Origin of the sequence: Xanthomonas sp. LMG 12462, assembly GCF_009192885.1 — a bacterium.
Lineage (GTDB): Bacteria > Pseudomonadota > Gammaproteobacteria > Xanthomonadales > Xanthomonadaceae > Xanthomonas_A > Xanthomonas_A sontii.
In genome coordinates, this window is the sequence record NZ_NMPP01000030.1 from 113,820 (window position 1) to 171,490 (window position 57,671).

General features: G+C 68.2%; 39 protein-coding genes (1 of these 39 only partly in view). 24 read left to right on the forward strand and 15 right to left on the reverse strand.

What is annotated here, in order from left to right:
• Positions 1-724, reverse strand: the start of a protein-coding gene (locus CEK69_RS08715; RefSeq protein ID WP_017912932.1) for a sulfotransferase. The gene continues 848 nt to the left of window position 1, outside the view; the window shows 724 of its 1,572 coding nt (coding positions 1-724); the start codon lies at positions 722-724; its stop codon lies off the left edge, out of view.
• 47 nt (positions 725-771) lie between these two features.
• The gene (locus tag CEK69_RS08720; protein WP_017910473.1) at positions 772-1,383 is read right to left on the reverse strand and encodes a TetR/AcrR family transcriptional regulator; all 612 of its coding nucleotides are present in this window, start codon (positions 1,381-1,383) and stop codon (positions 772-774) included.
• A 139-nt stretch (positions 1,384-1,522) separates the two neighbouring features.
• Between CEK69_RS08720 and CEK69_RS08725 the strand changes: the two genes are divergently transcribed.
• From CEK69_RS08725 to CEK69_RS08735, 3 genes are all read left to right on the forward strand, one after another.
• Positions 1,523-2,443, forward strand: a complete 921-nt coding sequence (locus tag CEK69_RS08725; protein WP_152238171.1) for an alpha/beta hydrolase — start codon at positions 1,523-1,525, stop codon at positions 2,441-2,443.
• Positions 2,440-4,926 (forward strand): acyl-CoA dehydrogenase, encoded by a 2,487-nt coding sequence (locus tag CEK69_RS08730; RefSeq protein WP_152245058.1) that lies wholly within the window; start codon positions 2,440-2,442, stop codon positions 4,924-4,926. Before CEK69_RS08725 ends, CEK69_RS08730 begins: the two co-directional genes overlap by 4 nt.
• A 68-nt stretch (positions 4,927-4,994) precedes the next feature.
• Positions 4,995-5,477: a hotdog fold domain-containing protein gene (locus tag CEK69_RS08735; protein WP_152245060.1), complete on the forward strand. Its 483-nt coding sequence runs from the start codon at positions 4,995-4,997 to the stop codon at positions 5,475-5,477.
• Between the two features lie 35 nt (positions 5,478-5,512).
• Here CEK69_RS08735 and CEK69_RS08740 read toward each other — a convergent pair whose 3' ends face one another.
• Positions 5,513-5,866, reverse strand: a complete 354-nt coding sequence (locus CEK69_RS08740) for a DUF1304 domain-containing protein (RefSeq protein WP_152238169.1) — start codon at positions 5,864-5,866, stop codon at positions 5,513-5,515.
• Between the two features lie 88 nt (positions 5,867-5,954).
• A complete protein-coding gene (locus tag CEK69_RS08745; protein ID WP_152245062.1) occupies positions 5,955-7,262 on the reverse strand; it encodes an MFS transporter in 1,308 nt (435 codons plus the stop codon).
• A 179-nt stretch (positions 7,263-7,441) separates the two neighbouring features.
• Here CEK69_RS08745 and CEK69_RS08750 point away from each other — a divergent pair, with 179 nt between their 5' ends.
• Both CEK69_RS08750 and CEK69_RS08755 read left to right on the forward strand, forming a co-directional pair.
• Positions 7,442-9,040 carry a choline dehydrogenase gene (locus CEK69_RS08750; protein ID WP_152245064.1) on the forward strand — a complete coding sequence of 533 codons (1,599 nt, stop codon included), beginning with the start codon at positions 7,442-7,444 and terminating at the stop codon, positions 9,038-9,040.
• 338 nt (positions 9,041-9,378) lie between these two features.
• A complete protein-coding gene (locus tag CEK69_RS08755) occupies positions 9,379-10,767 on the forward strand; it encodes a serine hydrolase domain-containing protein (RefSeq protein WP_026143743.1) in 1,389 nt (462 codons plus the stop codon).
• 1,619 nt (positions 10,768-12,386) lie between these two features.
• On the opposite strand, the gene CEK69_RS08760 is transcribed toward CEK69_RS08755, so the two are convergent.
• A complete protein-coding gene (locus tag CEK69_RS08760; RefSeq protein WP_010344200.1) occupies positions 12,387-12,842 on the reverse strand; it encodes a hypothetical protein in 456 nt (151 codons plus the stop codon).
• 264 nt (positions 12,843-13,106) lie between these two features.
• Here CEK69_RS08760 and CEK69_RS08765 point away from each other — a divergent pair, with 264 nt between their 5' ends.
• Entirely contained in the window at positions 13,107-13,403 is a 297-nt protein-coding gene (locus tag CEK69_RS08765; RefSeq protein ID WP_152245066.1) for a hypothetical protein, read from the forward strand.
• Positions 13,404-14,080: 677 nt separating this feature from the next.
• Here CEK69_RS08765 and gcvH read toward each other — a convergent pair.
• The 9 genes from gcvH to nudE form a co-directional block, all read right to left on the reverse strand.
• A complete protein-coding gene (gene gcvH / locus CEK69_RS08770) occupies positions 14,081-14,476 on the reverse strand; it encodes a glycine cleavage system protein GcvH (protein WP_017910465.1) in 396 nt (131 codons plus the stop codon).
• Positions 14,477-14,568: 92 nt separating this feature from the next.
• A complete protein-coding gene (gene gcvT / locus CEK69_RS08775; protein ID WP_017912924.1) occupies positions 14,569-15,675 on the reverse strand; it encodes a glycine cleavage system aminomethyltransferase GcvT in 1,107 nt (368 codons plus the stop codon).
• 309 nt (positions 15,676-15,984) lie between these two features.
• Complete coding sequence (locus CEK69_RS08780; RefSeq protein ID WP_026144669.1) at positions 15,985-16,416, reverse strand: NfeD family protein; 432 nt, start codon at positions 16,414-16,416, stop codon at positions 15,985-15,987.
• 3 nt (positions 16,417-16,419) lie between these two features.
• Positions 16,420-17,385, reverse strand: a complete 966-nt coding sequence (locus CEK69_RS08785) for an SPFH domain-containing protein (protein WP_026144668.1) — start codon at positions 17,383-17,385, stop codon at positions 16,420-16,422.
• Between the two features lie 63 nt (positions 17,386-17,448).
• The gene (locus tag CEK69_RS08790; protein WP_152245068.1) at positions 17,449-17,751 is read right to left on the reverse strand and encodes a DUF962 domain-containing protein; all 303 of its coding nucleotides are present in this window, start codon (positions 17,749-17,751) and stop codon (positions 17,449-17,451) included.
• 609 nt (positions 17,752-18,360) lie between these two features.
• Entirely contained in the window at positions 18,361-18,684 is a 324-nt protein-coding gene (locus CEK69_RS08795; protein ID WP_017916569.1) for a YnfA family protein, read from the reverse strand.
• A complete protein-coding gene (gene mazG / locus CEK69_RS08800; RefSeq protein ID WP_052250719.1) occupies positions 18,681-19,457 on the reverse strand; it encodes a nucleoside triphosphate pyrophosphohydrolase in 777 nt (258 codons plus the stop codon). The genes CEK69_RS08795 and mazG overlap by 4 nt, the downstream gene beginning before the upstream one ends.
• A 129-nt stretch (positions 19,458-19,586) precedes the next feature.
• Positions 19,587-20,387 carry a 3'(2'),5'-bisphosphate nucleotidase CysQ gene (cysQ, locus tag CEK69_RS08805; protein WP_017912917.1) on the reverse strand — a complete coding sequence of 267 codons (801 nt, stop codon included), beginning with the start codon at positions 20,385-20,387 and terminating at the stop codon, positions 19,587-19,589.
• Positions 20,384-20,938, reverse strand: a complete 555-nt coding sequence (gene nudE, locus CEK69_RS08810; RefSeq protein WP_026143746.1) for an ADP compounds hydrolase NudE — start codon at positions 20,936-20,938, stop codon at positions 20,384-20,386. Before nudE ends, cysQ begins: the two co-directional genes overlap by 4 nt.
• A 74-nt stretch (positions 20,939-21,012) precedes the next feature.
• On the opposite strand from nudE, the gene bioA reads away from it, so the two are divergent.
• Positions 21,013-22,404: an adenosylmethionine--8-amino-7-oxononanoate transaminase gene (gene bioA / locus CEK69_RS08815; RefSeq protein ID WP_152245070.1), complete on the forward strand. Its 1,392-nt coding sequence runs from the start codon at positions 21,013-21,015 to the stop codon at positions 22,402-22,404.
• On the forward strand, positions 22,395-23,126 hold the full coding sequence (locus CEK69_RS08820) for a 16S rRNA (uracil(1498)-N(3))-methyltransferase (RefSeq protein WP_152237210.1): 732 nt from the start codon (positions 22,395-22,397) through the stop codon (positions 23,124-23,126). Before bioA ends, CEK69_RS08820 begins: the two co-directional genes overlap by 10 nt.
• A 158-nt stretch (positions 23,127-23,284) precedes the next feature.
• Here CEK69_RS08820 and CEK69_RS08825 read toward each other — a convergent pair whose 3' ends face one another.
• Entirely contained in the window at positions 23,285-24,307 is a 1,023-nt protein-coding gene (locus CEK69_RS08825) for a glucokinase family protein (RefSeq protein WP_152245136.1), read from the reverse strand.
• Positions 24,308-25,180: 873 nt separating this feature from the next.
• Between CEK69_RS08825 and CEK69_RS08830 the strand changes: the two genes are divergently transcribed.
• From CEK69_RS08830 to CEK69_RS08910, 16 genes are all read left to right on the forward strand, one after another.
• Positions 25,181-27,841, forward strand: a complete 2,661-nt coding sequence (locus CEK69_RS08830) for a TonB-dependent receptor (protein WP_152237209.1) — start codon at positions 25,181-25,183, stop codon at positions 27,839-27,841.
• Between the two features lie 99 nt (positions 27,842-27,940).
• Positions 27,941-29,635, forward strand: a complete 1,695-nt coding sequence (locus CEK69_RS08835; RefSeq protein WP_017910451.1) for an alpha-L-fucosidase — start codon at positions 27,941-27,943, stop codon at positions 29,633-29,635.
• On the forward strand, positions 29,635-30,687 hold the full coding sequence (locus CEK69_RS08840) for a glycosyl hydrolase family 18 protein (protein WP_017910450.1): 1,053 nt from the start codon (positions 29,635-29,637) through the stop codon (positions 30,685-30,687). Before CEK69_RS08835 ends, CEK69_RS08840 begins: the two co-directional genes overlap by 1 nt.
• Before the next feature lie 119 nt (positions 30,688-30,806).
• Entirely contained in the window at positions 30,807-33,299 is a 2,493-nt protein-coding gene (locus CEK69_RS08845; RefSeq protein ID WP_152245072.1) for a family 20 glycosylhydrolase, read from the forward strand.
• Positions 33,300-33,315: 16 nt separating this feature from the next.
• Positions 33,316-36,015 carry a glycoside hydrolase family 2 protein gene (locus CEK69_RS08850; protein WP_152245074.1) on the forward strand — a complete coding sequence of 900 codons (2,700 nt, stop codon included), beginning with the start codon at positions 33,316-33,318 and terminating at the stop codon, positions 36,013-36,015.
• Positions 36,016-36,215: 200 nt separating this feature from the next.
• Complete coding sequence (locus CEK69_RS08855; RefSeq protein ID WP_226975098.1) at positions 36,216-38,744, forward strand: glycoside hydrolase family 3 C-terminal domain-containing protein; 2,529 nt, start codon at positions 36,216-36,218, stop codon at positions 38,742-38,744.
• 632 nt (positions 38,745-39,376) lie between these two features.
• Positions 39,377-42,349 carry a TonB-dependent receptor gene (locus CEK69_RS08860; RefSeq protein WP_152245078.1) on the forward strand — a complete coding sequence of 991 codons (2,973 nt, stop codon included), beginning with the start codon at positions 39,377-39,379 and terminating at the stop codon, positions 42,347-42,349.
• Between the two features lie 778 nt (positions 42,350-43,127).
• On the forward strand, positions 43,128-45,047 hold the full coding sequence (locus CEK69_RS08870; RefSeq protein WP_152245083.1) for a beta-galactosidase: 1,920 nt from the start codon (positions 43,128-43,130) through the stop codon (positions 45,045-45,047).
• Entirely contained in the window at positions 45,044-46,420 is a 1,377-nt protein-coding gene (locus CEK69_RS08875) for an APC family permease (protein ID WP_152245085.1), read from the forward strand. The genes CEK69_RS08870 and CEK69_RS08875 overlap by 4 nt, the downstream gene beginning before the upstream one ends.
• On the forward strand, positions 46,417-47,352 hold the full coding sequence (locus CEK69_RS08880) for a carbohydrate kinase family protein (protein WP_152245087.1): 936 nt from the start codon (positions 46,417-46,419) through the stop codon (positions 47,350-47,352). The genes CEK69_RS08875 and CEK69_RS08880 overlap by 4 nt, the downstream gene beginning before the upstream one ends.
• The gene (locus CEK69_RS08885) at positions 47,327-48,769 is read left to right on the forward strand and encodes a 6-phospho-beta-glucosidase (protein WP_152245089.1); all 1,443 of its coding nucleotides are present in this window, start codon (positions 47,327-47,329) and stop codon (positions 48,767-48,769) included. Before CEK69_RS08880 ends, CEK69_RS08885 begins: the two co-directional genes overlap by 26 nt.
• Before the next feature lie 171 nt (positions 48,770-48,940).
• Positions 48,941-50,383, forward strand: a complete 1,443-nt coding sequence (locus CEK69_RS08890) for a glycoside hydrolase family 125 protein (protein WP_152245091.1) — start codon at positions 48,941-48,943, stop codon at positions 50,381-50,383.
• Between the two features lie 129 nt (positions 50,384-50,512).
• Positions 50,513-52,855 carry a GH92 family glycosyl hydrolase gene (locus CEK69_RS08895; RefSeq protein WP_152245093.1) on the forward strand — a complete coding sequence of 781 codons (2,343 nt, stop codon included), beginning with the start codon at positions 50,513-50,515 and terminating at the stop codon, positions 52,853-52,855.
• A gap of 134 nt (positions 52,856-52,989) precedes the next feature.
• Complete coding sequence (locus CEK69_RS08900; protein ID WP_152245095.1) at positions 52,990-54,840, forward strand: beta-galactosidase family protein; 1,851 nt, start codon at positions 52,990-52,992, stop codon at positions 54,838-54,840.
• A 406-nt stretch (positions 54,841-55,246) separates the two neighbouring features.
• Positions 55,247-55,834: a hypothetical protein gene (locus tag CEK69_RS08905; protein ID WP_152245097.1), complete on the forward strand. Its 588-nt coding sequence runs from the start codon at positions 55,247-55,249 to the stop codon at positions 55,832-55,834.
• Between the two features lie 67 nt (positions 55,835-55,901).
• Positions 55,902-56,600: an MAE_28990/MAE_18760 family HEPN-like nuclease gene (locus CEK69_RS08910; protein WP_152245099.1), complete on the forward strand. Its 699-nt coding sequence runs from the start codon at positions 55,902-55,904 to the stop codon at positions 56,598-56,600.
• The last annotated feature ends 1,071 nt before the right edge of the window (positions 56,601-57,671 follow it).

Below are 57,671 nucleotides of genomic sequence, written 5' to 3' on the forward strand. Positions count from 1 at the left end.
ATGCCTGCTCCAGTGCCTGCCATGCCTCGGCGTGCTCGCCCAGATCGTGCAGTTCCTTGTGCAGGGCGAAATTCAGATAGGTTTCGCCCATGGAACCTGGCGGACAGCGCCTCAGCGCGTCGCGCAGGCGGCCCACATGATTGGACGCGTGCCGCTGGGTATGCAGCGCGGCCATCATCCAGAACGCCTGCGCCATCGCCGGATCGGCACGTAATGCCGCTTCGTAGTGGATTTCGGCACCGTTGCGGTCGCCGAGGAAGAACAACAGGTTGCCCTTGAAGTACAACGAAGCGGCATGCCCCGGCGCAAGACGCAGGCCGCGCTCCACCAGGGTCAATGCCAGCGCGTGCTCGCCGATGTCGCTCAGCAGCACCGCCGCTTCGGCCAGTTGCTGCGGCGACATGGCCGAGAGCAACGACTGATCGCGCAACAGCGCGATCAGTCGCTCGTATTCGTTGAAATGGCGCAGGCGCCTGGCCAGTTCGAACGCCTGTGCCGGGCTCAACCGGGACATCGCGGCCAGCCTCATCGTCGCGGTCTTGGCCTCCGCATGGCGTCCCAGCACCAGAAGGGCGTGCGACAGGCCCAGATAGCCATCGGCCTGGTCCGGCGCCAGCGCCACGGCCTGCGCGAACGCGACCTCGGCACGATCGAACCGCCGCGCTGCGATCGCACTGCGGCCCTGGGCCAGCAACGCGCCGATCTGCTCATCGGAGCCGGTCATCATCTTCCTTCAGGATTGCCTGGGCGGTGACGCGCGCCGGCCCGGCCTCAGCCCGGAATCAAGGTCACGATGACGTGTTCGACGTAGGCCTCGAAGTCCTCGCGCGCCTGCTTGGGCTGGTGCAATTGCAGCGAAAGCTGCAGGAAGCCGACGTAGGCGGCATAGGCCAGGCGTGCGCGATGTTGCGCATCGGTCCGGCTGAGCCCGGCCTGGCGGAACGAGGCGATCAGATACTCCATGCGCCGCTGCGAGACCCGGTCGATCACCGGCCGCACCGCGGGATGATCGAGCGCCTTCAGCAACTCGCTGTAGATGATGTGCGGCTTGACCTCGTGCGCGACCAGTTGGAACAGCGCGCGCAGCCGCGTGCGCGGATCCGGCACCTCTTCCAGGCTGCCGAACACCTGCTGCTGCTCGACCAGTTCCCAGCGCTCCAGCGCGGCCTGCAGCAGCGCATCGCGCGAGGGGAAGTGCCAGTAGAAGCTGCCCTTGGTGACGCCCAGGCGCCGCGCCAGCGGCTCCACCGCCACCGCGCTGACGCCCTGTTCGGCGATCAGGTCCAGGGCGGCCTGCGCCCAGTCTTCGGCACTGAGCCGGTTGTTGCGGCCACCGCCGGAAGCGGCGCCGTCGTCGGAGGAAGGAGCGGGCGCGGTATTCATCCGTGGATTTAACCATACGGGGACGTCGGTTGCAGTATGTGGCCTTCACGAGGGCGGCGCAAATGCCCGGCAGCATTGGCTTTTCGCACCCATACTGCATCGTATTGACATGCCGCGCAGAGCAACCATACTATCTCGTATGGTTTCCGCTTCCGCCACCATCCCGCATGCCGCCTCGGCTACCCTCTCGGGTGCCGGCGAGCTGGCGCTGGCCGCGACCGTCACCGGTCCCGGCGAGGCCGGATCGGTGCTGTTCGCGCATGGCTTCGGCCAGACCAAGCATGCCTGGTCGGCGACCGCCGCGGCGCTGCAGGCGCACGGCTACCGCAGCGTCGCCTATGACGCGCGCGGCCATGGCGATTCGGCGCGCAACCCGGCGGACCTGCCCTATCGCGGCGAGCAATTCACCGACGACCTGATCGTGGTCGCTGGCGAGATGTCGCCGCCACCGGTGCTGGTCGCCGCCTCGATGGGCGGGCTGTTCGGGCTGATCGCCGAATCGCGCTGGCCGGGCCTGTTCCGCGCGATGGTGCTGGTGGATATCACCCCGCGCTGGCAGCCGGCCGGGGTCGAGCGCATCCTCGCCTTCATGACCGCGCACCCCCATGGCTTCGCCAGCCTGGACGAGGCCGGCGACGCGATCGCCGCCTACCTGCCGCAGCGCGCGCGCAAGTCGCCCGAGGCGCTGCGCAGCGTCCTGCGGCAACACCCCGACGGCCGCTGGTACTGGCACTGGGACCCGCGCCTGGTCGAAGAGCTGGCGCGCGACAGCGACCAGCACCAGGGAGCGATCGCGCAGGCCGCCGCACACGTGCAGTGCCCGCTGCTACTGATCAGCGGCGGCCGCAGCGATCTGGTCACGCCGCAGACCATCGAAGAGTTCCTGTCGCTGGTGCCGCATGCGCAGCATGCGCATCTGCCCGAAGCCACGCATATGCTGGCCGGCGACGACAACGCCGCATTTACCGCCACTGTGTTGCACTACCTGGACGCCCTGCCACCGGCCTGCGCCGGCGCATCGTCCGCCGTCACCGAGTACCTCCCCGGAGCACGCCCATGAGCATCATTGCCCCCTTCCTCGTGTTGTTGCTGGCCGGCGCGTTCGCCGCCTATCACCGCATGCGGCTCGCCGTCTGGGCCGCGTTGAGCGCCACGCTGCTGGTCGCGTGCTGGCTGCTCGGCGCCAACCACGTCGCCGCCATCGTCGCGGCCGTCGTGCTGGCGGTGGTCGCGATGCCGCTGCTGTTGCCGTTCGTGCGCAAGCCGCTGCTCACCGCGCCGATGCTGAAGGTGTTCCGCAAGGTGCTGCCGCCGCTGTCGCAGACCGAGCGCATCGCTCTGGAAACCGGCTCGGTCGGCTTCGAAGGCGAGCTGTTCACCGGCGACCCGGACTGGCAGAAGCTGCTGAACTATCCCAAGCCGCAGCTGACCGCCGAAGAGCAGGCCTTCCTCGATGGCCCGGTGGAAGAGCTGTGCCGGATGACCAACGACTGGGAAATCACCCACGTCCACGCCGACCTGCCGCCGGAGATCTGGAGCTTCATCAAGAAGAACAAGTTCTTCGGCATGATCATTCCGAAGGAATACGGCGGTTTGGGCTTCTCCGCGCTGGCCCACCACAAGGTGATCCAGAAGATCGCCTCGGTCTCCAGCGTGGTCAGTTCCACCGTCGGCGTGCCCAACTCGCTGGGCCCGGGCGAACTGCTGCTGCATTACGGCTCCAAGGAGCAGAAGGACTACTACCTGCCGCGTCTGGCGGTGGGCCAGGAAGTGCCCTGCTTCGGCCTGACCGGTCCGTTCGCCGGCTCCGATGCCACCTCGATCCCCGACTACGGCATCGTCTGCAAGGGCGAGTGGAACGGCGCCAACGTGCTCGGCGTCAAGCTGACCTTCGACAAGCGCTACATCACCCTGGCCCCGGTGGCGACCCTGGTCGGCCTGGCGTTCCGCATGTACGACCCGGAAGGCCTGATCGGCGACACCAAGGACATCGGCATCACCCTGGCGCTGCTGCCGCGCGAGACCCCGGGGGTCGAGATCGGCCGCCGCCACTTCCCGCTGAACTCGCCGTTCCAGAACGGCCCGATCCATGGCCGCGAAGTGTTCATCCCGCTGAGCCAGTTGATCGGCGGCGTGGAAATGGTCGGCAAGGGTTGGAACATGCTCAACGAGTGCCTGGCCGTCGGCCGCTCGATCACCCTGCCCTCCACCGCCAGCGGCGGCGCCAAGTTCGGCGCGGTCGTCACCGGCGCGTATGCGCGCATCCGCAAGCAGTTCGGCCTTTCGGTCGGCCGCTTCGAAGGCGTGGAAGAGGCGCTGGCGCGGATCGGCGGCAAGGCCTATGCGATCAGCGCGCTGTCGCAGGCCACCGCCGCGGCGGTGGACCGCGGCGACGTGCCGTCGGTGCCGTCGGCGATCGCCAAGTACCACTGCACCACGATGAGCCGCGAGGTCATCAGCGACGTGATGGACGTGGTCGGCGGCAAGGGCATCATCCTCGGCCCGCGCAACTTCGCCGGCCGCAGCTGGCAGGCCGCGCCGATCGCGATCACCGTGGAAGGCGCCAACATCATGACCCGCAGCCTGCTGATCTTCGGCCAGGGCGCGATCCTGTGCCATCCGTGGGTGATGAAGGAGATGAAGGCCGCCGGTAATCCGGATCACAAGGCCGGCGTCGACGAGTTCGACCGCAACCTGTTCGGCCACATCGGCTTCGCCATCTCCAACGCGGTGCGTTCGCTGTGGTTCGGCCTGACCGCCGCGCGCATCGGCGCCGCGCCGGGCGATGCCTACACCCGCCGCTACTTCCGCAAGCTGGACCGCTACTCGGCGAACCTGGCGCTGATGGCCGACGTGTCGATGCTGATGCTCGGCGGCAAGCTGAAGTTCAAGGAGTCGCTGTCCGGACGCCTGGGCGATGTGCTGAGCCACATCTACATGACCAGCGCCATGCTCAAGCGTTACCACGACGACGGCGCGCCGGCCACCGACCAGCCGCTGCTGGCCTGGGCCTTCCACGACAGCGTGCACAAGATCGAGCTGGCGCTGTCGGCGGCGCTGCGCAACTTCCCGATCCGTCCGGTCGGCTGGCTGATGTGGGCGCTGATCTTCCCGTGGGGCCGCCGCGCCGAAGCGCCGGGCGACCGCCTGGGCCACCGCGTCGCCGCGCTGCTGATGACGCCGAACGAAGCCCGCGATCGCCTGGGCCAGGGCGTGTTCCTGACCCCGTGCGAGAACAACCCCGGCGGCCGCATCGCCAGCTACCTGACCAAGGCGGTGCTGGCCGAGCCGGTGGAGCGCAAGTTCCTGAAGGCGCTCAAGAGCAAGGGCATCGAATCGCTGGACTTCGTCTCGCAGTTGGACGAGGCGGTGCGCCAAGGCGTGCTGTCGGCCGACGAGCGCCGTCAGCTGGAGGAGCTGCGCGAGATCACCATGGACACGATCAGCGTCGACGACTTCGACACCGACGAGCTGCGCTCGGCGAGCTACTACCAGCGTGCCGCGGCGGCGGCCGACGACGGGCATTCGCGCGAAGCGGCCTGATCGTCCTGGCCATGCGACACCCACGACGGCGGACTTCGGTCCGCCGTCGTGCGTTCGGGGGAACTGCAATGAGCCGACTGCTCTCGCTCTACCGCCGCATGCAAGGCTGGCCCGGGGGATCCTGGCTGTTCTCGCGTGCGGTGTGCTTCAAGGCGCCCTACTTCGCCAGCATCGCCCCGCGCATCACCGTCTTGGAGCCGGGCCGCTGCGAGGCGCGCATCGCGCACCGGCGGCGGGTCAGCAACCACATCGGCACGGTACACGCGATCGCCCTGTGCAACCTGGCGGAACTGGCCGGTGGAGTGATGGTCGACGCCAGCCTGCCGCCGTCGATGCGCTGGATCCCCAAGGGCATGCAGGTGGACTACCGCAGCAAGGCGCTCGGCCCGATGCATGCGGTGGCTACGCCGGACGTGGCGATCGTCGCCGCCGAGCGGGGTTACGACCTGCCGGTCAGCGTGGAGATCCGCGATACGCACGAGCACGTGGTGTGCTTCGCGCGCATCGCCATGTGGGTGTCGCCACGCGCGCCGGCCACGGCCTCGCCCTGATCGCAGCGTCGCGTGCGCGGTGCGCGGTACGTGGCTCAGTACGCCAGCAGCACGGCCGCGATCGCCAGCGCCGCCGGCAGCGCCTGCACGAACACGATGCGGCGGCTGACGCTCCAGCCGCCGTACAGGCCGGCCACGACCACGCAGCCGAGGAAGAACAGCATCACGTCGACCCGCTGCGCGACCAGGCCCCAGGCCAGGCCGGCGGCGAGGAAGCCGTTGTAGAGCCCCTGGTTGGCCGCCAGCACGCGCGTGGCCTGCGCCTTCTCCGGCGAATTGCGGAACACCTTCATGCCCAGCGGACGCGTCCACAGGACCATCTCCAGCACCAGGATGTACACGTGCAGCAGCGCGACCAAGCATACGAGAATCGAAGCCAGCAGGGTCATGCGCGCGTCCATTGGCAGGAAAGGATGCACAGCATAGCGGTTGCCGCGGCGGCCGGCACCACGGCGACGCGACCTGCTGGGCGCGGACTCAACGCGTCGCCGCTGTCTTCGCCGCAACTGGGGCGGTGCTTTCGACCGCACGCGCCAGGCGCCAGCCGATGGCGCCGGAAAGCGCCGCTGCCAACGCGGCCAACGCGGCGAAACCTTGCACTCCCACGCCCAGGCCGCGCAGGCCGATCATCGCCGACGAGACGGCCACGTCACCAGCACGCCACACCGCCGTATCCACCGCGTTCTTGCCTTGGTAGCGCAACTGCCGCGGCACCCGCGTATAAAGGGATTCGCGCGCGGGGCCGACCATGCCGTAGGTCAGCGAACGGGTGATCACCACCGGCAACACCACCCATGGCACGATCCACACTGCCAGCGCATAGGGATCGGGCGACAGCGCCGTGGTCACCAGCGCACCCACGCTGATCAACGCCCACAGCGCGATCACCATGCCGGCACCCTTCTTCATCAGCAGCCAGCGGGTCAGCGTGATCTGCACGGCGACCTGCAGCACATTGGTCAGCATGTCGATATTGGCGGCGAACTCTGTTCGATCGACCGCGTTGTGGAAGGTGGCCCCGGAGTAATCGGTCATCAGCGCGTAGCCGGCCGTGCCGATGCAATCGCCCAGCAGCATCAGCAGCGCCATCCCCCGCATGAACGGATTCGCCAGGATCTGTTTGAGACCGTCGAACATGCCGCCACCGACCGCCGCCTCGTGGCCGACGTCGTGGCGGCGCGCGCCATGCACCCGCGCCCAGCGCCCGAGCAGGATCACACATGCCAGCGCCACGCCCAACAGCGCCGCCGAGACCACCAGCAACGGCGCCACGCCGATCACCCCGACCAACCCACGGGTCAGCAGCGGGCCGGCTACCGCGCCGGCCGTACCGCCCAGGCCGATCAGCGGGAACAGCCGCCGCGCCTGCTCGTTGCTCCAGATGTCGGCCATGAAGCTCCAGAACACCGACACCACGAACAGGTTGAACACGCTGACCCAGACGAAGAACACGATGCCCAGCGCACGCGGACTGAGTCCGCCGTAGCCGCTGAATAGCGGCACGAAGCCGAACAGGCACAGCGCGAAGAACACGTATACCGCCGGGACCACGATCCGCCGCGGCCAAAGCGCCGCCATCCACGCGAACAGCGGGGTCAGCAGCAACGTGGCGACGAAGGTCGCCATGTAGAACCAAGGGAGCTGGGTCGAGCCGACAGCCGCGGCAAGTTGTTCGCGCACCGGCCGGATCACGTAGTACGCCGACAGCACGCAGAAGAAGTACACGAAGGACAGCAGCACTGCGCGCAGCTCGCCGGTGTGGACGCGCTTGTTTTCCGCTTGCATCGGCTCGCCGTTCGCCGCCTGGTTGCGCGCAAGGTATCCGATGCACTGCAACATCGCCAGCGCGGGCGCCGTGCGAGTCCCCGGGATATGCCGCGCCGCCGCACGCCACCACGCGCGCCGAGCATATGCTCTATCCCCGGCGACTAGCGTCGGCGCCAGGAACTCAGGGGACACCGCGGGTGTACGACTACATCATCATCGGCGCAGGCTCGGCCGGCTGCGTGCTCGCCAACCGCCTGAGCGAGGACCGCGACTGCAAGGTGCTGCTGATCGAGGCCGGGCCGCGCGACCGCAATCCCTTCATCCACATGCCCGCCGGCCTGGCGCGCCTGGCCAGCAACCGCCGCATCAACTGGAACTACCTGACCGAGGCCGAGCCGGCCTTGAACGACCGCCGCCTGTGGTGGCCGCGCGGCAAGGTGCTGGGCGGCTCCAGCTCGATCAACGCGATGTGCTACGTGCGCGGCGTGCCCGCCGACTACGACGACTGGGCGGCCGACGGCGCCGACGGCTGGGACTGGCGCGGCGTGCTGCCCTACTTCCGCCGCAGCGAATGCAACAGCCGCGGCGGCGATGCGCTGCACGGCGGCGACGGCCCGCTGCACGTCTCCGACCTGCGCTACCACAACCCGCTCTCGGACGTGTTCATCGCGGCCGCGCAGGAAGCGGGCTTCCCGCACAATCCCGATTTCAACGGCCCGCAGCAGCAAGGCGTGGGCCTTTACCAGGTCACCCAGAAGGACGGTGCACGCTGCTCGGCGGCGGTGGCCTACCTGGCGCCGGCGCGCGCGCGGGACAATCTGCAGGTGGTCACCGACGCGCTGGTGCTGCGCCTGCTGATCGAAGGTGGACGCGTGGTCGGCGTCGCCTATGCGCAGGACGGCCGCGAGGTGCAGGCGCGCGCCGCGCGCGAAGTGCTGCTCAGCGCCGGCGCGGTGAACTCGCCGCAGCTGCTGATGCTCTCGGGCATCGGCCCGGCCGATGCGCTGCGCCGCCACGGCATCGCGGTGCAACTGGACCAGCCGCAGGTCGGCGCCAACCTGCAGGATCACCTGGACGTGTGCACGCTGTACCGCACCCGCCCGGGGATCAGCTACGACCGTCGCAACCAGGCCAAGATCGCCTTCGACTATTTCCTGCGTGGACACCGCGGCGCCGGCAGCAGCAACATCGCCGAGGCCGGCGGCTTCATCCGCTCGCCGTTGGCGCCGGACGCGCGCGCCGACATCCAGTTGCACTTCGTGCCGGCCATGCTCGACGACCACGGCCGCAACCGCCTGCCCGGCGACGGCTTCACCCTGCACGCCTGCCACCTGCAGCCGCGCAGCCGCGGCCGCATCGCGCTCAACGACGCCGACCCGCGCACGCCGGCGCGGATCCAGGCCAACTATCTGAGCGATCCCGACGGCTTCGACCTGCGCATGCTGGTGGAATGCGCGCGCCTGGCGCGGCACATCCTGCAGCAGCCGGCGTTCGATGCATGGCGCGGCGCGCCGCTGCTGCCGGCACGCGAGGACCTGGACGAGGCCGGGCTGGTCGCCTTCATCCGCGCCAAGGCCGAAACCATCTACCACCCGATCGGCACCTGCCGGATGGGCCGCGATGCGCAGGCGGTGGTCGACCCGCAGCTGCGCCTGCGCGGTCTCGACGGCCTGCGCGTGGTCGACGCCTCGGTGATGCCGCGCCTGGTCAGCGGCAACACCAACGGCCCGACGATGATGATCGCCGAGCGTGCTGCGGATCTGATCCGTGGGCGGGCTGTGCTGCGGGAGGGGTGAGGCGGCGGCTGCGGGGGATGCACGACGCTGCGCGGAGGGGGGCGAGCGCACGAGTATCGCGGCGGTAGATCCGCTACTGGGCGACCTACCCTCACCCCAACCCCTCTCCCGGGGGGAGAGGGGCCAGGCAAAGCCGTGCGCGGCACGGCGATTGCATGTCCGTGGGCATCCGCCGCAGTCCCCGCCACCACTCCGCCGGCAGGCCTGCACAGCCCCGTCCGAGGCGGGAAATCCCCAGCAGGATCAAGGCGATGCCTATTCATCTTCTCCCAGTTTGTGCATTCGAGAAATCCGGCGCTAGAATCGTGGCCGGCAGCACCTCACAGGCCTCAGGCGCAATGACACAGAACAGCAGGCACCGGCTCCTTCGACCGGTGGCAACCGGGTTGCTGGGGGCATTGCTGCCCTTTGCGATGTCCTCCACCGCACAGACGCCGGCGCCCGCACAACCGCTGCCGCCGCCGCTGCACACCGAAGCCACGCGCTACACCTCGCCGACCCAGCCGCTGCCCTACCGCGCTTCGCTCACCCAGAGCCAGGTGCTGCCGCTGGCCAAGGACTTCGATGTCGCCGCGCTGGAGTCGGTGGCCGAACAGTTGACCTATGGCGAGCGCGTGCCCGGTCTGGCGATGGCCATCGTGCACAACGGCCAGGTGCTCAGCGCGCGCGGCTACGGCGTCACCGACGTCAACCGCCCCGAGCAGGTCGATGCGCACACCGTGTTCCGCCTGGCCTCGCTGTCCAAGGCGTTCGCCGGCACCATGGCCGGCCTGCTGGTCAACGACGGCACCCTGCGCTGGGACAGCAAGGTCGTCGACTACGTGCCCGGCTTCCAGCTCAGCGACCCGGTCGCCACGCGCCAGTTGAACGTCGCCGACCTGCTCAGTCACCGCGTCGGCCTCACCTACAACGCCTACGACCGCGACGTCGAATCCAACATCGACTACTACACGCTCAGCCACAAGCTGGCCTATGCGCCGCTGAAGTGCGCGCCGGGCGAGTGCTACGCCTACCAGAACGTCGCCTTCAGCCTGATCGGCGACGTGGTGTTCGCCGCGTCCGGCAGCTTCTACGAGCAGTCGGTGGAGCGGCGCATCTTCAAGCCGCTGGGCATGAACGACGCCAGCATGGGCCTGGCTGGCATCCAGGCCAGCCCGCGCTGGGCGCGCCCGCACGTGCGCAGCCGCAACGGCTGGGTCTCGCTGACGCCCAAGCCGACCTACTACCGCCTGGCGCCGGCCGCCGGCGTCAACGCCAGCATCAGCGACATGGCGCAGTGGTTGATCGCGCAGACCGGGCATCGTCCCGACGTGCTGCCGGAGCCGCTGCTGGCGACCCTGCACGCGCCGCTGATCCTCACCCCCGGCGAGATGCGCTCGGGCTGGCGCCGCGCCCGCGTCAACTCGGCCAGCTACGCGCTGGGTTGGCGCGTGTTCGACTACTCCGGCCACCAAGTGATCTTCCATGCCGGCGCGGTGCAGGGCTACCGCGGCCTGATCGCGCTGGTGCCGGAACGCGACCTCGGCGTGGCCATCCTGTGGAACGGCGAAAGCGGCCTGCCCTCGGGCCTGCTGCCGACCGTGCTCGACCGCGCCATCGGCCTGCCGGCGCAGCGCTGGCTGGACGTGGACACCGACTTCGGCAGCGACAACCTGATGGCCGAGCGTCCGGACCCGAAGGACAAGAAGGGCGCGTCCTCGTCCAAGTCGGTGGCCTCGCCGCACTGAGCGCGGCCTCCCGCAGCATCCTCGCAGAAGGCGGCGCAAGCCGCCTTTCTGCTGTCTGCAGCGCTGACCTGCGCCGCGTGTGCCCCTTCCCGGCTGGGACGCGGTGCCATTCCCGCAGCAACGACACGGCGCGGTCTCCGCCGCACTGACCGCGTGCTCGCGCAGCATCCTCGCGAACGGGCGCGCGAACCGCCTTTCTGCTGTCTACAGCGCTGACCTGCGCTGCGTGCGCCCTTCTTCCCGGCGCGGGGACGCAGTCCTGTCCCGGCTGCGGCGATGCACCGGAACGAGCGGGCCATAAAAGTGTGGCCGCAACGCCGACGTCATGCCTGGACGAACGATCGGCGACTGCGTCCCCCAGCGGCAGCAGGCGTTCGGAGCGCCCGCGTACGGCCGCGGTGAGGGTGGTGGCGCACCGCCGCTTCCAAGGTCGCGCACAGGGCGCACGCCGCGCCCTCTCGGCATTGTTCGCGATCCGGCATCTGGTGTCGCTGCACCCCGCATCGCCGCAGGCTGCCGTTGGCGTGCTGGCAACCCGGTGCACCATCGCCGACGTGCGCTGGGCAGCACGCGAGGCGCGACTGCAGGACACCTGCGATAACGACCGACGAGAAGCATCCTGCGGAAGTCGACTGTCGTGCAACCGCGACGCGCGAAGTGGTGGGTGCTTTCCGATGGCCCAATGCGTCGGGGCTGAAGCCCCTCCCACAGCCACCCGGCGAGCTCGCAAGCCACTGTGGGAGTCGCTTCAGCAGCGACGGGCATTCCAGACAAAGCCCGTCGTGGCTGAATCCGCTCCCACAGGGGTTTGCGGCGAACCCGCCGGGTGCACTGTGGGAGGGACTTCAGTCCCGACGACGGAGGGTGTCGGCCGGCTTTCGGCTTCGCCTGTCGCGGCTGCACCACAGTCGACTCCCACGGGACAGACTGCATCCGGCGGGAGTGTGGCGAAAGCAGGCGACCGGAGACTCCCCTCAGTCCACGGATACGCGGGGAACACCCGTGATGCGGAGTGGAGGCGGGCAAGGCGCGCTGACGCGCTGCAAGTGCCCATGCAACGTCTTGGCTGCATCGGCGAATGCCAGGCGTTCCGGCTGCTGTGGCTGCCCGGATCCCGACGGTCGGTCGATCCACGCCAGGGGCGATCCATTGCGCGCGATATGACGGCCTTTGCTGCCGCCTACCGTCGTGTCGTTGCCGGCGTAGCTGTCGCGTAAGTTCACGCCGACGATAACTGCCCGCGCCTCCCGGTACTCGCGCGGCTGCCCAGGCCGCACGTGCATGCCAGGGAGATCAGATGGATGCGTGGCCCTGCCCGCAGGCGCCGACCGTGGCACGGAGGCGACGCGGCTTGCCGCGTCGGTTGCCGATGCGACAGGCACAGGCGCGATGTCCACGTGGCAGCCTGGCAAGCAGGGCACAGGGAACGGGCAGCGTGGATCGGGAAGACGGACGCCGCGGGATCGTCGGACGAAGGCACCACGGGGGTACTCTCCGGTCGGGACTGAAGTGCCTCCCACAACCGGGACTGCGAGCACGCGCGGCAGGATGCCGCGCATAAAAAACTCCCTCCCCGCTGGGCACCGGGGAGAGAGTCTAGGAACAGCGATCGGGATGGATCAGATCAGCGGCGCGGGCGTGGCCGGCAGCGCGACCGGAGCGGCCTTCTTCTTGCGAGCGGCCGGCTTCTTCTTCGCCACGGTCTTCTTGGCGGTGGCCTTCTTCGCAGTTGCCTTCTTCGCGGCCGGCTTCTTGGCAGCCGACTTCTTCACCGTCTTCTTGGCAGCGGTCTTCTTGGTCGCAGCCTTCTTCGCGGTCTTCTTCACCGCCTTCTTGGCGACGGCCTTCTTCGCGGTCTTCTTGGTGGCGGCCTTCTTCGCCGTCTTCTTCACTGCCTTCTTGGCAACGGCCTTCTTGACCGCCTTCTTCACCTTGGCGACCTTCTTGGCCACCTTCTTGGCGACCTTCTTGACCGCCTTCTTTACCGAAACCTTCTTCGCTGCCGGCTTCTTGGCGGCAGTCTTCTTGACCGCCTTCTTAGCAGCCGGCTTTTTCGCAGCTTTTTTCGTCGCCATGGGATGGCTCCTCGTCAGTGAACTATGGATTGAAAATGCCCAGTTAAAGCAACCTCGCGGCGATGCTCCGCCTGCGGGAACCGCCGGCGCGCGCTGCGGGCCGGATCGGATACAGAAACACCCGTACCGGACGTCGATACGGGTGCGATGCCAGGGGAGACGTTGCGTTTCTCGGAGGGAAGCGACTCCAACTCCACCATCTTCGGGTTCCTGGCGGATGTCCAAGTTGTGCTTCGCGTTTTGATGTCGATCCGATTCACTCGCTTGCGCAGCAACGTCTGCTGGGCGAAACCTAATCACGGTTTTTTTTACTGTCAACACTTCTACGCAATTTTTTTTCCGATGGCGCGCGCGCCACCGACGCCGCATGCCGCACTGGCCGCCTTGCCGACGCCGCCGATCGCCGACGCCGACGCTGCGAGGAAAACGGCGCATGCAAAAAAAGCAGGGAAATTTCCGTGTTTTCTGCAACGACACACTGCCGCGATCGCCTTGCGGGCAGGCAGCGGCGAAGCGTCGACGGGAACCGCGGCGATGCACGCCAGCCTGTCCGCTAGCTGAAAAAAAAATTCGCGACCGCACGCGGTTCCGGCATCGCACAAGTGCAAATGCGCAAAAGTGCGCAAACTTTTTTGCGTCGTGCGGCGCTCACGACGCGCGCGATGCGTGCGTGCCGCGTCGCCGGGTGGTGCCACATCGCGCCACCGCGACACGACCTGCACGCACGTCGCCGACGCACCGCGACGCGCACGACTGCCCTCGCCCACCTCCATGCCAAGTCGCCAACGCGTCCTCCGGCGATGCCGTGCACGGTCGTGTCGACCGACGCAGCTCGCAGAGGTGATCGACTGGCGCCGGCACGCACCGCGCCGCCATGCATCGACGAAGCGAGCAGCGCGCACCGCATCGCCGATGCCCGCGCGTCGCCGACCCGCGTGGTGCCCCCATGCCGCGCCGCACCTGCGCCGCGTCGGAAAACCGGCGCCGGCCGACGCGCCGATCGTCGGCATCGGTCACCGCCAGACGCGACGGACACGCTGCGCTCGCGGTGCGCCCGGCGGCGAGCTCACATGGTCTTCGCAGCGACGCACCCAGCGACGCCGGCGACGCGCGTTCCGGGATCGCCATGCGGAGATGGCGCCTGCCGACGCGCGAACGCTGGCGACCGCGCCGAGCGCGCCCAAAAAGAAACCGGCCGCACTGGGCGGCCGGTTCGGGTATCGCGATGGGCGGTCGGCTCAGTGGCCGTCGTCCTCGAGCAGTTCGGCGTACTCGTCCGGCGACAGCAGTTCGTTCAACTGCTCGGCATCGTCCGCTTCCAGTACCAGGATCCAGCCTTCGCCGTAGGCGTCCTCGTTGATCGTTTCCGGCTTGTCGCTCAGCGCGGTGTTGACCTCGACGACCTTGCCGCTGAGCGGGCTGTACACGTCCGAGGCGGCCTTGACCGACTCGACCACGGCCACGCCGTTGCCGGCTTCGACGTGATCGCCGACGTTCGGCAGCTCGACGTAGACCAGGTCGCCGAGCAGGCCCTGGGCGTGGTCGGAGATGCCGATGGTCACGCGACCGTTACCTTCGACGCGGGCCCACTCGTGGGACTTGAGGAATTTGAGGTCGCCAGGGATCTCGCTCATGGGGCTGCTCCGGAAGAAGACGGTATCGAGGATGGGAGTCTAGTGTAGCGAACCGCGCGCTTGGGGACGAAGTCGCGCGCGGCGGACAGGACTCAGCCGAGCACGCCGGGCTGGACCTGGCCTTCGCGCACGAACGGGAACTTGACCACGCGCACCGGCACTTCCTTGCCGCGGATGTCCACGCGCACCGCACCCGGCTCGCCGGCCGGCACCCGTGCGAAGGCGATGGCCTTGCCCAGCGTCGGCGAGAAGGTGCCGGACAGGATCTCGCCGTCGCCGTTGGCGGTCAGCACCTTCTGCCCGTGGCGCAGCACGCCCTTCTCGTCCATCACCAGGCCGATCATCTGCCGCGGCGCGCCGCCGGCCTTCTGCGCTTCCAGCACAGCGCGGCCGATGAAGTCGCGGCCCTCGTCGAGGGTCACCGTCCAGGCCAGCGCGGCCTCGTAAGGCGAGACGCTGTCGTCCATGTCCTGACCGTAGAGGTTCATGCCCGCCTCCAGGCGCAGCGTATCGCGCGCGCCCAGGCCGGCCGGCTTCACCCCCGCACCGATCAGCGCCTCCCAGAACGCCGGCGCCTGCGCTTGCGGCAGCACGATCTCGAATCCGTCTTCGCCCGTGTAGCCGGTGCGCGCGACGAACAGCGGCACGCCCGCGTCCGAGGTCGCCTCGATCGCGGCGAAGCGACCGAGCTTCTGCGCCGCGGCACGATCCTGCTCGCGCAGCAGGCCGATCGCCTTGGCGCGCGCGTTCGGCCCCTGCACCGCGATCATCGCGAAGTCGTCGCGCTCGCGCACCTGCACGCCGAACGCCTGCGCCTGCTCGCCGATCCAGGCCAGATCCTTGGCGCGGGTGGCGGCGTTGACCACCAGGCGGAAGAACGCATCGGACATGTAATAGACGATCAGATCGTCGATCACCCCGCCCTGCGGGTTGAGCATGCAGGTGTACAGCGCCTTGCCCGGTACCTTCAGCTTGTCCACCGAATTGGCCAGCAGATGGCGCAGGAACGCGCGGACCTGCTCGCCGTGCAGATCGACCACGGTCATGTGGCTGACGTCGAACATGCCGGCGTCGCGGCGCACCTGGTGGTGCTCGTCGATCTGCGAGCCGTAGTGGATCGGCATGTCCCAGCCGCCGAAGTCGACCATCTTGGCGCCGAGGGCGCGGTGGCTGTCGTTGAGGATGGTCTTCTGGGTCATGGCGCGGGTCCGTGAGAAAAGTCCCCCATTATCGCTGGGGCGGAGCCGGGATTGGGGAATCGGGAATGGGGATTCGTCAGAGCGGCTTTCCTGGATCCGAAGGACTGGCGCTCGATCGCGCAGTGCCGTGGGAGCGGCTTCAGCGAAGGCCGGGATCGGGGAGTTGGGATTCGGGATTAGCAAGAGCGGGCGTCCTGAGCCGAAGGACGCGCGCTTGATCGCCGCTCCTACGCGCAGGAAGATTGGGAAGGTGGAGGTACCGCGCACTCGCGGCACCAATCCCCAATCCCGACTCCCCAATCCCGGCTTTCAAACCGCCTGGACCAGCAGCGTCATCCCGTCCACGCCGACGATGCGCACCGTGCTGCCGGCCGGCAGGTCGGGGCCGCCGACCACCCAGAAGGCATCGTCGACCTTGGCGCGACCGCGGCCGCCGTGGATCGGCTGATCCAGGGTCACCATGCGGCCGATCAATTGCTCGGCGCGGCGGTTGAGCAGCGGCTGGTCGCTGGTCCGGCCGCGGTTGCGGAACCAGGTGCGGTACACCTGGATCGAGACGAAGCTCAGCACCACGAACGCGCCGACCTGCAGCAGCAGGGAGATGTCCGGGAACACCAGCACGGCGAGGAACACCGCTGCGGCGGCGAAGCCCATCCACAGCATGAAGGCGCCCGGCGCCAGCGATTCGGCCGCGAACAGCAACAAGGTCAGGGCACCCCAGGCCACTACCTCAATGCGCATGGCTCAGACTCCGTTGCGCGGCGGCACGCGCGGCACTGCCGGCGGGGTGGCCTGCTTGTTCAGCGCCTCGCGCGCCAGTTCGGCGATGCCGGCGATCGAGCCGATGATGCCGCTGGACTCCATCGGCATCAGCACGAACTTCTGGTTCGGCGCGGTGGCCAGTTCCTTGAACGCCTCCACGTACTTCTGCGCGACGAAGTAGTTGATCGCCTGCACGTCGCCTTCGGCGATCGCCTTGGACACCATCGCCGTCGCCCGCGCTTCGGCCTCGGCCAGGCGCTCGCGCGCCTCGGCGTCGCGGAACGCGGCCTCCTTACGGCCTTCGGCCTCCAGCACCGCCGCCTGCTTCTCGCCGTCGGCGCGCAGGATCTCCGACTGCCGCGAGCCCTCCGCCTCGAGGATCTGCGCGCGCTTCTCGCGCTCGGCCTTCATCTGCCGGGCCATCGCATCGACCAGGTCGCGCGGCGGCTGGATATCGCGGATCTCGATGCGGGTGACCTTGATGCCCCACGGATTGGTGGCATGGTCGACCACGTTCAACAACTGCGCGTTGATGGTTTCGCGCTGGCTCAGCGATTCGTCCAGGTCCATCGAGCCGATCACGGTGCGGATGTTGGTCTGCACCAGCGCGATGGTGGCGATCTCCAGGTTGGAGACTTCATACGCGGCCTTGGCGGCGTCCAGCACCTGGAAGAACACCACGCCGTCCACGCGCACGACCGCGTTGTCCTTGGTGATGACGTCCTGGCTGGGCACGTCCAGCACCTGCTCCATCATGTTGACCTTACGCCCTACGCCGTACATCACCGGAATCAGGAAATGCAGGCCGGGCGACAGCGTGTGGGTGTAGCGGCCGAAGCACTCCACCGTCCACTGGTAGCCCTGCGGCACCATGCGCACGGCCTTGAACAGCAGGATCACGCCGGCGACCAGCAGGACCATGGCGAGGAAGAAGGAAGACGGCATCAGGTCGCTCCATTAACCAGAAAGAAATCGAATCCGCAGTATAGCCAGCGCACGTGCACGTGCCGGTCACCAGCGGATGCGGCCCAGCAGCATGTCCTTGAACATCACCCAGTCGCCGGCAAGCGAGTACAGCGGGTGCTTGAAGGTGGCGGGACGGTTCTTCTCGAACACGAAATGGCCGATCCAGGCGCAGCCGTAGCCGCAGACCGGCGCGACCCACAGCCAACGTGGCTGACCGGTGCACAGCGCCAGCAGCAGGCTCGCCAGCACGCCGAGGCTGCCGACGAAATGCAGCCGTCGCGACACCCGATGCCGGTGCTCGCTCAGATAGAACGGATAGAACTCGCGAAAACTGGAGAAGCGACGCATGCGATGGCCCTCCCGAGGCGACGCAGGCGTCCAGCATACGCCGGGAGCGCGGACATCGCGCGCTGCGCACGGATGCGACGCGCGGGTGTCATGCAGCCACAACGCGCACTTGGCGTGCTTTCCGATGATCCAATGGGTCGGGACTGAAGTCCCTCCCACCGTGCACCCACCGCATTCGCCGCAAGCGCCTATGGGAGCGGCCTCCGTCGTGCCGCGGTGCGACGAGGACGTGTATCGCGACCACGAGGCACCGCCCGTCGCGCCGTGACGTGTCCTGCGGAAGTCAACTGTCATGCAGCCACGACGCGCAACGTGGCGTGCTTTCCGATGAGCCAATGCGTCGGGACTGAAGTCCCTCCCACCGTGCACCCGCCGCATTCGCCGCAAGCGCCTGTGGGAGCGGCCTCAGCCCTGCCGCGGTGCGACGAGGACGTGTATCGCGACCACAGGGCACCGCCCATCACGCCGTGACGTGCCCTGCGGAGGCGCAACGGTCATGCAGCCACGACGCGCAACGTGGCGTGCTTTCCGATGAGCCAATGCGTCGGGACTGAAGTCCCTCCCACAGTGCACCCACCGCATTCGCCGCAAGCGCCTGTGGGAGCGGCCTCAGCCCTGCCGCGGCGCGAACATGATCACCGCCATGCCGGCCAGGCACAGGCCGGCGCCGAGCAGGTCCCAGCGCGTGGGGCGCATGCCCTGCACCGTCCACAGCCACAGCAAGGCGACGGCGACATAGACGCCGCCGTAGGCCGCATAGACGCGGCCGCTGGCGGCGGGATGCAGGGTCAGCAGCCAGACGAAGGCCGCCAGGCTGCCCGCGGCCGGCAACAGCAGCCAGGCGCTGCGCTGTTCGCGCAGCCACAGATAAGGCAGGTAGCAGCCGACGATTTCCGCCACGGCGGTCAGCACGAACAGCAGCAGGGTCTTCATCCGGCCGCGGCGCGCTCTTCGTCCTTGGCGCGCTGCCAATACGCCTCCTGCTGCGCCAGCGACAGGCCGTCGAGCGCGCCGCCGTCCTGCTGCGCCAGCCGCTCCATCGCGCGGAAGCGGCGCTCGAACTTGAGGTTGGCGTGGCGCAGCGCCGCACCGACATCGACCTTGGCATGCCGCGCCAGGTTGGCGCAGACGAACAGCAGGTCGCCGATCTCGTCCTGCAGGCGTGCCGGATCGACTGCGGCGCCATGCGCCAGTTCCGCGCGCACTTCCTCCAGCTCTTCCTGCACCTTGTCCAGCACCGGCGCGGGGCCGGGCCAGTCGAAGCCGACCCGCGCCGCACGCGACTGCAGCTTCAGCGCGCGCTGCCATTCCGGCAGGCCGCGGGCGATGCCGGCCAGTGCCGAGCCGTCGCGCTCGCCGGCGGCGGCGCGCTCGGCGCGTTTGATCTCTTCCCATTTCAGCGTCTGCTGTTCGGCATCGGCCACCTGACTGTCGCCGAACACGTGCGGGTGGCGGCGCACCATCTTGTCGCAGATCGCCGCGACCACGTCGTCGAAGCCGAACGCGCCCTGCTCGCGCGCCATCTGCGCATGGAACACCACCTGCAGCAGCAGGTCGCCGAGTTCGTCCTTCAGCCCGGCCAGGTCCTGGCGGTCGATCGCGTCGGCCACTTCGTAGGCCTCTTCGATCGTGTACGCGGCGATGCTGGCGAAGTCCTGCTCCAGGTCCCAGGGGCAGCCCTGCGCGGGATCGCGCAGGCGCGCCATGATGTCGAGCAGGGCGGGAAGATCGTAGCGAGTGGGGGTCACGGGCGGGTTCCGGTGCGACGGCACCGCTGCCGCCTGCCGCCTAGTGTGGCAGAGCGCGCGCCGTGCGGCGCGTGCTCGCTACGCGGCTCAGCCCAGCCAGTCGCGCCAGGGCAGCGCCGCATCGCCCAGCGCCACGAAGTCGCCGTTGAGCAGCGATTCGCGGCGGTTGTAGCGGAACGGCTTGCCGGTCGCGGCGGCCAGCAGCGCGCCGCCAGCGGCCTGCAGCACGCACTGCCCGGCGGCGGTGTCCCATTCGGAGGTCGGGCCGAAGCGCGGATACACGTCCAGGTCGCCATCGGCGATGCGGCAGAACTTCAGCGACGACCCCTGCGCGACCAGTTCGATCTCGCCCATGCGCTGCAGCAGCGCGTCGGTACGCGCGTCGCGGTGCGAGCGGCTCGCCGCCACCCGCAGCGGCGCCGTGGCCGGCCGCCGGGTGTTCAACGCGGTGTCGCGGAAGCCCTCGCGGCGGTACGCCTGCTCGCCACGCACCGCATGCCAGACGCGGCCATCGACCGGCGCCTGGACCACGCCGAACACCGGCGCGCCCTGGTGGATCAGCGCGATGTTGACGCTGAACTCACCGTTGCGCTTGACGAACTCGCGGGTGCCGTCGAGCGGGTCGACCAGCCAATAGGTGGTCCAGTGCTCGCGCACCTCCCACGGAATCTGCGCCGATTCCTCGGACAGCACCGGCAGGTCCGGGGTCAGCCGCTCCAGGCCTTCGACGATGATCTGGTGCGCGGCCAGATCGGCCTGGGTCAACGGGCTGGTATCGGCCTTGTGCTCCACCTCGAAGCCGGTGGCATAGACGGACATGATGGCCGCGGCGGCATCGATGGCGATGGCGATCACGGTTTCGCGCAAATCACTGGTGAGACGGATCATTCGGCGCGACCCAGCCACTCGCGGGCGATGAACAGCGCCGCCAGCGAACGCCCCTCGGAAAAATCTTCACGCAACATCAGTTGATCCAGTTCAGCCAGTTTCCAGGGCACCACTTCCAATTCCTCCGGCTCGTCGCCGGTCAGTCGTTCGGGATAGAGATCTTGTGCAAGCACCAGCCACGACTGGTGGCTCATGTAGGTCGGCGCCAGGGTCATCGCGCGCAGCACGCGCAACTGCCGCGCGCCGTAGCCGGCCTCTTCCTTGAGTTCGCGGTCGGCTGCCTGCAGCGGGGTCTCGCCGGCGTCGATGCGGCCCTTGACCAGCCCCAGTTCGTAGCGATGCACGCCGGCGGCGTATTCGCGCACCAGCAGCACGGTCTGCGCATCCAGCATCGGCACCACCACCACCGCGCCATGACCCGGCGCCTTCAGCCGGTGGAACACGCGGCGCTCGCCATTGCTGAACTCCAGGTCCAGCTCCTCGACCCGGCGCTCGGCGGCCGATTCGCTGCGCTCGCGCACGGCATGGATGACCGGCAATCGACGGGTCACGCCGGCACCCTGCGGCGCCGGACGGCGTCGATCGATAGAATGCGCGGAGCGAAGAACCTGTTCATGAGCGCGAAATGCTATCAGACCTGACCGCAGCACAGATGGCCGAGGCGTGGCGCACGCGTGATCTGGCCGTGCTCTGGCACCCGTGCACGCAGATGCGCGAGCACCCCGACACCCTGCCCCTGGTCCCGATCGCCCGTGGCGAAGGCGCCTGGCTGATCGACCACGGCGGCCGCCGTTACCTGGATGCGGTGAGCAGTTGGTGGACGAATCTGTTCGGCCACGGCGAGCCGCGCATCGCCGCGGCCATCGCCGCCCAGGCCACCCAGCTGGAGCAGGTGATGCTGGCCGGCTTCAGCCACGAACCGGCGGTACTGCTGGCCGAGCAGTTGCTGGCGCTGGCGCCGCGCCAGGAAGGGCGCGCACCGCTGGCCAAGGTGTTCTATGCCGACAACGGCTCGGCCGGCGTGGAAGTGGCGCTGAAGATGGCGTTCCACTATTTCCAGAACCGCGGCGAACCGGGGCGCACCCGCTTCGTCGCGCTGGAGAACGGCTATCACGGCGAGACCATCGGCGCACTGGCGGTCGGCGACATTCCGCTGTATCGGCGGGTGTACGCGCCACTGCTGGCGGAGGCCTTGTTCGCGCCCTCGCCCGACGCCTACCAGGCCGCGCCTGGGCAGAGCGCGCGCGAACGCGCCGATGCCGCCGCCGATGCGTTGGCCGACCTGTTCGACCGCCATCCCGGCGAGATCTGCGCGGTGATCCTGGAACCGCGCCTGCAGTGCGCCGGCGGCATGCGCATGCACGATCCGGCCTATCTGCGGCGGGCGCGCGAACTGTGCGACGCCAACGGCGCCTTCCTGATCGCCGACGAGATCGCCACCGGCTTCGGCCGCACCGGCACCCTGTTCGCCTGCGAGCAGGCCGGGGTGATGCCGGACCTGCTGTGCCTGTCCAAAGGCCTGACCGGCGGCTTCCTGCCGCTGTCGGCGGTGCTGGCCACCCAGCATCTGTACGACGCTTTCCTCGACGACAGCCGCGAACGCGCCTTCCTGCATTCGCACAGCTACACCGGCAACCCGCTGGCCTGCGCCGCGGCGCTGGCGTCGCTGCGGATCCTGCAGGAGGACGACGTGATCGCACGCAACCGCAGCACCGCCGAGACCATGCGCGCGCTGTCGGCGCCGTTCGCCGAGCATCCGCACGTGGCCGACGTGCGCCAGGCCGGCATGGTGGTGGCGTTCGAACTCACCCGCAACGGCGACAAGCGCACGCCCTTCCCCGCGTCCGCACGCGTCGGCCTGCACGCCTACCGTGCCGCGCTGCAACGCGGGGTGGTGCTGCGCCCGCTGGGCGACGTGCTGTACTGGATGCCGCCGTACTGCGTGGACGCCGAGCAGTTGACGCTACTGGCCGAGACCACGCTGGCGGCGATCGACGAGGCGATGGCATGCGCCTGACCCGCTGCCACGTGGAGCTGCCGCTGCACGCCGGCGCAGAGTTGAGCCTGCCGGAAGACGTCGCCAACCACCTGCTGCGCGTGCTGCGGCTGCGCGAGGGCGATCCTTGCGTGCTGTTCAACGGCGACGGCTGCGATTACCCCGCCGAACTGCTGCAGGCCGGCAAGCGCAACGCCAGCGTGCGCATCGGCGCGGCGCAGCCGGTCGACAACGAGTCGCCACTGGCGATCACCCTGCTGCAGGGCGTGGCGCGCGGCGAGAAGATGGACCTGATTCTGCAGAAGGCCACCGAGCTCGGCGTCGCCGCGATCGTGCCGGTCTGGGCCGAGCGCACCGAAGTGAAGCTGGATGCGGCGCGGGTGGACAAGCGCGTGGCGCACTGGCGCAGCGTGGTGATCTCGGCCTGCGAACAGTCCGGCCGCGCGCGCGTGCCGCAGCTGAGCGCGCCGCTGGCGCTGGCCGATGCGGCGCGCGCCGCGGCGGACAGCCCGTGCCGGTTGATCCTCGATCCGCAGGGCGAACACCGCCTGCGGTCGCTGGCCATCGGCGGCGCTGCGGCGACGATCGCGATCGGCCCGGAAGGCGGCTGGTCGCCGCGCGACCGCGCCACGCTGGAGGCCGCCGGCTTCGTCGGCCTGCGCCTGGGGCCGCGCATCCTGCGCACCGAAACCGCCGGCCTGGCCGCGATCGCGGCGCTGCAGGCGCACCACGGCGACCTGTGAGTTCAGGCAAGCGATGACGCTGTAGACAGCGGCGCCGCAACGCAGGCGCCGCAGGCATGGGACATATATATGTGTCGACGCGCTACGGCACGCCAGGCACGCCGCGCCGGCGTTGCGGGACGCCGCCCATCGGCGCGGCCATCGCCGCGCCGGGCCGCTCAGTGGCGCTGCTGCAGGAACCAGTTCGCCGCGCCGATCACCCCGAGCTGGCCGTGTTCGACCAGCTTTACCGGAATCTGCTCCAGCGCCGGACGCATCGCACCCTTGTTCAAGTAACGCTCGACGAAACTGCTGGCGGACAGGAATGCGCCGATCTGCGGCAGGAAGCCGCCGGCCAGGTAGACGCCGCCCTGCACGCCGTACAGCAGGGCCATGTCGCCGACCACGCTGCCGAGCAGGCCGCAGAAGGCGGACAGCGCTTCGTGCGCCAGCGGGTCGCCGCCGGCCAGCGCGGCCGCGGTGATGTCGCTCGGTGCGGCGAGCGCGGGCGTGGCGCCACGCAGCTCGCACAACGCGCGATAGAGATTGAGCAGGCCCGGGCCGGACAGGAAATGCTCCATCGGCACATAGGAGCGATCGCGCAACAGCCGCTGCGCCAGCGCCAGTTCCAGATCGTTGCCGATCGGCAGCGCGGCATGGCCGGCCTCGGTGGCCAGCACAATGGCGCCGCCCTGGGTCGGAATCCACACCGCGGCGCCGAGACCGGTGCCCGGACCGATCACCAGCGCAGGCCCGCGCTGCGCCTTGCGCGGCCCGGTCAGATGCAGCACTTCGCTGGCGTCCATCGACGCGGCCGCATACGCCACCGCTTCGAAATCGTTGACCAGATGCAGTGCCTTCATGCCCAGGCGCTCGCGAATTTCCGGCGGCGACAGCGTCCACGGCAGATTGGTGGTGATGACGCGACCATCTTCGAGCGCGTAACCGGCGCTGGCGATCACCCCACGGGTCGGCTTCGGCCCCTGCACCTGGCCCAGGAACTCGCCGATGATCTCGGCCAGACCGGGGTAATCGGCGCAGCGGTATTTGCGATAGTCCAGCACATCGACGGACGGCGCCGGGCCGGCACCGGCAGCGCGTGCGACCAGGCCGATCCGGACATGGGTTCCGCCGACATCGGCAGCAATGAAGGGCTCGGCGCGCGGCACGGCCGCTGCCACTGATGAACTGCTTGCGGACACATCTTCTCCCGTTGCGCCAGAGCAGGCGCACGCCGATTCGGCAGATTGATCGATCGAGTGTCGGACCACCTTGACAACGTTGTCAAGATGAATTTCACCGGTTTGTCGTTTTGTCTTCACCACTGCGACTTCGTCGGCCGGATCGCCCGGCCATTCGAGTGGTCGATCGCATGGCGCGTTGCATGGGTGAACATCCGTCGCAAAATTTCGCCGCATTGCACAAATTTCTGCCACACGCCCGGCCAACTGGCAGCGCCTGCCACACCAGGGCCTCGCGGCCAACGCAGGCCAGCTGCACCCATCCGCGGGCATGTTTTCTTTTGTAGACAAGCACCTAGCAGACGCGACGGAAGGGCCGCGAAAGCCTCCGGAAAGATGCCGCGGCGAGCCTTGCTTGCATTCGTCAAAACCACGTGAAACGGATGTTGACAACGCTGTCAGCGCTACGACAGACTCGGCTCACACAAGTTTTACAACTTCAAGACATGCCACGTTCAGGGGATTCAGACACAGCGACGCATCGCCGCTCCTCCCGCGCCAAGTGGCAGGACGCGCGCTGACGCTGCGACCGGCATCCCCGAACCGACGAAACCACGCCCCGAGCCGGGCCGGACGCAGCGGCGTCCGGATCAGGCAACAAGGTGCACTGCTGTATTGCTGGACTTGGTTGTTACCTGCAGGAACACAGGAAGGACTGGCGCCCTCGATGCCGCCGGTTGGCTACTTCCGCGTCAGCGACCGGACGACGCGCATCGAGATGCGATCCGCGCAGCGCCACCAGGCGCGGCGCCATCCACAAGGCCGGGCAGCGGCCAGCACGCCGGAACATCGGTTGGCACCTCATGCCCAAGTACTCACCCAGAGGTTTAGCCAATGAATAGCCGCACCACTACCTTAGCCCTCAGCATCATGGCCGCGCTGTACCTGTCCGGTAACGCCGCCGCGCAGGAAGCGCCCGCTTCCGCCACCGCGGATTCCAAGAACGTCCAGCAGCTGGATGCCATCACCGTCACCGGTTACCGCGCCTCGCTGGAGAAGAGCCAGTCGGTGAAGCGCTCGGCCAATTCCATCGTCGATGCGATCAGCGCCGAGGACATCGGCAAGTTCCCGGACACCAATGCCGCCGAGTCGCTGGCGCACCTGCCGGGCATCAGCGTGGACCGCCAGTTCGGCGAAGGCGAGAAGGTCAGCATCAACGGCACCGACCCGGCGCTGAACCGCGTGCTGCTCAATGGCCAGACCATCGCCTCGGGCGACTGGGGCGGCAACCCGACCGACACCAGCGGCCGCACCTTCAACTACACCCTGCTGTCGCCGGAAATCATCGGCCTGATGGAGGTCTACAAGACCCCGGAAGCCCGCATCGACGAAGGCTCGATCGGCGGCACCGTGATCGTGCACACCCGCAAGCCGCTGGACCTGCCGAAGAACACCATCCGCGGCTCGATCGGCTACAACTACAACGACCGTTCGGAAGAAGGCAATCCGCGCGGTTCGGCGCTGTGGAGCTGGAAGAACGACGACGAGACCTTCGGCGCGTTGATCTCCGCCACCCACGACAAGCAGGATCTGTCGCGCGCCGGCATCGAGTTCTTCGGCTACAACACCGGCGCCGGCATCCCGCCGACCGCTCGCATCTCCGGCGACGGCGGTAACGTCGCGACTGCCAAGATCCCGGTGGGCATCAATAGCGCCTTCTTCCAGCAGACCCGCGAGCGCAACGGCCTGCAGGGCGCGCTGCAGTGGAAGCCGAACGATCAGAACGAGTTCAACCTGACCGGCATCTACATCAAGGGCAAGTACAACAACTTCAGCGAATCGCGCTACGTCTGCCCGGGCTGCGGCGACCAGGACAAGATCACCAGCGCGACCGTGCAGAACGGCTACATCACCCAGGCCACGGTCACCGACGGCGCCGGCAACGGCAAGCAGCCGTATGCGCAGCTGGACACCAACTACCGCGAAAGCACCGTCACCACCAAGAGCCTGAACCTGCGGCACGACTTCTACGGCGACAAGTGGGTGTTCACCTCTCAGGTCGGCACCACCGAGGCCACCGGCGGCAAGAACCCCGAATACCTGATGAAGTTCCTGCTGAAGGACGGTGGCTACAACTTCGGTTACGACGGCAGCCACACCGACGTCAACTACGACAACGCCAGTGCCGCCAACTGGGGTCTGGTCGGTTCGCCGGCCGGCCTGGCGCCCGGTTCCACCGCCGCTTCGGCGATGCAGGCCGGCGGCATCTACTACGCCAAGAGCACGGACAAGGAGAAGTACTTCCAGTTCGACGCCGCCCGCGATCTGGACTGGGGCCCGCTGAACAAGCTGCAGCTCGGCTACAAGTACATCAATCACGACAACGGCGTCGACGCCCGCGGCAACCGCATCAACACCACCAATGCGATTTCGCTGACCGACTTCAGCCCCGGCACCACCCCGAGCGGTCTGTACGACGGCCTGGGCGCCAGCGGCGACCTGACCAACTGGCCGACCGCCAACCTCAACTCGGTGATCAGCTACCTGCGCGGGCAGCCGCAGGGTCCGTACAACCGCGACTACGGCTCCTCGTTCGACGTCAAGGAGATCACCAGCGACCTGTACGCGCAGCTGAACTTCGAGTCCGGCGCGTGGCGCGGCAACCTGGGCGTGCGTTATGTCGACACCAAGGACAAGTCGCTGTACTGGCAGAGCGCCGATGGCGGCGCCACCTACAACCAGACCCAGGTGAGCAAGCAGTACTACAAGCCGCTGCCGAGCTTCAACCTGGCCTACGATCTGGATACCGACAAGGTGCTGCGCTTCTCCGTGGCCAAGGTGATGGCACGTCCGCGCTACGGCGACCTGGCCGGCTCGTTCACCATCAACAGCAGCAACGGCAACCTGACCGCCAGCGGCGGCAACCCGGACCTGAAGCCCTACGAGTCGACCAACTACGATCTGGCCGCCGAGTGGTACTTCGCCCCGTCCAGCATGCTGTCGGCGGAACTGTTCTATCGCGACATCAGCTCGTACATCGTCACCACCACCTCGCAGCAGCAGCTGACCGATGCGGTGAGCGGCGTGAGCGGCCTGTTCACGGTGACCTCGCCGATCAACGCCTCCGACGCCAAGGTCAAGGGCGCCTCGCTGAACTACCAGCAGGCCTTCGGCTACGGCTTCGGTCTGCAGGCGAACTACACCTACGCCACCGCCGACGCCAGCACCGGCCTGAACCTGCCGTACCTGTCGAAGAACACCTACAACGTGATCCCCTACTGGGAAAACGGTCCGTGGATGGTGCGCCTGAACTACAGCTACCGCTCCAAGTACTTCACCCAGGTCGGCCGCCTGAACTCGCAGGTGTTCACCGACGAGTACAAGCAGCTGGATCTGACCGCCTCGTACGAGATCAACGACTGGATGAGCGTGAGCTTCAGCGCGACCAACCTGCTCGACTCGACGTACTACTGGTACAACGAGGTCAAGTACGCGCCGATCGGCATGTACAAGAACGGCCGCGGCTACCAGGCGCAGCTGAACTTCAAGTTCTGATGTAGCACCGGCGCGCCACCGTCCCTCCACGGTGGCGCGCTTTTTCGTGTCCGGCGCGGCGGCGCCGGCATCGTCTTCTGCAACAAGGAGTGCCGTTCCATGACGACCGAGACCCGCCCCCGTGCGGACCGATCCCGCCACGCCGGAGCCGCACGCCAGACCCTGGCCAGCGCGCTGGCCCTCATGCTCGCGCTGACGGCCCTGCCCGCCGGCGCCGCGGATGCGCCGTCGCCGACCGCGCCCACCGCCACCACCCTCAGTCCGGAACAGATCGACCAGCAGTGGCTGCAGGCCACCGCCAAGTACGCGCCCGAACGCGCGCGGCTGGTGCGCGAAGCCAACGATGGCGCGCGCGGCGGACCGTTCCGACCCGACTGGACCTCGCTCAAGCAGTACCGCTCGCCGTCCTGGTACGACAACGCCAAGTTCGGCATCTTCATCCATTGGGGCGTGTTCTCGGTGCCGGCCTTCGGCAACGAGTGGTATTCGCGCAACATGTACCAGCAGGGCAGCAAGGACTACCTGCACCATCGGGAAACCTACGGCCCGCAGTCGCGCTTCGGCTACAAGGACCTGATCCCGCTGTTCACCGCGCCCCAGTTCGATCCGCAGGCCTGGGCCGCGCTGTTCCGCGACGCCGGCGCCCGCTACGTGGTGCCGGTGGCCGAACACCACGACGGCTTCGCGATGTACGACTCGCAGCTGTCGGACTGGACCGCGGTCAAGATGGGTCCCAAGCGCGACGTGCTCGGCGAGCTGTCCAAGGCGATCCGCGCGCAGGGCCTGCATTTCGGCCTGTCCTCGCACCGCGCCGAGCACGACTGGTTCTTCGACGGCGGCCGCCAGTTCGACTCGGACGTCAACGACCCGCGCTACGCCGGCCTGTACGGCCCGGCGCAGGTGCGCCTGCCGGGCAAGGACGACGCCGACGTCACCAACGACTGGACCCCGGTGTCGCAGGCCTGGCTGGACGACTGGCTGGCGCGCACCACCGAACTGATCGACCGCTACGACCCGGACCTGATCTATTTCGACTGGTGGATCGCGCACCCGACCTTCCGCGGCACCCTGCCGACGATGCTCTCGTACTACTACAACCACGGCGCGGCCAAGGGCGGCGTGGTGGTGAACTACAAGCTCGGCGCCTTCCCCGAAGGTGCCGGCACGCTCGATATCGAGCGCGGCCAGCTCACCGGCATCCATCCCACGCACTGGCAGACCGACACCTCGGTCAGCAACGCCTCGTGGGGCTATGTCGAGAACGACACCTACAAGACGCCGACCTTCATCATCCACATGCTGGTGGACGTGGTCAGCAAGAACGGCAACCTGATGCTCAACATCGGCCCGCGCGCCGACGGTTCGATCCCGGACACCGAACGCACGATCCTGCTGTCGATCGGCCAGTGGCTCAAGACCAACGGCGAGGCGATCTACGACAGCACGCCGTGGCGCAGCTACGGCGAAGGCCCGACCGAAGTGGTCGGCGGCACCTTCCAGGACACCAAGACCAAGCCGTACACGCCCGAGGATTTCCGCTTCACCACCGGCCACGGCGCGCTGTACGCGATCGAGCTGGGCTGGCCGGCCGACGGCCAGGCACTGATCCGCTCGCTGAAGCCGGCCGATGGCGTGCGCGGCGTCACCCTGCTCGCCAGCGGCAAGCCGGTGCCGTTCGAGCAGCGCGCCGACGGCCTGCACCTGCGCCTGCCGGCCAAGCCGGTGGGCGAACACGCCTACGTATTCCGCATCGACCTGTCCTCCCCCACTCCGCCAACGGATCCCTCCCGATGATGAAGCGTTTCGCAGGGCTGCTGTTCGCCCTCGCCCTGGCCTGCGGGCCGGCCATGGCCAAGAACCCGACCGCGCTGTTCTATCTGATGAACACGCAGAAATCGACCAATTCGTTCCTGGCCCACCTCGACAAGATCGACGTGGTGGTGCCGACCTGGTACGGCGTGGACCAGAGCGGCCTGGTCAACGGCACCCCGAACATGTACCTGTACGAGATCGCCAAGCAGCACAAGCTGCGGGTGATGCCGATCCTGTCGATGACCGCCGGGCGCGAGGGCTTCCACAAGCTGCTGCACGACGAGGACGCCAAGCAGCGCATGATCCAGGCGCTGCTGATCCACGGCCGCAAGCATGGCTACTACGGCTTCCAGTTCGATTTCGAGAGCATCGCCTGGACCGACCGCGACGCCTACTCGCTGATGGTCAAGCAGACCGCCGAGGCGCTGCACAAGGCCGGCTTCAAGCTGTCGGTGGCGGTGGTGCCCAATGCCCCGGGCTATGCCGAAGGCGGCGCCTTCGCCAAGTGGATGTGGGAGTACTGGCGCGGCGCCTACGACCTCAAGGCGCTAAGCGCTTCGGCCGACCTGATCAGCCTGATGACCTACGACCAGCACACCCGCTGGACCACGCCCGGCCCGGTCGACGGCATGGTGTGGATGAAGAAGCACCTGGACTACGCGCTGACCCAGGTGCCGAAGGACAAGCTGTCGCTGGGCATCGCCACCTACGGCTACCGCTGGTACACCGGCAATCCGGTCAAGGCCGACGGCACCGAGGCCTCGAACATCACCGCCGACTACATCGACGCCGACGAATCGTTCCCGCTGGCGGAAGAGCAGCACGCCACCGTGCAATGGGACCCGGTGGAGCAGGAATCATGGTTCTACTTCTACCGCGACGACATGCGCGAATGGGTGTTCCGCCCGGATGCGCGCAGCTTCCGCGCCCGCTACGAGCTGACCAAGCAGTACGGTCTGGAAGGCTTCAGCTGCTGGGTGCTGGGCGCTGAAGATCCCAAGGTCTGGGACGAACTGCCGACCGCGGCGCGCTGAGCGGCCACACGACCGAGATGCGACACGGGGGACACGCGGCGCGCAGCGAACGCGCCGCGCTCACCCCAGGCTACCTCACAGCCTCTACGATACGCATCTCGATCGCTTGAGGTAGACCGATGACTGCAGTGGGTGCACACCCCCGATTGCCGCACCGCCCGATGCCCGCCACCGCGCGCATCGCGGCGGCCTCCCGCAACGCCTGGCTGGGGTTGTCCCTGCTCGCCTGTGGCAGCCTGCTCGGTGGCTGCGACCGCACTCCGCCGCCAGCGCCGGCGCCCGCGGCCAAGCCTGCCGCAGCGCCGCCGCCAGCCTCGAAACACGATGACGACGACGACAAGACGCCGCTGCCGTTGATCCCGGCGCCGGCCAAGGCCGAGCGCGACGGCGGCACCCTGACCATCGGCACCGGCGCCGTGCTGTCGGTGCCGCTCGACGATGCCGGCGCGCAGCGCGTGGCGCAGCAACTGTCGCAATTGCTGAGCAAGACCCGCGGCCTGTCGCTGGAGGTGCGTGCGGAGACCATCCCCGCCGACGGCAGCATCCGCCTGCAGCTCAACCCCAACACCGAGGTCGCGCAGGCCGAGGGCTACACGCTGGACGTGGACCCGCGCACCATGCTGATCCAGGCGCGCGAGGAGCGCGGCCTGTTCTACGGCGCGATCAGCGCCTGGCAGTTGATGACCCCGGACGCCGGCAAGGGCGAGGTGGACGTGCCGCAGGTGCACATCCGCGACTGGCCGCGCTTCGGCTGGCGCGGCGTGCTGCTCGACGTGGCGCGGCACTTCCACAGCCCCGACACGGTCAAGCGCCTGCTCGACGCGATGGCCCAGCACAAGCTCAACGTGCTGCACCTGCACCTGACCGACGACCAGGGCTGGCGCATCGAGATCAAGCGCTATCCCAAGCTCACCGAGATCGGCGCCTGGCGCACCCCGCCGGGCGCGGGCACCCATGGCCTGCCCGATCGCTACGGCGGCTTCTACACCCAGGACCAGATCCGCGACCTGGTGGCCTACGCCGCCGAACGCCACATCACCATCGTGCCGGAACTGGACATGCCCGGGCACGCGCAGGCGGCGGTGGCGGCGTACCCGGAACTGGTCGGGGTGACCCGGCAGCGGCCCAAGGTGTCGGTGGACTGGGGCGTCAATCCGTACCTGTTCAACACCAACGACAAGAGCATGACCTTCATCCGCGGCGTGCTGGATGAAGTGCTGCAGCTGTTCCCTTCGCCGTACATCCACATCGGCGGCGACGAAGCGGTCAAGGACCAGTGGGAACGCTCGCCGGCGGTGCGCGCGCAGATGCGCAAGCTCGGCATCAAGGATGCGCATGCGCTGCAGGGCTGGTTCAACCAGCAGCTGGCCGACTACCTGACCCAGCACCAGCGGCGCCTGATCGGCTGGGACGAGATCCTGGAAGGCGGGCTGCCGGCCAGTGCGTCGGTGATGTCCTGGCGCGGCGTGGACGGCGCGGTCGCCGCCGCCAAGCAAGGCCACGACGTGGTGCTGGCACCGGCCGGCTGGATGTACCTGGACAATCTGCAGAGCGCACGCAACGACGAGCCCAACGGCCGCCTGGCCACGCTGCCGCTGCAGAAGGTCTATGGCTTCGACCCGGTGCCGGCGGCGCTCAGCGCCGAGGAGAGCAAGCACGTGCTCGGCGTGCAAGCGGCGCTGTGGAGCGAGTACATCCCCTCCACCTGGCATATCGACCATGCGCTGTTCCCGCGACTGAGCGCGGTGGCCGAGGCGGGTTGGTCGCCGATGGCCGCACGCGACTGGAACGGCTTCCTGCAGCGCATGCCGGCGCAGCTGGACCGCTACCGCCTGCAGGGCATCGCCTACGGCGACGGCGCCTTCGCTCCGGACATCGCCGTGCAGGGCGGCGACAACGCCGCGCTGGACAGCGGGAAGGCCACCGTGGTGCTGGGCAACCAGGCCAAGTTCGGCAGCTTCCGCTACACCACCGACGGCAGCGAGCCCAAGGCCGACTCGCCGCGCTACACCGCGCCGTTCGCGGTGACCCTGCCGGTGACCGTGCGCGCGGCCACCTACGCCGAAGACGGCCGCCTGCTGGCCGCCCCGCGCAGCCGCATCCTCGACCGCGCCAACCTGCTCAGCCGCGATACCCAGGGCCTGGCCTCGTGCGAAGGCGGCGAGCTGGGCCTGCGCGTGCCGCTGCTGCCGGACCTGGCCGACCAGGACACGCCGGTGTTCAACATCGACCTGTTCACCAGTTGCTGGCGCTACGCCGACGCGCGCCTGGACGGCATCGACCGCATCCGCATCGACGCCGCCCGCCTGGCGCGCAACTACGGGCTGGCGCACGACCAGGCCAAGGTCAAGCGCTACCCGGCGCACAGCCCGCGCGGCGAGTTCGAAGTGCGGCTGGGCGACTGCAAGGGCAAGCTGCTGGCGCGGCTGCCGCTGCCGGCCGGCAAGACCCTGGGCGACCAGTTCGCGCTGGAAGCGCGGCTGCCCAAACAAAGCGGCGTGCACGACCTGTGCCTGCGCTCCACCGCGCCCATCGCCGGGCCGTACTACGCCATCGGCGCCGTCCATCTGATCGACACCGCGGCGCAGGCGCCCCCCGCCGCCGCGCACTGACCACGGAGACCCTCGCATGACCCAGCCGCCCCGCCGCCCCCGTTCCGCGTCGCGCACGCGCCTTCCTGCCCGCCTCGGGCTGCTGCTGGCGCTGGCCTTGCCGGCGCTGGGCCAGGCGGCGGCGCCGACGACGCTGTCGCTGCAACAGGGCTGGCAGGTGCGGCTGGCGCCGGGCGATGCCAATGCCAAGGCGCATCCGAAGGCCGCGCAATGGCTGCCGGCGCAGGTGCCGGGCACGGTGCAGACCGACCTGATCGCCGCCGGGGTGGTGCCGGATCCGTTCTATCGCGACAACGAAGCGCAGATCCAGTGGGCGGGTCTGAGCGACTGGCAGTACCAGACCCGATTCCAGGTCGACGCGGCCCTGCTGGCGCGCCCGCACCTGGAACTGGTGTTCGACGGGCTGGACACCTTCGCCGAGGTCTACCTCAACGGCAAGAGACTGCTCGCCGCCGACAACATGTTCCGGCAGTGGCGGGTCGACGCCAAACCGCTGCTCAAGCGCGGCGACAACGTGCTGGAAGTGCGCATCGCCTCGCCGATCAAGAAGATCCAGCCGTGGCTGTCCAAGCAGCCGTACGCGCTGCCCGGCGCCTACGACTCGGCGTTCGGCGACGAGCCGGTGGCGCGGCACAGCTCCACCTACGTGCGCAAGGCGCCGTACAACTTCGGCTGGGACTGGGGCCCGCGCATCGTCACCGCCGGCATCTGGCAGGGCGTGCGCCTGGAAGCCTGGGACGCGCTGCGCGTGGACGGCCTGCGCATCGCCCAGCAGCGCGTCGACGCCGACGCGGCGCAGTTGCTGGCGCAGTTGCAGGTGCAGGCCGGCCGCAGCGGCGAGGTGCAACTGGACCTGGACGTGCTCGGCCCCGACGGCCAGCGTGTCGGCCAGTTCAGCCAGCGCGCGGTCGTCGACCCGGGCGCCAACACCCTGACCGTGCCGGTACGCATCGCCAAGCCGCAGCGCTGGTTCCCGGCCGGCTACGGCCGCCAGGACCTGTACACGTTCAAGGCGCAGCTGCGCGATGCCGCGGGCGAGCGCTTCGAGGCACAGCGCGTCACCGGCCTGCGCAGCGTCGAGTTGCGCCGCGAGAAGGACCAGTGGGGCAAGAGCTTCGCCCTCGTGGTCAACGGCATCCCGGTGTTCGCCAAGGGCGCCAACCTGATTCCGTTCGACAGCTTCCCCACCCGCGTCGACGCCGCGCGCATGCGCGGCTTCCTGCAGTCCGCGCGCGACGCCAACATGAACATGCTGCGCATGTGGGGCGGCGGCCATTACCAGCCTGACAGCTTCTACGAGGATGCCGACCGCCTGGGCATCATGATCTGGCAGGACTTCATGTTCGGCGGCGCGATCCCGCCCTACGACGTCGCGTTCCGCGAGAACACCCGCGCCGAGGCCGAGGAGCAGGTGCGGCGCCTGGGCGATCACCCCAGCATCGTCATCTGGTGCGGCAACAACGAAGTGCAGACCGGCTGGGAGAACTGGGGCGACCGCATCAAGTTCAAGCAGTCGATCGACCCGGAAGAGCGCGAGCGCATCGTCCGCGGCATGACCACGCTGTTCGGCACGGTGCTGCGCGAGGCGGTACAGAAGTACGACAGCGACACCCCGTACTGGGCGACCTCGCCGGGTACCGATTTCGACGGCGCCGCCGACCAGCCCGACGACGGCGACATGCACTACTGGAAGGTCTGGGGCGGCCCGGCGCTGCCGGTCACCGAGTACCTCAACGTGACCCCGCGCTTCATGTCCGAATACGGCCTGCAGTCGTTCCCCGAGATGCGCACGATCCGCGCCTTCGCCGAACCCGGCGACCTGCAGCCGGAATCGCCGGTGATGCGCGCGCACCAGAAGTTCGACAAGGGCAACGGCAACCAGCGCCTGCTGCTGTACATCCGCCGTGCGTTCGGCGAGCCCAAGGACTTCGCCAGCTTCGTCTACCTGAGCCAGATCATGCAGGCCGAGGGCATCACCCTGGCCGCCGAACACCTGCGCGCCTCGCGGCCGCAATCGATGGGGTCGCTGTACTGGCAGCTCAACGACGTGTGGCCCGGCGCGTCTTGGTCGAGCCTGGACTACTTCGGCCGCTGGAAGGCGCTGCAGTACCACGCGCGCCGCTTCTACGCGCCGGAACTGATCGCCGCACTGCGCGACGACAAGGGCCAGACCACCGTGTCGCTGGTCTCCGACCGCACCACGCCGCTGGCCGCGCGCTGGCGCGTGCGGGTGATGGACCTGTCCGGCAAGGTGCTGAGCAAGACCGAGAAGCCGGTGACCCTGGCGCCGCTGTCCAGCGTGCGCGTGGGCAGCTTCAACGATGCGCAGTTGCTGCGCCGCGCCGATCCGCGCCGCAGCGTGGCGGTGTTCGAGCTGCTCGACGGCGAGCGCGTGCTGTCGCGCACCCTGGTGTACTTCGACGCGGCCAAGCGCCTGCAGTGGCCGCAGGCCGACATCCGCAGCGAGTTGCGTGCGGACGGCGACGGCTATGCGCTGACACTGAGCAGCGCCACCCTCGCCGCACAGGTGTGGCTGAGCTTCGGCGACCTCGACGTGACCCTGTCCGACAACGCCTTCGACCTGCTGCCGGGCGAGCCGCTGACCGTGCGCGTGCACAGCAGCGCCACCCTGGAGCAGGTGCGCGCGGCGCTGCAGGTGCGCGATCTGGGCGGAACGATGGCTGGCGCGCCGGCCGAACCGGCGGAGGCGAAGTGATGGGCAAGCCGATGTCGCGGGCGGGCGTCACCTTGTCGGAGGGACTTCAGTCGCGACGGGGCGTTACCGGTAAAGCGTCGGGACGGAAGTCCCTCCCACAAAGGCGCATCTACCTGGCGCTGTGTGCGATCGGCCTGCTCGCCGCCCCGCTCGCCCATGCCGACGAGGCCGAGGACCGCGCCGCCGCGCTGGTGGCGAAGATGACCCGAGCCGAGAAGATCGCGCAGGCGATGAACGCTGCGCCGGCGATCCCGCGCCTGGGCGTGCCGGCCTACGAGTGGTGGAGCGAGGGCCTGCACGGCATCGCCCGCAACGGCGAGGCCACGGTATTCCCGCAGGCGATCGGCCTGGCCGCGACCTGGAACGCCGAGCTGCTGCACGACGTCGGCACCGTCACCTCCACCGAGGCGCGGGCCAAGTTCAACCTCGCCGGCGGCCCCGGCAAGGACCATCCGCGCTACGCCGGGCTGACCATCTGGTCGCCCAACATCAACATCTTCCGCGACCCGCGCTGGGGCCGCGGCATGGAGACCTACGGCGAGGATCCCTACCTCACCGGACGGCTCGCGGTCGGCTTCATCCACGGCCTGCAGGGCGACGATCCGGCGCACCCGCGCACCATCGCCACGCCCAAGCACCTGGCCGTGCACAGCGGGCCGGAACCGGGCCGCCACGGTTTCGACGTGGACGTGTCGCCGCACGATTTCGAGGCGACCTACTCGCCGGCGTTCCGCGCCGCCATCGTCGACGGCCAGGCCGGCTCGGTGATGTGTGCGTATAACTCGCTACACGGCACACCCGCTTGCGCCGCCGACTGGCTGCTCGACGGCCGCGTGCGCGGCGACTGGGGCTTCAAGGGGTTCGTCGTGTCCGATTGCGATGCGATCGACGACATGACCCAGTTCCACTACTACCGCCCCGACAACGCCGGCTCGTCCGCGGCCGCGCTCAAGGCCGGGCACGATCTGAACTGCGGCACCGCCTACCGCGAGCTCGGCATCGCCTTCGACCGCGGCGAAGCCGACGAAGCCCTGCTCGACCGCTCGCTGGTGCGCCTGTTCGCCGCGCGCTACCGGCTCGGCGAACTACAGCCGCAGCGCAACGATCCGTATGCGCGGCTGGGCGCCAGGGACATCGACAGCGCCGCGCACCGCGCGCTGGCGCTGCAGGCCGCGCAGCAATCGCTGGTGCTGCTGAAGAACGCCAACGCCACCCTGCCGCTGCGCCCGGGCCTGCGCCTGGCCGTGCTCGGCCCCAACGCCGACGCGCTGGCCGCGCTGGAAGCCAATTACCAGGGCACCTCGGTGCAGCCGGTGACGCCGCTGCAAGGGCTGCGCACGCGCTTCGGTACCGCCCAGGTCGCCTATGCGCAGGGCGCGCCGCTGGCCGCCGGCGTGCCCGGCATGATCCCCGAGACCGCCCTGCGCAGCGACGGCAAGCCCGGGCTGCGCGGCGAGTACTTCGACAACCTGGACCTGGCCGGCACCCCGCGCGTGCAGCGCCAGGACCGCGTGGTCGGCTTCAACTGGGACCACGTGGCCCCGGCCAAGGGCGTGGACAAGGATCGCTACTCGGTGCGCTGGAGCGGCGAACTGCTGCCGCCAGGCCCGGGCGACTACACCCTGGCGGTGCGGGTGGCGCGCTGCTTCGACTGCGCCGGCCACGACCCGGTGCGCCTGTACATCGACGACCAGCTGGTGGTGGCCGGCAACGCCGAGGACAAGCACGTGCCGGCCGGCATGCACAACGCCGACGGCCGCAACGTCGAGACCGTGCTGCATTTCGACGACGCGCGGCCGCGGCGGATCCGCCTGGAGCTGGAACACCGCGGCCAGGATCAGGGCCTGCGCCTGGAGTGGCTGGCGCCGCCGGCGCTGCAGTTGGCCGAGGCCGAACGCGCGGTGGCACACGCCGACGCGGTGGCGGCCTTCGTCGGCCTGTCGCCGGACGTGGAAGGCGAGGAACTGCGCATCGACGTGCCCGGCTTCGACGGCGGCGACCGCAACGACCTGGCGCTGCCGGCCGCGCAGCAGGCGTTGCTGGAGCGGGCCAAGGCCAGCGGCAAGCCGCTGGTCGTGGTGCTGATGAGCGGCAGCGCGGTGGCGTTGAACTGGGCCAAGCAGCATGCCGACGCGATCATCGCCGCCTGGTATCCGGGCCAGTCCGGCGGCACCGCCATCGCCCAGGCGCTGGCCGGCGACATCAACCCCGGCGGGCGCCTGCCGGTGACCTTCTACCGCTCGACCAAGGATCTGCCGCCCTACGTCAGCTACGACATGAAGGGCCGCACGTATCGCTACTTCAAGGGCGAGCCGCTGTTCCCGTTCGGCTACGGGCTGAGCTACACCCAGTTCGCCTACGACGCGCCGCAGCTGTCGACCGCGACGCTGCAGGCCGGCCAGCCGCTGCAGGTGAGCACCACCGTGCGCAACACCGGCGCGCGCGCCGGCGACGAGGTGGTGCAGGTCTACCTGCAGTACCCGCAGCGCGCGCAGTCGCCGCTGCGCAGCCTGGTCGGCTTCCAGCGCGTGCACCTGCAGCCGGGCGAGGCGCGCACGCTGAGCTTCGCATTGGATGCGCGCCAACTCAGCGATGTCGACCGCAGCGGACAGCGCGCGGTCGAGGCCGGCGACTACCGGCTGTTCGTCGGGGGTGGTCAGCCGGGCACCGGCGCCCCCGGCGAGGACGCGGCGTTCTCGATCAGCGGGCGCATGGCCCTGCCGAAGTGAGCGGCGGGGCCGCCCACGGCCCCTGTCTACGAAATGCGCCAGCGCATGCGGCGGTGCAGCGTAACGGCCCGGCGCGCTGCCGCCGCCGGGCGCCATCCCCGCACGTTCCAGCGTCCTGCTAATTTATTTTTCACGACCTATTGACAGTCTTCCGGGACAGAGGTATCGATAACACGTCGGTGCCGCGCATCGACGATGCCAGACGCGCCGAACGCCGCAGCACTTGCGGCGTTTTCCAGGGCAGTTCCAGGGGTGATGTGCCATGTCATGCAGTCGTCGCAGCCAGGATCGATGCCTCGCCGGAGTTCCGGCGCCCTGCCTGTCGTCCGCGTTCCGCGCGGGCACGCATGGGGGCCGCTGCGCATGACCCGTCGCTACAAGCTGAGCGCGCTGCGTTCGCGCTCCAAGTGCATCGCCGGCTACTCGCCGCCACGCCACTGATCGCCATCTAACGGTCCGCCCAGCCGGCAGACGCCTCGCGTCGGTCGCCGTTCGCTCTGTCCTGTTCGCACGCCCTCCGGCGTGCGGTCCGAGCGTGCGCGCCTTCCGTCCACCGTGTCTGCCTTCCAGGAACGCAGCGGCGCGTCGCCTTCGGCGCGTGCCCGCACCGATCACGATCAGCGAGGTGTCACGTGGCAACCCATCCCCATTGCAAGCGCAAGGCGCTGTGCGCCGCCATCCTGGCCATCACCGGCCTTGCCGCCACCGCACCGGCGCTGGCCGGCACCGTGCAGGGCGAACTCAAGGAGCGCAGCAGCGGCAAGCCCGCCGCCCATGCGAAAGTGGCCATCGCCGGCACCGCGCTCAGCGCCGTCACCGACGCCCAGGGCCGCTTCGTCATCGCCGACGTGCCGGCCGGGCAGTACGCACTGCAACTGGACTACCCCGGTTTCAGCGCGCCGGAAACCACCGTGCAGGTCGCCGACAGCGGCGCCGCCACGGTGTCGATCGCGCTGGACGAGGCCAAGCAATTGCAGACCATCAGCGTGGCGGCCAACCGCTACGACGCCAGCACGCTGAAGATGAACTCCTCGAACACGGTGGACGTGCTCTCGGCCAACGATCTCGAGCACACCGCCGTACACAACGTCGCCGAGGCGCTGGGCCTGATCGCCGGCATCAACATCACCTACAGCGGCTCGGGCTACTTCGGCGGCGTCGACGGCGCCGCGCGCGGCGAAGGCATGTTCGCCTCGGTGCGCGGCCTGCCCTCCGAGTACAACGTCAACCTGATCGACGGCGTCACCGTCGCCCAGGGCATGCCGTACAGCCGCAGCGTGCAGTTGAGCCTGTTGCCGCCTTCCGGCCTGCAGACCATCGTCGCCAACAAGACCTCCACCGCCGACATGGACGGCGACGCGATCGGCGGCACCCTGGATTTCCGCACGCCCACCGCCTACGACTACAAGGACGCCACCAGCGGCAGCGTCACCGTCAGCGGCCGCGTCGAGAGCCGGGCGCGCGACTACGGCGGCGACGGCCTCGGCGGCGGCCTGGCCGGCGAGTTCCAGCACAAGTTCGGCGAGGAGCAGCAATTCGGTTTCTACGCCAGCGCCTATTACGACTACCGCACCTCGACCAACAGCGAAGTGGCCGCGGCCACCAGCGCGCTCAACGACGGCTCCTGGAAGTTCCTGCATGCCAATGCCGACGGCAGCAACGCCGCCGGCTACGCGCCGCAGGACAACCTGACCAGCACCGGCATGAACGTCGGCGTGGTCGCCGGCTGGGAACGCCGCTACGGCGGCAACGCCGCCTTCGACTGGAACGTGGACGACACCTTGTCGGTGTACGCACGCGCCACCTACGCCTACGCCAAGACCGACCAGGGCACCACCTTCGTGCAGTTGCTGCCGCAGGACGTCAGCTTCGTGCCGACCGCCACACCGGGCGTGTATTCGCCCAACATCAACCGCATCGCCGCGCGCTTCTGGTACGAGACCAACCCGGAAATCGCCGACCTGGCCACCTTCCAGGTGGGCGCGCGCAAGACCGCCGGCAACTGGACGCTGTCGCCGAACCTGTTCTACAGCTTCGGCGACAACGACCGCCCCGACCACATCGAGATCGACGGGCGCGAGGACAAGTTCAGCCAGGCCAATTTCGCCTACTCCGGCAGCAGCCTGATGCGCTACGGCAGCGGCGCCTTCCCCTACCCGCAGCTGACCCCGGCGCTGCTGGCGCAGGTCAACAACATCCCCTCGCTGTACGCCAGCAGCTACGGCGAATCGACCAAGATCTACTCCGGGCAGAAGAAGGGCGGCGCCAAGTTCGACGCGCGCTACGACTTCGCCGACGGCGCGCTGACCGCGCTGCAGTTCGGCGTGAAGTACAGCAAGAGCAGCCGCCACTACAGCAATCGCGACTGGTGGACCGGCCCGGTGCCCGACACCAGCACGCTCGGCGACCTGGGCATCTTCAACGGCGGCTACGCGGCGATCTTCCCCGGCAAGTACCACTGGGCCACGCCGCGGGTCAGCGAAGGCGCGGTGGCGCAGGTCATCGCCAACCACCTCACCGACGACGACCTGGATACCTGCGGCAGCGCGTTCTACGTCAACAACTGGAACTGCAACACCATGCGCGGTACCGAGGCGGTCAGCGCCGCGTACGCGATGGCGACCTTCTCCTTCGGCAGCCTGGAAGTGGTGCCGGGCGTGCGCTTCGAGCACACCAGCATCCACAACACCTTCTGGACCACGCCCACCGACAGCGACGGCAACCAGCAGGTGGGCTACTTCGCCGCCAACAGCACGCACTACGACCAGCCGCTGCCGAGCGTGTTCCTGACCTGGCGCCCGGACAGCGCCACCACCTACCGCGCCGCGCTGTGGACCAGCTATACGCGGCCGGCGTTCGTGCAGTTGGGCGGCGGCAGCCAGATCAACATCTCCAACGGCATCACCACCATCAGCCAGGGCAACCCGGACCTGAAGGCGATCACCTCGACCAACCTGGACCTGTCCGGCGAGTGGGCGACCGACCATGGCGGGTTCTTCTCGGTGGCCGGCTTCTACAAGCGTCTGCACCACTACATCTACGATGCGGGTTCCGGCCAGGCCAATTCGGGCACCAGTGGCAGCGGCACGGTGTTCTACCAGATGCCGACCAACGGCGGCGACGGTCGCGTCTACGGCGTGGAGGTCAGCGCGCGACAGCGTTTCCAGGATCTGCCGGCGCCGTTCGACGGGCTGGGCGTGAGCGCCAACGCCACGCGCCAGCATGCGCACGCCGATCTGGGCATGGTCGGCTTCGAAGACGAGCAGATGCAGTCGGCGCCGAACGCGATGGCCAATCTGGAGTTGTTCTACGAGCGCTCGAAGTTCTCGGTGAACCTGAGCTATCACTTCAGCAGTTCGTATCTGCTGAACTACGATTTCCTGCACCAGAACGCGCCGTGGGACGATCTGTGGGCGCGGCCGACGCGGCGGGTGGATCTGCATGCGGGCTATCGGTTCGACAATGGGGTGAATGTGGATCTGTCGATCTCCAATCTCACCAAGGAATACAGTTACTGGGGCCATGTGGGCCGGCACAATCTGGCGGTGTCGGACATCGTCGATGCCGGCATGATGACGTTGTTGACCGTCAAGTACGCGTTCTAGGGCGCGGCGGCGTGCGCACTGGGATGCCATGGCGGAGCGTTGCCAGGGTCTCTGCGGGAGCTTCTTCAGTCCCGACGGGACTTATCGACTTCGCCTCGGCCACGCTTTTTGTGGGAGGGACTTCAGTCCCGACGGGCTTTACCGATGCGGCCTGGACCAGGCTGCATCGGCAGCCCGTTCGAGCAGCGCGTGCCCCGCTTGCCGTAGGAGCGGCTTCAGTCGCGACAGGCTCTACCGAAACAGCCTGGACCATGGCTCTTGTGGGAGGGACTTCAGTCCCGACGGGCTTTACCGACGCTGCTTGGATCATGCGATCTCAGCAGCTCACACTAGCGGCACACACCGCCGCTCTTGTAGGAGCGGCTTCAGCCGCGACAGGCTTTCCCGACTCGCCTGGAACAACGCTTTTTGTGGGAGGGACTTCAGTCCCGACGCGCTTTACCGTTGTCGCTTGGGTTAGCCATCAAAAGCAACAGCTTTCGCCTGACGGCGAGTTACTTTTCTTTGCTTGTGCAAAGAAAAGTAACCAAAAGAAAGCACACCCCGCCGCAGCGCCCGCTGCGCGGGTCCGCTCCGCTAGCGGGATTTTCGGACGGGGCATCCTGCCCCGGCCGAAAACGGCGCACATCCTTGTGCGCCGCCCCCCTGCGGGGGGTTTTACCCGCCAGCTCCGCCGCTGCGGAGGGGACCCGGGAAGAGCAAAAGCTGAAGAGCAACAGCAACAACCAAGGCAACTGCAACTGCAACTGCAACTGCAACGATCCTCCTGGAGCGCGCATTGAAACGCCGCGCATTCTGTCGGTTCGGCTTGCTCGCACCATTGGGGTTGGCGGCGATGCCGATGCTGCACGCGGCGGTGCCGGCATTAGCGCCGGTGCCGGACGGGCGGCCGCACGCGTTCGGCTTCGCGCAAGGATGCTTCACGCTTGACGGGCAACCCTGGCAGATCCGCAGCGGGGAACTGCATCCGCTACGGATCGCGAAGGCGGATTGGTTGCATCGGATTCGCATGGCCAAGGCGATGGGGTTGAACACCATCGCGCTGTATCTGATGTGGAATGCGCTGGAAACGGCGCCGGGGCAGTTCGAACTGGACAGCGGCGAGCGCGATTTCGTCGGCTTCATCCGGCTGTGCCAGCAGGAGGGGCTGTGGGTGTATCTGCGCCCCGGGCCGTATGTGTGCGCGGAATGGACGCTGGGCGGGTTGCCGCCGTATCTGCTGCGCGAGGCGAACATCCGTCTGCGCGATCGCCACGATGCGCGGTACATGGCGGCGGTGGAGCGCTACATCGGGGCGATCGCGCCACGCATCGCGCCGTTGATGGCCAGTGCCGGTGGGCCGGTGCTGATGCTGCAGATCGAGAACGAATACTCGATGCATGGCCGCGACGTCGGCTATCTGCAGGCGCTGGCCGCGCTGTGGCGGGGGCATGGGGTCGACGGTCCGTTCTCGCTGGCCGAAGGGCTCAAGGATCTGCGGCGGCGCCATGCGATGCTGCCCGGCGCCGCGCTGGGGCTCGATGGTCCCGATCTGCACGATCTGCAGGCGGCCACGGCCTTCGCCGGGCAGGCGCCGGTGTGGGTGTCCGAGGGCTACCCCGGCTGGCTCACGCACTGGGGCGAGCCGAAGTTCGCGCGTCGCGACTATGCGCCGCTGCTGCGCCGCATCGCCGCCGCCGGTTATTCGTTCAATCTGTATGTCGTGCACGGCGGCACCAATTTCGGTCTCAGTGCCGGGGCCAATGCCGAGGACGACGGCTCGCAGTTCCAGCCGGCGCTGACCAGCTACGACTATGGCGCGCCCATCGACGAAGCCGGCCGTGCGACGCGGGCCTATTTCACGCTTCGCAGGATCATCGCCGCGCAAGCCGACACGCCACCGCCGCCGCTACCGGCCGCACCGCGGCGCGCGCAGTTCGCTACGGTGCAGGCCAGGCCCGTGGCCGCGCTGTGGGACAACCTCGGCCCTGCGCTGCAGACCGACACCCCCATCGACAACCAGCGCCTGCTGGGCCAGGACCAGGGCCTGGTGCTGTATCGGCGCCGGATCGGCGCGGGCCGGGCGTTGCACCTGGGACAGGTCCACGACTACGCGGTGGTGCATCTGGACGGGCGCGAACTCGACCACGTGTCGCGGGTGCGGCATCCGCGCCTGCACAGCGCGCTGCAGTTGCGCCTGCCCGATGCAGCGCAGGACACGCGCGAGCTGGAGGTGCTGGTCGACAGTTTCGGCCACATCAACTTCGGCCCGGCGCTGGGCGATCGCAAGGGCCTGCTCGGTCCGGTGCGGCTCGATGGCCAGGACCTGCACAGTTGGGAGGTGCGCGGGCTGGCGCTGGACACGGATCCGACACCGTCGCTGCGCCCGCTGCAGGCGCCGCCGCAGCGCCCGGGCCTGTTCTTCGCCACCGAATTCACCCTGGACCAGCCCGGCGACGTGCACCTGGACATGCGCGACTGGCGCAAGGGCTATCTGTGGGTCAACGGGCGCCTGCTCGGCCGCTACTGGGACATCGGCCCGCAGCAATGCCTGTACTGCCCCGGCGCCTGGCTCCGCGCCGGGGCCAACCAGGTGCTGATCCTCGATCTGCATCGCCTGCAACCGGGCCTGGTGCGCTGCGCCGACGCTCTCGTCCCCACGCCTGCAATGCAGCCCGTCGCTTCCCTTCCCTCCCCGCAGGATCGCGCATGCACATGACATCGCTCGCCGCACCCGTCGCGTCCTCCCCGTCCGCCGCGGACCAGGGCGCGCCGCCGCGCACGCTGGGGTTCTGGAGCGCGCTGTCGGCCAACCTGCTCAACATGATCGGCATCGGTCCGTTCATCACCATCCCGCTGGCGCTGTCGGCGCTGGCCGGGCCGGCGGTGCTGCTGGGCTGGGTGGTCGGGGCGCTGCTGTGCCTGTGCGATGGTCTGGTGTGGGCCGAACTGGGTTCGGCGATCCCGCGCTCGGGCGGGCCGTACCACTACCTGCGCGAGGCCTATGGCCGCGACCGCGCCGGGCGTCTGTTCGGTTTCCTTTACCTGTGGCAGACGCTGCTGACCGCGCCGCTGTCGGTGGCGGCGGCGGCAGTCGGCTGCGCGCAGTACCTGGCCTACCTGATGCCCGGGCTGAGCCACACCGCGCTCACCGGCATCGCCATGGCGCTGTGCCTGTTCAACACCGCGCTGCTGTACCGGCAGGTGAGCTCGGTGCAGCTGCTGTCGCTGCTGGTCAGCGCGGTGGTGATCGCCGCCTGCGTGTGGATCGTGCTCAGCGGCGCGCTGCATTTCGACATGGCACTGGCGCGCGAGTTCCTGCAGGCGCGGCCGGCGTCGCCGCACGGCTTCTGGCTGGGCTTCGGCGCGGTGGCGCTGATCGCGGTATACGACTACGGCGGCTACAACAACGTGTGCATGCTCGGCGGCGAGATCCGCAAGCCGCGCCGCACGATTCCGCGCGCGGTGCTGTGGTCGATCCCGATCGTGGCGGTGCTGTACCTGGGCTTGAACGTGACCCTGCTCGGCGTGCTGCCGTGGCAACAGGCGGCGCAGTCCAAGGCGGTGGTGGCCGACTTCATGCAGGCCATCTACGGCCCGGTGGGCAGCACCGTGGCGGTGGCGCTGATCGTGCTCGCCAGTTGGGGCTCGGCGCTGGTGGTACTGCTGGGCTATTCGCGGGTGCCGTATGCGGCGGCGGCGTCCGGCCAGTTCTTCGGCGTGTTCGCGCGGCTGCACCCGCGCGGGCGCTTCCCCACGGTGTCGCTGCTGTTCGTCGGCATCACCTCGGCGCTGGCCTGTCCGCTGTCGCTGGACGACCTGATCGCCACGCTGATGATCATCCAGATCCTGTTCCAGTTCCTGGCGCAATGCCTGGCGGTGGTGCTGCTGCGGCGGCAGCCGCGGCGCCGCGCGCGCTTCGCCATGCCGCTGTACCCGTGGCCGCTGCTGATCAGCGTCGGCGGCTGGCTGGCGCTGCTGGCCACCAGCCCGCTGCCGCGGCTGCTGGCGGCGGTACTGGCGCTGTGCGCGGGCACCGCGCTCTATCTCATCCAGGCCAAACGCGAGGCAGCATGGCCCTTCCAGCAATGAAAACCCACGACGTCGCGGTGGTCGGCGAGGTCTATCTCGACCACATCTTCAGCGGCTTCAGCACCTGGCCCGGGCCGGGCGAGGAAGCGATGGCGCGGCACTACCATCGCGACCTCGGTGGCGGCACCGTCAACACCGCCTGCGGGCTGGCGCGGCTCGGACGCAAGGTCACGCTGATCGGCGCGATCGGCGCCGGCGACCGCGACTGGTTCGCGCAGCGCCTGGGCGCGTTCGGCGTCGGCACCGAAGGCCTGGTCGACCACCCCGCCGGCACCGGCGTCACCGCCAGCGTGTCGCTGCACGACGACCGCTCGTTCTTCACCTACCCCGGCGCCAACGCCGAGCTGGAACCGCTGTTGGGCAGCGCGGCCGCACTGGAGGCCATGTGCGCCGCGCGCCACGTGCACTTCGCCCTGCCGCTGCCGGCGACGCTGGCGCGCACGCTGCTGCCTGTATTGCGCGCGGCCGGTTGCAGCACCTCGCTGGACGTGGGCTTCAACCCGGCCTGGCTGGCCGATCCGGACAACCACGCCACCTGCCGCGCGGTCGATCACTTCCTGCCCAACCAGAAGGAGGCGGCACTGGCCGGTTGCGCGGGCGACGACGCCGCGTCCTGCGCCGCCTGGGCGCAGGCGCTGGGGCTGGCGCAGGTGACGATCAAACTCGGCGGCGCCGGCGCCTGCATGGTGGATGCGGCCGGCGCGCGATTGGTTGCCGCGCCCGTCGTCGCCGTGCAGGACACCACCGGCGCCGGCGATGCCTTCGATGCCGGCTTCATCGATGCGCTGCTGGACCACCTTTCCCTCGACGCCTGCGCGCAGCGCGGCTGCCTGTGCGGCGCCGCCTGCTGCACCGCGCTCGGCGCGCTCGACGGCCTTCCCGATCCCCCACGTCTCAGGAGTCTCCATGAGCAGTTCCTTTCCCAACCGTAAACTCGCCCTGATCGGCGGCGGCGGCGTGCGTGCGCCGCTGGTGGTGTACGGCGTCAACGATTCCGCCGAAGCGCTCGGTGCGCGCGAGATCGTGCTCTACGATCCCGACCAGGATCGGCTGGCGCTGATGGTCGCGCTGGGCCGCGCGGTGGTCGCCGAGTTCGGCGGCGACCTGCAGGTCAACGCGGCCAGTTCGGCGGAAGCGGCGATCGACGGCGCGCACTTCGTGCTCAACAGCATCCGCATCGGCGGCATCCGCCAGCGCGCCACCGACGAGCACACCATCATCCGCCATGGCTACGCCGGGCAGGAGACCACCGGCCCCGGCGGCGTCGCCAAGGCGCTGCGCACGGTGCCGGTGGCGATCGAGCAGGCGCGGATGGTGGAGCGGCTCAGCCCCGACGCCTGGCTGGTCAGCTTCACCAACCCGGCCGGGCTGATCACCCAGGCCATCAGCCGCCACACCCGCGCGCGCGTGGTCGGCATCTGCGACACGCCGGTGGAGCTGTTCCACAACATCGCCCGCGCGCTCGGCGAGCCGCCCGCGGACGTGGACTGCGAGTACGTCGGCCTCAACCACCTGGGCTGGATCCGCGCGGTGCGCGTGCGCGGCGAGGACGTGCTCGACCGCATCCTGGCCGACGACGCGATCCTGCGCCAGCTGTACCTGGCGCCGCTGTTCGACTTCGACATGCTGCGCACGCTGCGGCTGATCCCCACCGAGTACCTGTACTTCTACTACGAGCGCAGTCGCGCCCTGGAGAACCAGCGCGCCAGCGGCGCCAGCCGCGGCAGCGAGATCGAGCGGCTCAACCACACCCTGATCGCCGACCTGCGCAGCCGCCTCAACGCCGGCGACGGCAGCGGCGCGGTGCAGACCTACGCCGCCTACCTGCAGCAGCGCTCCGGCTCCTACATGCGACTGGAGGCCGAGGCCGGCTCGGCCTTCGCCGACGACCTCGCGCCGCAGCCGGACCCGTTCCGCGCCAGCACCGGCTACCACCGCATCGCCGTGGACGTGATGAGCGCACTGACCGGCGCGCTGCCCGGGCGACACGTGGTCAACGTGCGCAACCAGGGCTGCATGCCGGAACTGGCCGACGACGACATCGTGGAGATCTCCTCCACCATCGAGCGCGACCGCATCACCCCGCTGCCGGCGCGGCCGCTGCCCGAGGCGATCCAGGGCCTGGTGCGCACGGTCAAGGCCTACGAGCACGCCGCCATCGACGCCGCGCTCAGCGGCAGCCACCTGGACGCCTGCAAGGCGATGCTGATCCACCCGGCCATTGGCGAGTGGAGCCCGTCGCGGCGGCTGCTGGAGGCCTTGTTCGGCCATGCCGGCAACGGCGACGACGACGGCGAGTGCGTGTGCTCGGGGCCGATGCACTGGCACGGCGCGCACCACCACCACTGAGCCGGCCGGTTGTGCGGTCGCAGGATGCATCGGACGGCCACACGTTGTAAGGTCGTCGTAAATTGGTCCGTCATAGGTACCATCAACCTGCCCTCCCGGCCGCGGCCGGCGCCTCCCCCGGTGCCGGCCCGTGCCGGGAGCGTTCGTCGATTCCACGGAGCGTTCCAGGCCATGCCCACCCGCCGCGACATCCTCCACTTCCTCGGCGCCAGCGCCGGCGCCGCGCTGCTGAGCGGGGCGCTGCCGGCCGCCGCCGCGGCATCGGCCTCCACCGCCCTGCCCAGCAAGCGGCCGCCGCCGGGCAAGCGCCGCTTCGTCAGCGCCGCGGTCGAGCGCCAGTTGCGCACGGTCAAGGCCGGCATCGCCGATCCGCGCCTGGCCTGGCTGTTCGAGAACTGCTACCCCAACACCCTCGACACCACCGTCGAGACCGGCACCCGCAACGGCAAGCCGGACACCTTCGTCATCACCGGCGACATCGAGGCGATGTGGCTGCGCGACTCCTCCGCGCAGGTGCATCCCTACGTGCCGCTGGCCAAGCGCGACCCGGCGCTGCGGCGCATGTTCCATGGGCTGATCCAGCGCCAGGCCGCCTGCATCCGCCTGGATCCCTACGCCAACGCCTTCCTGCCCGACGGCACCAGCCAGCGCCTGAAGTGGTCGGTGGCCGACATCACCGAGATGAAGCCCGGCGTCGGCGAGCGCAAATGGGAAGTGGATTCGCTGTGCTACCCGATCCGCCTGGCGCACGAGTACTGGCGCGCCAGCGGCGATACCGCGCCGTTCGACGACGACTGGCGCGACGCCATGCACGTGGTGGTGCGCACCTTCCGCGAGCAGCAGCGCCTGCACGGCCGTGGGCCGTACAGTTTTCAGCGGCCCTCGCCGCTGGCCACCGAAACCCTGGTGCTGGACGGCTACGGGCAGCCGACCCGGCCCAACGGCATGATCCACTCGATGTTCCGCCCGTCCGACGACGCCTGCCTGTACCCGCTGTTCGTCCCCGCCAACCTGTTCGCGGTGACCTCGCTGCGGCAACTGGCGACGATGAGCGAGGCGCTGCATCACGACGCCGCCTTCGCCGGCGAGTGCCGCGCCCTGGCCGACCAGGTCGAGACGGCCACCCGAAAGTTCGGGCAGATGCGCGACGCCGACGGTCAGCCGTTCTGGGCTTACGAGGTGGACGGCTACGGCAACCAGTTGTTCATCGACGACGCCAACGCGCCCGGCCTGCTGAGCCTGGCCTATCTGGGCTGCTGCGATCGCCGCGATCCCGTGTTCCTGCGCACCCGGCAACTGGCCTGGAGCGAGCGCAACCCGTACTTCTATCGCGGCCGCGCCGCCGACGGCGTGGGCAGCCCGCACAGCGGCCTGGGCACGATCTGGCCGATGTCGCTGATGCAGTACGCCCTGGCCAGCGACGACGACGCGCAGATCCGCCAGTGCCTGCAGTGGCTCAAGACCACCGACGCCGGCAGCGGCTTCATGCACGAAGCCTTCGACAAGGACAACCCGAGCACCTTCACCCGCGACTGGTTCGCCTGGGCCAACACCTTGTTCGGCGAACTGATCATCGACCTGCACCAACGCAAGCCGCAGTTGCTGAAGGCCTGACGCGATCACTGCATCTGTGGGAAGGACTTCAGTCCCGACGGGCCTGACCGACAACGCGTCGGGACGGAAGTCCTTCCCACAACAGCAAACACACCCCACCGCACCGCCGCACACCCCGAGGACAGCACCATGGCCACACGACGCGGTTTCCTGCAGGGCGCCATCGCCCTGGCCCTGTTCGGCAGCAGCGGCATCGCGCGCCTGGCGCAGGCACGCGCCGGCAGCTACGCGCTGCCGGCCGATGCGCGCGCCAAGGCCGAGCTCACCCGCAACGTCGACGTGTTCATCGGCACCGGCGGCCACGGCCATACCTTCCCCGGCGCCACGCTGCCGTTCGGCATGGTGCAACTGAGCCCGGACACCTACAACGCCGACTGGGACGCCTGCTCCGGCTACCACGCCGACGACGGCTCGATCATGGGCTTCTCGCACACCCACCTGTCCGGCACCGGCATCGGCGACATGCTCGATTTCCTGGTGGTGCCGGCCACCGGCCCGGTGAAGCTGCAGCCCGGCACGCGCGAGCACCCCGAGGCCGGCTACCGCTCGCGCTACGACCATGCCGACGAAGCCGCCTCGCCCGGCTACTACCGCGTGCGCCTGAAGGACAGCGGCGTGCATGCCGAACTCACCGCCACCGCGCGCGCCGGCCTGCACCGCTACCACTTCCCCAAGGGCAAGCCGGCGCACCTGCTGCTGGACCTGTGCCACGGCATGCAGGACAAGCCGGAGATCCCCGCCCGCGTCGAAGACGCGAGCCTGCGCCTGGTCGACGCGCAGACCGTCACCGGCGGCCGCCGCGTCTACCAGTGGGCCAAGGGCCGCTACATCTACTTCGCCATGCGCCTGTCGCGGCCGTTCGCCAGCGCGCAGCTGTATGCCGACGACCAACCGCTGGCCGCGAGCGCGCGCAGCGCCGACGGCAACCGGCTGAAGCTGGCCCTGCACTACCCGGATGCCGCCGACGCGCCGCTGCTGGTCAAGGTCGGCATCTCTGCGGTCAGCGCCGAGAACGCCCTGGCCAACCTCGACGCGGAACTGCCCGACTTCGACTTCGCCCGCGTGCATGCCGCCGCCGTCGCCGAATGGGAAAAGGAACTGGGCCGGGTGCGCATCGACAGCGACGACGAGGCGCAGCGCCGCATCTTCTACACCGCGCTGTACCACAGCCTGATCGCGCCGACCCTGTTCAGCGACACCGACGGCCGCTACCGCGGCATGGACCTGCAGGTGCACCAGGCGCCGGCCGGCTACCACAACTACAGCACCTACTCGCTGTGGGACACCTACCGCGCCCTGCATCCCTTGCTGACCCTGGTGCAGCCCGAGCGCGTGCCCGACCTGGTGCAGTGCCTGGTGCGCGGTGCCCACGAATGCCCGCAGGGCGTCGCCATCTGGCCGCTGCAGGGCGTGGAGACCGACTGCATGATCGGCTACCACTCCGCCGTGGTGCTGGCCGAAGCGCACGCCAAGGGCTTCACCGGCATCGACTGGAAAGCCGCCTACCCGGCCTGGCGCAAGCGCGCGATGGACGACGACGTGCACGGCCTGGCGCTGTACCGGACGATGGGCTACATCCCCTGCGACAAGGTCGACGAATCGGTCAGCCGCACCCTGGAATTCGCCTACGACGACTGGGCGGTGGCGCACCTGGCGCAGGCGGTCGGCGCCGACGACGACGCCAGGCACCTGCGCGAACGCTCCCGGCAGTACCGCAACGTGTTCAACCGCGAGAGTAACTTCGTGCAGCCGCGGCTGAGCGACGGCCAGTGGGCCACCCCGTTCGATCCGCGCGCGATGGGCCACAGCGCGCAGTGGCGCGACTTCACCGAGTCCAACGCCTGGCAGGCCACCTTCCTCAACCAGCACGACCTGTACGGCTACATGGACCTGTTCGGCGGCCGCGACCACTTCGTCGCCAAGCTCGACGAACTGTTCACCACCAGCTCCGAACTGCCGGCGGACGCGCCGCCGGACATCGACGGCATGGTCGGCCAGTACGCGCACGGCAACGAACCCAGCCACCACGTCGCCTACCTCTACGCCTACGCCGGGCAACCGTACAAGACCCAGGCGATGGTGCGGCGGCTGCTGCGCGAGCAGTACCACGACGCGCGCAACGGCTTGTCCGGCAACGAGGACTGCGGGCAGATGAGCGCCTGGTTCGTGCTCAGCGCACTGGGCCTGTACGCGGTGGACCCGGTCAGCGCCAACTACGTGCTGGGCAGCCCGCTGTTCAAGCGCGCCGAACTGGACGTGGGCAATGGCCGCACCCTGCGCATCGTCGCCCACGGCAACAGCCCGGCCAACGTCTATATCCAGAACGCCCGCTGGAACGGCAAGCCCTACACCCGCAGCTGGCTGCGCCACGCCGACCTCGCCGCCGGCGGCACGCTGGAACTGGAGATGGGACCCAAGCCCAACACCGCGTTCGGTGCGGGCAAGGACGATCTTCCGCCATCGTTTAGCTGACGGCCGGGAATCGGGATTGGGGAATCGGGATTGGTGGTTCCCCACATCCGCGCCTGTGCGTGACCCGATGCACGACGGCGCGCGCTCCGGTCGTCCTACTGTCGCACTCGCATCGCTTTTTTCGAGAATCCCCCATGCCGCGTAAGACCCTCGCCGCTCTCGCCCTCGCCCTGGCGTTCGCCCTGCCCGCCACCCACGTGCGCGCGGCCTACAGCGGCGCCGCCTGGCCCGCCTTCGCCACCCAGGGCGATCACTTCATCCGCGACGGCAAGCCGTACCAGGTCATTTCCGGCGCCATCCACTTCCAGCGCATCCCCCGCGCCTACTGGAAGGACCGCCTGCAGAAGGCGCGCGCGATGGGCCTGAACACGGTGGAGACCTACGTGTTCTGGAACCTGGTGGAACCGCGGCCGGGCCAGTTCGACTTCAGCGGCAACAACGACATCGCCGCCTTCGTCGACGAAGCCGCCGCGCAAGGCCTCAATGTGATCCTGCGCCCCGGCCCCTACGTGTGCGCCGAGTGGGAAGCCGGCGGCTATCCCGCCTGGCTGTTCGCCGAGCCCGGCATGCGCGTGCGCAGCCAGGACCCGCGCTTCCTCGCCGCCAGCCAGGCCTACCTGGACGCCCTCGCCGCCCAGGTCAAACCGCGGCTCAACGGCAACGGCGGCCCGATCGTCGCCGTGCAGGTGGAGAACGAATACGGCTCCTACGGCGACGACCACGCCTACATGCGCCGCAACCGCGCCATGTTCGTCCAGGCCGGCTTCGACAAGGCCCTGCTGTTCACCGCCGACGGCCCCGACGTGCTCGCCAACGGCACCCTGCCCGACACCCTCGCCGTGGTGAACTTCGCCCCCGGCGACGCCAAGAACGCCTTCGAGACCCTGGCCAAGTTCCGCCCCGGGCAACCGCAGATGGTCGGCGAATACTGGGCCGGCTGGTTCGACCAATGGGGCGAGAAGCACGCGGTCACCGATGCCGCCAAGCAGGCCAGCGAATTCGAATGGATCCTGCGCCAGGGCCACTCCGCCAACCTCTACATGTTCGTCGGCGGCACCAGCTTCGGCTTCATGAATGGCGCCAACTTCCAGAAGAACCCCAGCGACCACTACGCCCCGCAGACCACCAGCTACGACTACGACGCCGTGCTCGACGAAGCCGGCCGCCCCACCCCCAAGTTCACCCTGTTCCGCGACGCCATCCAGCGCGTCACCGGCATCGCGCCGCCGGCGCTGCCCCAGCCGATCCGCTTCGCCGAACTGCCGGCCACGCCGCTGCGCGAATCCGCCTCGCTCTGGGACAACCTGCCCGCCCCGGCCGCCACCACCGACACCCCGCAGCCGATGGAGCGCTACGGCCAGGCCTACGGCTACATCCTCTACCGCACCACCGTCACCGGCCCGCGCAAGGGCAGCCTGTACCTGGGCGACGTGCGCGACTACGCCCGCGTCTACGTCGACCGGAAACAGGCCGGCAGCGCCGAGCGCCGCCTGCAGCAAGTGGCGGTGGACGTGGACATCCCCGCCGGCCCCCACACCCTCGACGTGCTGGTGGAGAACACCGGCCGCATCAACTACGGCGCCCACCTGCCCGACGGCCACGCCGGCCTGGTCGACCCCGTGCTGCTCGACGGCAAGCCCCTCACCGGCTGGCAGACCTTCCCCCTGCCGATGGACGACCCGAGCAAGCTCACCGGCTGGACCACCGCCAAGGTCGACGGCCCCGCCTTCCACCGCGGCACGGTGAAGATCGGCACGCCTGCCGACACGTTCCTGGACATGCGTGCCTTCGGCAAAGGCTTCGCCTGGGCCAACGGCCACAACCTGGGAAGGCACTGGAATATCGGGCCGCAGCGGGCGTTGTATTTTCCGGCGCCTTGGCAGCGGAAGGGCGGGAATAGCGTGATTGTGTTTGATTTGGATAGCACGCCTGATGCGAGCGTGCGGGGAGTTACGGGGCAGGTTTGGAGTACGCCCAGTAACTGACTTATCCGCGGAGCGCGCCGCCCGGTAAATCCGGATGGCGCGGGGTCAAACAACTTGTCTACAAATTAAGGCCGCCGGCGGTTCGCCGAGCGGTCTTTAACTTGTGACGGCCGTCAACAAGTGGTAGCGTCGGCTTTAAGTGGGAACGCACTAGGGAAAGGCCGTGGAGTTAGACGCAGGGATTATGCGACAGCGGGAATGGCGAAATATTGAGTTTTGGACGCGTACTGCCCTGAAATGTAACGACGCGTCTGCGCTACACACCTGTTTTACACACCATTTTGTCGCCGAATAGTAGTTAGCCCGCATGACAAGATCACTATCGGCTGTCGGAATCATCCTTACTCTCGTATACATCATCGGCCTTTGCATTTTCTTCGAAGGGCGAGTAGCGGAGATCCGGGGTTTGGCGCCGAACAATGTCGGCGATTTTCTCGCTGGCGTATTCGGCCCAGTCGCTATTCTTTGGCTGATCCTTGGATATTTTCAACAGGGAGTCGAACTCAAGCAGAACACTAGAGCTCTTGAGCTCCAAGCCGAAGAACTTCGCAACTCGGTGGAACAGCAACGGGAGCTGGTGGAGATAACGCGTCGGCAGGTTGATGCGGAGCTAAGCGCCCTACATGCAGAACAGCAGCGGCAACGCGAGGCCGCTCAGCCCAAGTTCGTATTTCACGGCGCCGGAGGCATCATCAGCGGCGGCAAGGCAACCTACACATCTACTGTTAAGAACCTCGGCAATACGGCTACGGAGGTCACGATTTCAACGGGCATCCAGTTGCGCTCGCACTCTTTCGGCAGGATTTTCTCGTGGAGCCGAAACGAAGAGCGTCGGTTCGAGTGGTCTTACCTTACAGACCTTGCGGAAGAGCCGATGCAACTTACCGTATCGTACGTGGATGCAGCTGGAGTGCCTGGCACCCAAGCTTTTCAAGTCACGCCCAATCTCGCTCGCGACCACCACATGGTCGAGATCATGCCGATAGCGGGCTAACAATTCTTCCAAGCCGACGCCGCTTCGCGGCGCGGCTTAACTCAAGTGTTAGGCATCAGGATCCATTATGCCGATATCTGAAAGCAACAAGCACACTCTCCTGCTGATTGAAAACGTTCGTGAAGCGCGCCGCTTGCGCTCACTTGCAAGTCGTGCCGACCAAGCTAGCGTGGTCTCCAGCCACGACTCAGAAGTCCTGTGCAAAAGCAGCGTGGTCCTGCTGGTCGCGTGCTGGGAGGCGTTCGTGGAAGACCTCATTAACCACTCGCTCGATTACTTGGTGGCAAACACACCGAATCCTCAGGGGCTGCCGAAGATCGTCCTAGAGCGCGTTGGATCAACACACGCCGGAATCAAAGCCTGGGACTTAGCAGGCGATGGTTGGAAGCGCGCGCTCCGCGACAACCTTCAGACAGTACTCGCTACAACGACCGGCAAGTTCAACACGCCACGCACTGGACAGGTTGATGAGTTGTTTAAGAAGACTCTCGGCTTGGAAAGCATCTCCCGCGAATGGACCTGGGATGGCACAACGCAAGAAGAAGCCGGTGCTGCCCTTGATGACCTAATTGCGCTTCGTGGCGCCATTGCTCATAGAGTAAAGACTGCCAGCGAAGTGAGCGTCGAAGACGCACTCAATGCCGAGCGCCTTGTGTACAACCTCGCCGTCCGTTCTCACAACGCAGTCGTGGACTTTTTGAAGCAGCAAGTAGGCTCTAGTCCCTGGAAAAGACTTTCATATCGCAAGAAGGATGCGAATGCCTAACAATTCACCCAAGCCGACACCGCTTCGCGGTGCGAATAGAACGGGGTCAGGCTGACCTCCCAAGTGGAAACACGGCTCAAGCAAGACAGAGAGAACAGGGGGTCAGAGTACACTTTCCTCCAAGATGCTGCGCCAAAAACGAGGTTAGGTTGACTTCTTAAGTAAAAATAATCAGTTACGCGCTCCAAGCTAAGCTCAAGTACTTCGCAGGCATCATGCCCGCGTACCGCCCGCATAAAGCATCCGCTCAAAGATAAGTGAACATGACCCCGCCAGTCACACACGATCTTATCGCCGAATAGTAGTTAGGTCGCTTTTTATTGCTTCACTTCACACGGAGAGTAGAGCATGAGCAATAGTACGTATAACCTTATCCGAAACGCTATCGCAAATAAGCAAATCGTAGTGGCCACATACCAGGGCCACGTCCGAGAAATGTGCCCTCATGTGATCGGACGTAAGAACGGGAGAGAGCAAGCCCTGTTCTATCAATTCGGCGGTACGAGCAGCAGCGGCCCAATCATCCCAGACGCACCTAAGAATTGGCGCTGCATCCCCATAGAAGGCTTGTCTGCTGTAACTATCAAAGATGGACCGTGGATAACGGCAGCCAATCATTCCCGCCCTCAAACGTGCGTGGACGAGATTGACCTAGAAGTTGACCTCTAGTCAGCGGTCTAACAATTCATTCAAGCCGACGCCGCTTCGCGGCGCGGCTTAATTCAGGTGTTAGGTATCATGGACCCACTCAGCGCAGCCACAGCTTTCGCGAGCAATGGGGACATGTTAACTTTCTAAGTGAACCCGACCGGAAAACAGGGCTGGAAAACAGGGATCAGAGTGCACTTCCATCTTCAGTGCACTTCCATCTTTTTGTACTACCGATCTGACCTTCGGTGGCCGCCCGATTCGTGCAGGGCCGGCTCGACGGCCAAGCTGGCGTTCAATTGCCTCGCGGAAACGGTCGTTACCCAGCGGGTGTTGCCGTTGAGGAGAAACGGGGTCAGGTTGACCTCCTAATTGAAACTACCCCGTTACACGGTCCAGACCAAGAACCGATGCTTCGCAGAC

Coding starts and splice junctions, on each gene's coding strand:
- CEK69_RS08910 (WP_152245099.1), top strand. CDS start 55,902: ATGCCGATATCTGAAAGCAACAAGCACACTCTCCTGCTGATTGAAAAC.
- mazG (WP_052250719.1), bottom strand. CDS start 19,457: ATGGCGCGCCTGCGCGATCCCGCGCAGGGCTGCCCCTGGGACCTGGAG.
- CEK69_RS08900 (WP_152245095.1), top strand. CDS start 52,990: ATGCCGCGTAAGACCCTCGCCGCTCTCGCCCTCGCCCTGGCGTTCGCC.
- CEK69_RS08780 (WP_026144669.1), bottom strand. CDS start 16,416: ATGCGCATTGAGGTAGTGGCCTGGGGTGCCCTGACCTTGTTGCTGTTC.
- CEK69_RS08755 (WP_026143743.1), top strand. CDS start 9,379: ATGACACAGAACAGCAGGCACCGGCTCCTTCGACCGGTGGCAACCGGG.
- CEK69_RS08720 (WP_017910473.1), bottom strand. CDS start 1,383: ATGAATACCGCGCCCGCTCCTTCCTCCGACGACGGCGCCGCTTCCGGC.
- CEK69_RS08830 (WP_152237209.1), top strand. CDS start 25,181: ATGAATAGCCGCACCACTACCTTAGCCCTCAGCATCATGGCCGCGCTG.
- CEK69_RS08855 (WP_226975098.1), top strand. CDS start 36,216: ATGACCCGAGCCGAGAAGATCGCGCAGGCGATGAACGCTGCGCCGGCG.
- CEK69_RS08790 (WP_152245068.1), bottom strand. CDS start 17,751: ATGCGTCGCTTCTCCAGTTTTCGCGAGTTCTATCCGTTCTATCTGAGC.
- CEK69_RS08885 (WP_152245089.1), top strand. CDS start 47,327: ATGAGCAGTTCCTTTCCCAACCGTAAACTCGCCCTGATCGGCGGCGGC.
- CEK69_RS08760 (WP_010344200.1), bottom strand. CDS start 12,842: ATGGCGACGAAAAAAGCTGCGAAAAAGCCGGCTGCTAAGAAGGCGGTC.
- CEK69_RS08880 (WP_152245087.1), top strand. CDS start 46,417: ATGAAAACCCACGACGTCGCGGTGGTCGGCGAGGTCTATCTCGACCAC.
- gcvT (WP_017912924.1), bottom strand. CDS start 15,675: ATGACCCAGAAGACCATCCTCAACGACAGCCACCGCGCCCTCGGCGCC.
- CEK69_RS08735 (WP_152245060.1), top strand. CDS start 4,995: ATGAGCCGACTGCTCTCGCTCTACCGCCGCATGCAAGGCTGGCCCGGG.
- CEK69_RS08890 (WP_152245091.1), top strand. CDS start 48,941: ATGCCCACCCGCCGCGACATCCTCCACTTCCTCGGCGCCAGCGCCGGC.
- CEK69_RS08850 (WP_152245074.1), top strand. CDS start 33,316: ATGACCCAGCCGCCCCGCCGCCCCCGTTCCGCGTCGCGCACGCGCCTT.
- CEK69_RS08820 (WP_152237210.1), top strand. CDS start 22,395: ATGCGCCTGACCCGCTGCCACGTGGAGCTGCCGCTGCACGCCGGCGCA.
- bioA (WP_152245070.1), top strand. CDS start 21,013: ATGCTATCAGACCTGACCGCAGCACAGATGGCCGAGGCGTGGCGCACG.
- CEK69_RS08730 (WP_152245058.1), top strand. CDS start 2,440: ATGAGCATCATTGCCCCCTTCCTCGTGTTGTTGCTGGCCGGCGCGTTC.
- CEK69_RS08745 (WP_152245062.1), bottom strand. CDS start 7,262: ATGCAAGCGGAAAACAAGCGCGTCCACACCGGCGAGCTGCGCGCAGTG.
- CEK69_RS08840 (WP_017910450.1), top strand. CDS start 29,635: ATGAAGCGTTTCGCAGGGCTGCTGTTCGCCCTCGCCCTGGCCTGCGGG.
- CEK69_RS08845 (WP_152245072.1), top strand. CDS start 30,807: ATGACTGCAGTGGGTGCACACCCCCGATTGCCGCACCGCCCGATGCCC.
- CEK69_RS08875 (WP_152245085.1), top strand. CDS start 45,044: ATGACATCGCTCGCCGCACCCGTCGCGTCCTCCCCGTCCGCCGCGGAC.
- CEK69_RS08835 (WP_017910451.1), top strand. CDS start 27,941: ATGACGACCGAGACCCGCCCCCGTGCGGACCGATCCCGCCACGCCGGA.
- CEK69_RS08895 (WP_152245093.1), top strand. CDS start 50,513: ATGGCCACACGACGCGGTTTCCTGCAGGGCGCCATCGCCCTGGCCCTG.
- CEK69_RS08740 (WP_152238169.1), bottom strand. CDS start 5,866: ATGACCCTGCTGGCTTCGATTCTCGTATGCTTGGTCGCGCTGCTGCAC.
- gcvH (WP_017910465.1), bottom strand. CDS start 14,476: ATGAGCGAGATCCCTGGCGACCTCAAATTCCTCAAGTCCCACGAGTGG.
- cysQ (WP_017912917.1), bottom strand. CDS start 20,387: ATGATCCGTCTCACCAGTGATTTGCGCGAAACCGTGATCGCCATCGCC.
- CEK69_RS08795 (WP_017916569.1), bottom strand. CDS start 18,684: ATGAAGACCCTGCTGCTGTTCGTGCTGACCGCCGTGGCGGAAATCGTC.
- CEK69_RS08725 (WP_152238171.1), top strand. CDS start 1,523: ATGGTTTCCGCTTCCGCCACCATCCCGCATGCCGCCTCGGCTACCCTC.